Genomic DNA, 48,371 nt, shown 5'->3' with positions numbered 1-48,371 from the left:
AATATACTTAAGGACTCTAAAACGCTTAGGAAAGTGCTATGAAAGAGATAATTAAAAAAATAGGGGGCTTGGTCTCGGCAATAAATGCTGAGCAAGGGCAATTAAGTTTTTTTGCGTTAGCTCTTCGTGAGGATGCTTTTGTATGGGATCTGTTAGTTGCTGCTCAATGGATTGACGAAGATCAACGGCAAGCGCTGGATTATTTGACCAAGCGAGTGCAGAGCGTATTAACAAAGCAGGAGTTACTTAAAATATCGGCTATCATTTTGCTGAGACATGAGTACTACACAGAAGGTACTATTTTAAAAAGTGAGTTCGGGTGGGAAGAGTCAGATATTGATTTATACGGTATAACCGTTCAAAAAGCGTACATCTTCGTAGCGCCTGACGTAGAATTCAAAATGGGCCCAGTATCTGTGAATACTTAATTTCTATCAATGCGTAACCCCTTCTTCTACGTTTTACTGCTTGTGCTGGTCATTCTGGATGGCTGGCTGTTGGCACACCCCAATCTGATTGGTCAGGCTGGGGTGTTCTTTTTTGATTACGAGGCAATCGCAACTTTTCCGAAAGCTGTCGGAAGCGTAGCTATTGTCGTAGGAGTATCGTTGCTTATATCGTTGATTGTCAAGAAGATAAATCAACCGTTGGCCATTGGTATTCTTGTGGCTTTGCTGGCCTTATCAGCATATTATTTACTGCAGAGTTTTACCCAGTATAATTCAGGGATTTACAAACTGACGGGCGCTGGTTTTCGGGCGGGTGCCATTTTACTTCCAGGACTTGTTGTACTAATAGTCGGCAATGCATTGGTGGATAAATTGCGCTCAAGGATCTAATAAGCTGTGTTCCAGTGATATATTATATAGGCAGGCATGATAGATCTGGAAGCAGAAGGGCTGAGACGTAGCACTGATAAATTAATCAACTAAACCAACGCTTATACTGTTGTATATATAAGCGCGTCGTTTCCAGCCAGAAAGAGAATAAAAAACAGAAACTTTTGCAGTAAACTATTTAGGCTAAACGCTACCTTTGCGGGTCAAAACAACGACGCGCCCCCGTCATGGATCAGTACTCATATATCGCCAATTCCGACGCGGCTTACGTAGATCAACTTTATCAGTCTTATAAGCAAGACCCTCAATCAGTTGACGAAAGCTGGCAGCAATTTTTCAAAGGATTTGAATTCTCATTAACCTACGGCGAAAACGCCACCGGCAAAACCAACGGAGCAACGCCAAACGGCGTATCATCCAATGGTAACGGACAGGCCACCGCCACTAAACCTGTCGATGCTTCTCATGCCGAAAAAGAAGTTTCGGTAGCCAGTTTGATCAAGGCGTATCGCTCCCGTGGGCACCTGCTGGCCAAAACAAATCCGCTACGGGCCCGCAAGGACCGTCAGCCACGGGTTGATTTGCCCGACTATGCACTCTCGGATGCCGATCTGGATACCGTATTTGAATCGGGTAAGTTGCTGGGCATTGGGCCCGCTACGTTACGCGTGATTATGGAATCCCTGCGGAAAATTTACTCGGGTGATATCGGCTTCGAGTACATGTATATCCGCGAGCTGGATGTTAAAAACTGGCTACGTAACAAAATCGAGAAAGAAGCCCTGGTTTTTGAACCGACGCTGGATGAGAAAAAACGGATTCTTGAAAAGCTCAACGAAGCAACCGTTTTTGAAAACTTCCTGGCTACCAAATATTTAGGTCAGAAACGTTTTTCGCTCGAAGGCGGAGAAGTAACGATTCCGGCGCTTGATACCATTATCAGTCAGGCGGCCGATATGGGCGTAGAGGAAGTGATGATCGGTATGGCGCACCGGGGGCGTTTGAACGTACTGGCCAATATTCTGGGAAAATCCTACGAATCTATTTTCGATGGGTTTGAAGGGAACGTACCGGATCAGGTTCATGGCGACGGCGACGTAAAATATCACCTCGGCTATTCGAGCTTAACCGAAACCAAATCGGGTAAGCAGATCAGTGTGAAACTGGCACCGAACCCCTCGCACCTGGAAGCGGTGAATCCGGTAGTTGAAGGCTTTGTACGGGCGCAGGCCGATGAAGAGTACAAAGGCGATTTCAAAAAAATCATGCCCATTCTGATTCACGGTGATGCGGCTGTGGCGGGTCAGGGTATTGTGTATGAAGTGACACAGATGGCGAAACTGGCGGGCTATCAAACCGGCGGTACGGTCCATTTCGTGATTAACAACCAGATCGGTTTTACCACGGATTTCGATGACGCGCGTTCATCAATTTACTGCTCGGACGTAGCAAAAATCATCGATGCGCCTATTTTCCACGTCAACGGCGATGATCCTGAAGCAGTAATTTTCTGCGCGAAGCTGGCCGTTGAATTCCGCGAGAAATTCAACCGGGACGTCTTCATCGACATGGTTTGCTACCGTCGCTACGGTCACAACGAGTCGGATGAACCGAAGTTTACGCAACCGACGATGTACAACATCATCGACAAGCATGCCAACCCGCGCGAACTTTACAAAGACCTTCTCATCGAACGGGGTGATGTTGATGCCGAACTGGCCCAGCGAATGGATACGGAATTCAAGAAGCAACTGCAGGACCGGCTCGACCGCGTGAAGCAAAAAGCCGAAATCCCGTATAAACCACTACGTCTGGACCGCGACTGGGCCGAGCTACGTTTCAGCGAACCAGCAGACTTTGAAAAATCGCCTGAAACAGGCGTTTCGGCTGAAGTGCTCGAAACAGTTGGACAAGCACTGGTTAAACTTCCAGAAGGTTTTAAGCCGCTGAAGCAGATCGACAAGCTGCTGAAAGACCGACAAGCGATGCTAACCGATACGAAAATAGTGAACTGGGGAACGGCCGAATTATTGGCTTATGGCTCAATACTATTGGAAGGTAAGCCCGTTCGGTTGAGTGGTCAGGATGTGCAGCGCGGTACGTTCTCGCACCGTCATGCCGTATTGCACGATGCCGAAACCAACCAGACGTATTCGTCGCTCGATTTCATTCAGGAAGGTCAGCAGAAGTTTCAGATCTATAACTCGCTGCTATCGGAGTATGGTGTGCTTGGCTTCGAGTATGGCTATTCGATGGCTACACCCAACGCACTGGTCATCTGGGAAGCTCAATTCGGTGATTTCTCGAATGGCGCCCAGCTAATTATCGACCAGTTTATCGCGGCTGCCGAATCGAAATGGGGTATTCAGAATGGCGTTACGTTGCTGCTTCCGCATGGCTACGAAGGTCAGGGACCGGAGCACTCGAATGCACGTCCTGAGCGCTACTTACAGCTGTATGCCGAATATAACATGACGGTTGCGAATGTATCGACACCGGCAAACCTGTTCCACATTATGCGTCGGCAGTTGGCGTGGCCGTTCCGTAAGCCACTGGTAATTATGTCGCCAAAATCGTTGCTACGTCATCCGAAATGCGTTTCTCCGCTGGAAGACCTGACCAAAGGTTCGTTCCAGGAAATTATTGACGATACGTATGCACAGGCCAAGAAGGTAAAACGCGTTCTGCTATGCACGGGTAAAGTATATTACGATTTACTCGACAAGCAGCAGGCCGATCAGCGTGACGACGTAGCGATTGTTCGGCTGGAGCAGCTAGCGCCTTTATCGAAAACACAACTGGATAACGTACTGGCTAAATACAAAAAAGCAGAAATATTCTGGGTACAGGAAGAGCCCGAAAATATGGGTTACTGGACGTATCTGCTACGTATCGGCCTGAATTATCCGATCATCTCGCGGAAAGCAGCCGCTTCACCCGCAACGGGATACCCAAAAATTCATACTCAGGAACAAGCCGATATTGTTCGGAGAGCGTTTGAATAAAAAAGCAGTTTTCAGTTTACCGTTTTCAGTTGTTGGTTCTGCCGCTTCTGAACTGAAAACAGTAAACGGAAAACGGTAAACTGAAATAAAAATGGCCGTTGACATGAAAATCCCTCCCGTAGGGGAATCCATTACCGAAGTAACTGTTGGCACCTGGTATAAGCGCGAAGGTGATCACGTAAAAATGGACGAGGTTCTTTGCGGACTCGATTCCGATAAGGCTACGTTCGAATTAACGGCCGAAGCCGATGGTATTCTGCATATTCTGGCGCAGGAAGGAGACGTATTGCCAATCGGTGCCAGTATCTGCACCATCGACGACGGTGGCAGCGCACCCGCTCCTGCTGCGCCCGCCGAGCCTGCAAAAGCAGAAGCGCCTAAAGTTGAGAGTCCCCAACCCGCTCCAACGCCCGCACCCGCTCCTGCTGAAGCACCTAAAGCGGATGCGTCGAGCGTTGTTGAAATGAAAGTCCCGGCTGTCGGTGAATCGGTTACTGAAGTGACGATTGCGTCGTGGAGCAAAAAAGATGGCGATCAGGTTGCACTGGATGAAGTCCTGTGCGAGCTTGAATCCGATAAAGCTACGTTTGAATTACCCGCCGAAGCCGCCGGAACGCTACGTATCGTGGCTCAGGCTGGCGAAACATTGCCAATCGGTGCCTTGATTGCCAAGATCGAAGTAGGTTCGGGCGCTCCGACCGCTTCGCAACCTGCTACTACGCCAGCTCCTGCTCCAGCGGCCAGCGCACCAGCCACTGAAACACCTGCTTCGAATGGGCAGAATGGTTACGCAGCACACCACGCGTCGCCAGCAGCCGCTAAAATTCTGGACGAGAAAGGCGTGAGTGCTCAGCAGGTTCAGGGTTCCGGCGTTGGCGGACGTATTACGAAAGAAGATGCGCAAAAAGCATCACCCGTACCCGCTCAGCAAGCCGCTCCACAAGCACAGCCTGCCCCTGCTGCAACCAAACCCGCTGCTCCAGCCCCTCAGCCAGCTCCTGCTCCAGCGGGTGGTAGCCGTGAACAGCGTCGGGAGAAAATGACGTCACTACGTCGGACTATTGCCCGTCGGTTGGTGGCGGTGAAGAATGAAACGGCTATGCTGACTACTTTCAACGAGGTAGACATGAAGCCAATTATGGACCTTCGCAACAAATACAAAGACAAATTCAAGGAGAAGCAGGGCGTCGGGCTTGGCTTTATGTCGTTCTTCACGAAGGCGATTTGTATTGCGTTGAAAGATTTCCCGGCGGTTAATGCCCAAATTGATGGCGATCAGATCGTTTACAATGATTTCTGCGACATTTCGATTGCTGTGTCGACGGACCGTGGCTTAGTCGTGCCAATCATTCGGAATGCGGAGCAATTGAGTTTTGCTGGTATCGAGAAAGAAATCGTTCGTTTAGCAGGTCTGGCCCGCGACAATAAGCTTACAATCGACCAAATGACGGGTGGTACGTTCACGATCACGAACGGTGGTATCTTCGGCTCTATGCTGTCGACGCCGATTATCAACGCACCGCAGTCGGCCATTTTGGGTATGCACAACATCATCGAACGCCCGGTTGTCGTTAACGGCGAAATCGTAGCCCGTCCTATGATGTATCTGGCGCTGTCGTACGACCACCGGATTATTGATGGAAAGGAATCAGTTAGCTTCCTGGTCCGTGTGAAGCAGATTCTGGAAGATCCCGCCCGAATTCTCTTCGATATGTAATTGATCTGGATTATAGAAAAACATCCCGAAAGCGCTGAGCCTTCGGGATGTTTTGTTTTTAGGCAGTGCCTAATGACGATTAATGTAGCTCGTCTAAAATCTACTCTTCCTCGACGTAATCCAGATCTTTGGTGAATGTTTCGTCGAGGAAAGTCAGCGAAATTAAAGCGACTACTACGGTTAACACCCCTACGGTTAAGGCACTATAAATGGTACCGAGAGATGGCTTCAACTGAATAAAAAGCGCACTGAGCGGAATGGTAGCTCCACGTACAAAGTTGGGGATGGTTGTTGCTACGGTGGCGCGGAGATTGGTGCCAAATAATTCGGCTGCAATGGTTACAAACAAAGTCCAGTAGCCATTCGCGAACCCCAGAAAAGTACACGCTACGTAGAACATCGTCAGGTCGCTGATAGGCGCCAGCAGATACACCAGCGTAAAGGTCAGCGACAGAAGCATAAACATCCGGATTACCCGCTTGCGGCTACGTAGCGACTGGCTCAAAAATCCGCTGACAATATCGCCGAAAACCTGCCCCGAAAAACTCAGCATAACTGCTTTCCCGGCTACGACAGGCGCACTCAGACCGAGCGCTTTTCCAAACTCCGGCGAGAACGTAATCAAGATCCCGACAACGAACCAGATCGGCAACCCAACCAGAATACACTGCACGTATTTGGCTAGCCGCGCCTTGCTGGATACAAGCATGGCTACGTTGCCACGCGGTAATGCCCGCTGTTTTGACTTGTTAAAAATGCGGGACTCCAGTACGTTGAAGCGTAGCACGAGCAGTAAAAGCCCCATGCCGCCCCCGATAAAATACGAAATACGCCAGTCGAATAAATCAGCGATGAAATACGCCAGAATAGCCCCCAATACGCCCATTGTAGCAACCAACGTAGTACCATAGCCCCGAATTTCCTTTGGCAGAACTTCCGTTACCAACGTAATACCTGCGCCTAATTCGCCCGCCAAACCGACTCCAGCGATAAAGCGCAAAATAGCGTACTGGTCGAGCGACGTAACAAAGCCGTTAGCGATGTTGGCCAGTGAATACAACAAGATGGAGCCGAAGAGAACCGAAAGGCGCCCCCGTTTATCACCCAATATGCCCCAGAATATACCCCCAATCAGCATTCCGGCCATTTGGGAGTTCAGCAATGAAATACCTTCGCTCAAGAGTCGATCGCCGTCAACGCCAAGGGCTTTCAGGCTGGGGACACGTACGACACTGAATAAAAACAGATCATACATATCGACCAGATAACCGAGAGCGGCTACCATCACTGGCACTTGCAGAAGTTGGCTAATAACTGTGCGATTCGTTGTAGTCGGTTCGGGAGTCAGGATTGGCTTCATTATCAGTACGTCTATTACACCTTCTCCGGAACGACAAACGGCGCCCGGTACTTACGCGTAAGCATCTGGTTTGCTTCTTTATCGCCAATGAATACTTCATTTTTGGGGTCGAACCGTAGCGTGCGCCCTAATCGGTAGGCAATATTTCCCAAATGCGCGATACCTGCCGATAAATGTGCGGTTTCGACGGGCCCATTCAGCTTCGCTTTATCGCGCGAACGTACCGCATCAATGAAGTTGGCGAAGTGGTCGCCACCAGCTTTACGGGCCGGACCGGGAGTACGTTCTTTGCCCAGAAAAGTTTTGTAGTCGTCGTAACCATTAATGACCATGTAGCCCTTATCGCCGTAGAACAGGTTGCCAATTTCAACGCCATCCTCTTTATTGGTCATCCAGGGGCGCACCTCAAACTGAATAACTTTTCCTTCTTTCGGGTATTTATACACCGAGCTGAGCGTTTCGGGCGTTTCCTTGCAATCGTTCCAGAGAAATTTGCCTCCTGCCGACGTAATCTCTTCCGGTAGCCCTACGTCCAGTCCCCACATGCAGAGGTCGGTTTCGTGAATGCCCTGATTGCCAATGTCGCCGTTGCCGTAATCCCAGAACCAGTGCCAGTTGTAGTGAACGTAATTTTTACTGAACTCTTTCTCCTGCGCGGGTCCTTGCCACAGATTCCAGTTCAATTCCGACGGCACTGGTGATTTGCCCTGATTGCCAATATCGGGTCGCCATTTGTAAACCAGCCCACGCGCCATATACACTTTCCCGATTAGGCCATCGCGCAGGTGCTTGATGGCTTCCTGAATCGCTGCGGAGCTACGTAGTTGTACGCCGTGCTGCACAATGCGGTTATAGCGCGTAGCGGCTTCTACCATCTTCCGGCCTTCGTACAGATTATGCGAACCGGGTTTCTCTACGTATACGTCCTTACCTGCCTGACACGCCCAGATGGTAGCCAGCGCGTGCCAGTGGTTCGGCATCGCAATACTGACGGCATCAACGTTTTTATCGTCATACACCTGCCGTAAGTCGGTCATCGTCTGAACTTTCCGACCGTATTTCTTCTCAAAGCTGGCAGCGCCAGCCTGTAATACGTTGGTATCAACATCGCACAACGTAACGACTTCCACATCTTTCAGTTTGGAAAAACCATCAATGTGATTCTTTCCTCGTCCGTTAATACCAAGAACGGCTACCCGAACCCGATCGTTTGCACCAAAAGCGCGGGCCGGAATGTACGTCGGCAGACCCAGTACCGCCAGCGAGCCTATGGCCGTGGACTTAATAAACGTTCGGCGTGATTCGGTTTGATTTTCCATGAAGGTTAGCGAGTTAAGGGGTTTCGACAGGTTTTTTTTGTAAGAACTGTCGAAAAAAAGGCCTGCATTGTAAAGGGAGTGAATCGCTAAAACTAATCGTAAACTGAAACCTGATTATCAAAATATTACAGGCGAGGCAGCGTCAATCCCCCATCGACCAGAATAACCTGGCCGGTCGAGTAGGGGAAGTCTCCGCGTGCGAGGGCCGCTACGGCTTTGCCAACGTCGTCGGGATAGCCCCAACGCTTCTGAACACACAGCCCATCGGCAATCAGTTTGTCGTATTTGGCCGTAACCCCCGCTGTCATATCGGTCTGGATAATACCCGGACGAACTTCATACACCGGAATTCCGAACTCACCCAATCGGGCCGCAAACAGTTGGGTCATCATGCTTAATCCCGCCTTTGCTACGCAGTACTCGCCCCGATTGACCGAAGCGACTGTCGCCGAGATCGACGAAACGTTGATAATATTTCCCCTGAACGTAGCGTCCTGCTGTTGCTGCTCGATCATCCAGTTCGCCACCGCCTGCGTCAGAAAATACGGACCCTGCAAATTGGTCGATACTACGTAGTGAAAGCTCTCTTCGGTTGCTTCCAGAATATCCCGACGTTCTTTGGGGGCCACGCCTGCATTGTTGACCAGTACGTTCAGGCGACCGAAATAGCGTTTTACGTTCTCTATGATGGCCTTTCGATCATCGGGCGCGGCAATGTTGCCGGGACAATATAGGACGTCGGCGCCGAGCGACCTTAAGCCGTCCAGCGCTTCGGCAACCAAATCTTCCGACCGGACGCCGTTGATAGCCAGATCGAAGCCGTTTTTCGCCAGATGTTCAGCAATACCGTAACCAATTCCCCGACTACCGCCCGTAATGAGTGCTACGTTTTTCATCTTAGTGTTGTGGGATCGCCCGACACTACGTTATAGATTATCTTTTATGGCTTTTAGCTGTTCAGCTTCAGGGCTCTTTTTGTAGAGCGGGTCCAGCGGATAGCAGCCCGAAATCAACCCGCTACGTGGCGCGGTGGTGCAATCGGAGAAGGTACGGCAGATCAGGTTGCGCACGAGCGATTTTCCGGCTACCATATCAGCAGGCATACCAGGGTACGACAAAACCATTCGGCCAAAACCAATACTATCGGCCATTCCGTTACGTAATACGTATTGCGCTACGTTCGGCAGCCATTCCTGCAAATACGAATAGCCCGACCCAATAATTACCAGATTGGGGAAAGCCTGTTTCAGTTCATGTGTTACGTCGAGGTGGCGTTTCACACCCAGTAAGGGATCTTCGGGGGGAAGATAGCCATCGGAGGGCGGAAACAAGGCTGGTCGCGTCAGATGGGGGTTGTAGTAAGGGCTTGCCGCCGTAATGCAAACAATCTGTATACCAAGTGATTCGGCCAGGGCTAGAAACGCTTTGGTTTCGGTCAGATCAATCTCTACCCCGTTCGATTTTCCACCGAAAGCAAACGGATAATCTTCTGCTGATTCGGGTACGCCCGTACCAACGGGGCCTTTTTTGAACGGCAACATATCGAACGCGCTCAGCCGCATTCCGATTTCTAGTCCGGGCGCTGCCTGCCGAATCCCCGCCACAATACTCCGCAGATAACGCGTCCGGTTGTCAAACGAGCCGCCGTACTTACCGTCCCGGTCCACTGCGCTCAAAAATTCATGTCCCAGATAGCCGTGGCAATGTTTTACGTCTACAAAGTCGAAGCCTGCTTTCTGCGCCAGTACGGCGGCTTCAATGTATTGCTCAATAATCTGGTCGATTGCTTCGTCGGTAAGCGTCGGATAATCGGTTGCCAGCCCAAATTTTTTGTTCAGAATTGGGTGGCTGTACAGGATTTTCGGTTCAAACTGCTTGTGACTGTGCGGTTTGGAAAAGCGCCCTGAATGCGTCAGTTGAAGCCCAATGAGCAAATCGTCGGTTGTGCCAAACAACGTAGCGTGTTCTGACAGCATCATTTGCCGTAATTCAACAAAGTCAGAGAACGTATCATTGTTTATGACCAACTGATTCGGGTTAGCCTTACCGCTATGACAAACGGCTACAGCTTCGCAACCGAACAACAGCTTGGCCCCGCTAACGGCAAATTTCTTCCAGCGATTTCGCGTAAATTCCGTCGGCCGACCGTCCGTAGTGCCATCCCAGCCCTCCATTGGCAAAATACACAGACGATTGCCAACCGTTTTGCCTGACTTGAGTGAAATAGGCTCGCTAAAAGGGCTTTCGGCAGGCGGCAGCAACGTATCGTCGAAAGGTAGAGCAATGTTGTTCGTTGACAGATAAGTCCGCAGGTCAGTTGCCGTTTTGAACTGCGCCATGCGAGGGTACTGGGGTTTGTATTTCTCACTCATCGGGATCAGTAAAGTCAGGCAATCTGTGGTCCGGCAATCCGGTTAAAGAAGGTGTAATACGGTTCATTGCGGATGATACGCTGCACATACAGCGCAACTTCGCGGATGTGGTAATCGCCCCACATACTCGACTCGCCGTTGGCAATTTTACTACCGGGCGGTACGTAGTCCCAGCCGTTGGGTTGATGGTAAATCGAATGGAGCAGCAGTCCCTGATGATCGGGGTTGGTGCTCAGATACGGTTCGTCCAGTAATGTATCAAGTACAGTCAAACCGGCCTGGTGGTACCGTTTGCCTGCATCTGTGTCGCCCTTTTCGGTCAAATACTTGCCCAAACGTAGCAAGCCCTGCGCCCCAATGGCTGCAGCCGAACTATCGACGGGCTCGAACTCATTGTACGGATCGGCAGGTCGGCTCAGGTAATCGCCTAAGTGGTGTAGGTTTGGTGCGCCAGTGTCCCAATACGGGATTCCATCGGTAGGTGTATGGGCAATGTAAAAATCGCAGGTAGCCGTAGCGGCTTTCAGCATATAAGCTTCGATGGTGCTACGTCCGCCGAACAGCTCCAGCTCATTGTCGCTACGCGTGGCCAGCCATTCAAGTTGTTCGGGAAAACCGCACATCGCCCAGGCTAAGCCGCGTGTCCAGGTTGTAAATCCTGAGTAACCCTGCTGCGAGTTGGGGCAGCGGAAATTGCCATCCTTTACGTTGAAAACGCTTTCATGCGCGGTACGTCCCCACAGATCATACGTATCACGACCTTCGCCGTAAAATACCGAATAATCGGCGGTGGCTTTGATGTGTTGTAAGGCGCGCTCGAGCAGGCTGATTTTTACGTCGCCTTCGGCCTGAAATACGTGACCCAGCGCATGACTCAGCACCAATGCCCGGCACGAACGTATCGTATCGACAAACAGCGAGTGCGCACCGTTGAACGAGTGAATGAAGCCGCCGGTTTTTATGGGTGTCCAGCGGCTGGCCTGCACCGCTCCCGAAATTTTCAGCGCCAGTTCGTAGAAATTCTTTTCCCAGTCATTCGCTGGAATTCGGCCTTCGCCCATCAAACGTAGCAAATTGCCATACGTACTGACGTTGTTGAAACCGTGGTCATGCACGCCAATATGACTAATGTGCGGAGCCATAACGTGCAGCGTTTTCTGACGGCCAATTTCCAGGAAATCCACTTCGTTGGTGGCGTCGAACTGAAGAATAGCTGAGCCGAACTGAAATCCTTGTGTCCACTCGGTCCAGCCGCGCGTTGAATATTTTCCGGCAACGGTAAAAACAGGCGAGCCTTTTGTTACGTCGTATTCGGTTTCGATCTGGCGTATTTTCTGGCCGGAGATCTGCCAGAATCGGACTATTTTTTCGGTAAGATCGGTGGGCTGTAGAGACTGGTTAATCTGCATACGCTAGAAAAAGTGGCGGGTTTGGCGCTACGTTCTCTAAAGATCAGTTCGCGAGTCTACTACTATTCAAGAGGTGAGAGAACACCGATTTTATAATGAATAATAATGTAAAGAGAGTAGGACAAGCTATGTAACTGCCGCAAAAGGGAATTTGAGTAGCTTGAAAGGTGGGCCGGTTATCACGTGAACTATTCATAAACCTGAGCAATCTCCTCGCCGTATACGCCAGCAGGACGCTTGAAAATGCGAGCCTTTATCTGACGGCCGGATTTAGCCGCGGATTGAATCAGGGCCAGGTATTCCTGGCTACCTGTCATTCGCATATCCAGGTAAAACCAACGGGCATGCGGATAAAGAGCGATTCGAGCTGTATCATTTTGGATGGTTCTAAGTTCGGGCAAGACAGTTCCTAGCTCGTAGGTTTCGCCTGTCTTTGAACGCGTTACAACCGCTTCGTTATGCTTTTGGCAAGCGTTCAGAGCCAGTAGCGGCATAAGGGTGATTAGCGAACGTTTAGTCCATTTCATAAGTATAGGGTCGGGTTTATTCTTTTAATAAACTGACCCAATTAGCTCCCGTACCGTTGCAAGGGCTACTTAGCTTAGCCATCCTAAAAATCGACATTCCATTTAAGTACAAAAAGCCGCCCCTGGTGGAACAGGACACGGCTTTCGGTATATGTCTGAGCAATGCGTTTACCCTTTGATCAAACTCACTCCGCCCATTTCCAGCGGTTGGGGAATTCCCATGAGTTGCAGAATTGTGGGCGCAATATCGGCCAGTTTACCGTTATTCAACTCAGGATGATAGTCTTTATCGACCAGAATACAAGGCACTAAATTGGTGGTATGAGCGGTGTTGGGCGAGCCGTCCTCGTTAACCATATATTCGGCATTCCCGTGGTCGGCAATAATAATTGTTGCGTAACCATGTTCGAGTGCTGTTTCTGTAACCGCTTTCGCGCAGGCATCGGCTGTTTCGGCAGCTTTGACGACCGCTTCAAAAACGCCTGTGTGCCCAACCATATCCGTATTAGCGAAGTTTAGGCAAATGAAGTCAGCCTCTTCTTTTTCCAATTCCGGAATAATGGCGTTACGGATGTCGTAAGCTGCCATCTCGGGAATCTGGTCGTATGTTTTTACGGGAATGGTTATCTCTACGCCTTTTTCATCCAGAACGGTCATTTCTTTCGGCGAAGGACAAAGCAGGCGCTTTTCGCCCGTAAACGGCTCTTCCCGACCACCCGAGAAAAAGAACGTAACGTGTGGATACTTCTCGGTTTCGGCAATCCGAATCTGCTTCCGTCCGGCATTGGCCACGACTTCTCCCAGCGTTTTTTCGAGGTTATCTTTATCGAAAATGACCCTGACGTTGATGAATTCGCTGTCGTAATTGGTCATAGTGATATAGTTAAGCGCCAGTTTTTTCATGCCCTGCTCCGGGAAGTCCTTTTGGGTCAGCGCCTGCGTAATCTCGCGGCCCCGGTCGGTACGGAAGTTGAAGCAAAGCACTACGTCACCTTCTTCGATAACCGCTACTGGCGAACCATCCTCTTTTGCCGCAATGATCGGTTTAATAAACTCGTCCGTTACGTTGTCGTCGTACGATTCCTGTAAAGCGTTTGTTACGTCGATAGGAGCTACTTTTCTGCCTTCTCCGTGTACCATTGCGTCGTAGGCAATTTTAACCCGCTCCCAGCGGTTATCACGATCCATGGCATAGTAACGGCCGGTAACACTGGCAATCTGGCCCGTTGTGATTGCCATATGCGACTGGACGTCCATAATATACCCAATGCCGCCTTTCGGGTCTGTATCGCGACCGTCGGTGAAGGCATGCACAAATACGTCGGTTAGGTTATGGGCGTGAGCGATGGATAATAGACCTTTCAGGTGATCGACATGCGCGTGAACACCGCCATCGGAAACCAATCCGATAAAATGCACTTTTTTGCCATTAGCCCTGGCGTAATTCAATGCATCGACCAAAACAGGCTCATTATCGAGTGTATGCTCTTCAACGGCTTTATTAACTTTTACCAGATCCTGATAAACAACCCGTCCCGCGCCCAGATTCATGTGCCCTACTTCCGAATTACCCATCTGGCCAGCCGGTAGCCCAACCGCCAGGCCGGAAGCTTCCAGCGTACTGTTCGGATACTTGGAATAGAGTGAGTTAACAAATGGTGTATGGGCCGACTCAATTGCCGATACTTCGGGTTTTAGTGGAATGCCCCAACCGTCGAGGATAATAAGAATGACTTTTTTATTCATAGGTTCAATGCGTGCGTGAATGGATGAGTGAATAGTTGAAGCAACCCATAGTCGCTCAATCGCTTATTCGTTCAGGCTCAATTTGAAATTTATGTTGTTGGACTAAATAGGTCAGTAACTGGCGGCAGCAACGCAGGGTAATCTGGTAGACTTCTTCAAAAACGTCAGGTCCTTCATAATATGGGTCCGGAACATTAGGATCATCGCTGACCTCCGGATCAAATTCTCGCAGGAGAAAAATCGTATCAGTGGTATAAAGGCCCGTGCTTCGGTAATTCAGTTTTTCGATGGCTTCCAGGTTTTTTTCGTCCATCGCTACAAAGTAATCGAACTGGGCTAGATCTTCTCCTGTAAAACGCCGGGCGCGGTGTGTAAGTGTAAGGCCGTGCTCAAGGGCGTTTTCTCGGGTACGGCGGTCAGGCAAGCTGCCAATATGATAAGAGGATGTTCCGGCAGAATCACAGCTTATCTGCTCATCAAGCCCTGCTTCAGCAATTAAATTCTTAAACACGCCCTCCGCCACCGGTGACCGGCATATATTACCTAAACAAACGAAGAGGACGTTTAACATATGGCTCAGGCCAGGGATTGCATGGGTGGAAGGGATAGCGGTGGATTGCACAGTATTAAAAAATCCTGTCATGCCCTGCTATCCGCGCAACACATGCTCTCCCTGCTATTTTTCAAGCGGTTCATTTTTTTCATCCACAATCACAAACACATCCTCTCCGGGCTTTTTCATCAGGTACTTCTCGCGGGCAAACTTTTCGCGAAGCTGATCATTGCCCAATACTTCCTGACGTTCGATCTGGATGGTTTTGATTCGCTCCTGATAATACGTAGCGTCTCTGTCCAATTCGCGTAGTTTCCACCAGTTCCGAATCTGGGAAGGCAAATCGTTTGCGTCAAAAAAGGTCATCCATCCCAACAGGCCTAAGCCCGTAGCAACGTAGAAATTTCGGCCGTAGTGAAGAATTTTTTGAAGCATAGGGCATAGGGCAGAGGGCAGAGGGCGCGGGGCAGAGGGAGAAAGGTTGTTTTACCTTTGCCCCACGCCCTTCGCCCTCTGCTTTAAAATTTAAGTCCGGGGAAATAGGCTGTTTCGCCTAGTTCTTCCTCAATACGCAGAAGCTGGTTGTATTTAGCCATCCGGTCAGAGCGCGAAGCCGAACCCGTTTTGATCTGGCCCGTATTGAGCGCTACCGCTAAATCCGCTATGGTTGCATCTTCAGTTTCGCCAGATCGGTGCGACATCACACTTTTATACGAGTTACGTTTGGCCAGATTTACAGCGTCGATTGTTTCGGTCAGTGAGCCAATCTGGTTTACTTTCACCAGAATCGCATTCGCAATTCCTTTATCAATACCTTCCTGAAGGCGCGTTACGTTGGTTACGAACAAATCGTCGCCGACGAGCTGGGTTTTGTTATCTTTCAGCAGGTCAGTTTGTTGTTTCCAGCCAGCCCAGTCATCCTCGGCCATACCATCCTCAATCGACAGAATGGGGTATTTGTTAACCCAGTCTTTCCAGAAGCCAGCCATTTCTGAGGACGTCAGCTTATCGCCCGTCGATTTTTTGAAGTGATAAACTCCGGCTTCGGCGTCGTAGAATTCTGATGAAGCAGCGTCCATAGCGACCCAAACATCCTCGCCTGGACGATAGCCTGCTTTTTCAATAGCCTGCAAAATGGTCTGGATAGCTTCTTCGTTCGATTTGATATTCGGAGCAAAGCCGCCTTCATCACCTACGTTGGTAGCGAGGCCCATTTTTTTCAGAACACCTTTCAGCGTATGGAAAATTTCGGTGCCCATACGTAGCGCTTCCGAGAAACTCGACGCATTGGCGGGCATAACCATAAACTCCTGAAAGTCAATCGAGTTGTCGGCATGCGAACCGCCGTTCAGAATGTTCATCATCGGGACGGGCAATGTATTGGCATTTACCCCCCCGATATACCGGTAAAGCGGTAAGCCCGCTTCCTGCGCAGCTGCTTTCGCAGCGGCCAGCGATACACCCAGGATGGCATTCGCGCCTAATTTGCCTTTGTTTGACGTACCGTCCAGCTCGAGCATAATTTTATCAATCATGCTTTGATCAAAGATCGAAATGCCGACGAGTTCCGGAAAAATCAGTTCATTAACATTTGAAACCGCTTTCAGGACGCCTTTGCCCATATACACCTTTTTGTCGTCGTCGCGAAGTTCGACGGCTTCGTGGGTGCCTGTCGATGCGCCCGAGGGGACAGCCGCACGACCTAGGAAACCCGTTTCGGTACGTACGTCGACTTCAACGGTCGGATTTCCGCGTGAATCCAGAATTTGTCGAGCATGAATGCTGAGGATGGTACTCATAGGAAGAATAAGAAAGATTAATAACGAAATATTCTATCAGTCCGGCACGCCGGTTTAGGGGGTTTGACTACCAAGCGATTAGGCGGATAGGCTTACCGGGCGCAAAGTAACAAAATACAGGGCAAAACTTTTAGAACAGTGCAGGAAAAGAGAGTAGGTAAGCGTGTGACCTTATTATTAATTTAATGTCAACAAAGACCTGAAACAGAAGTTGTCAGAAAATGTTCTCTACTTTGTGGGCTCATTTTTGCCACCAAACCACTATAAATTTATGCGAGGTATACTATATTTTCTTTTGTTCCTATTAATCATTTTTGGCGTGCTCTACGCGCTTACCGGCTGGAGCTACAGCGATGGCGAACGGGCTGGAACAGTCTCGAAATTCAGCCGCCGGGGGTTTATTTTTAAAACATACGAAGGTGTTCTGAACGTAGGGGGTTTTTCGGGTGAAACGGGTTCGCTTACTCCTCAGTATTTCGATTTTTCGGTAGATGATGACGCTGTCGCCAAACAAATCACTCAGGCTGTCAAAACCGGCCAGCGCGTAACCCTGCATTACGAGGAAAAAATCCTCAAATTCCCATGGAATGGCGAAACCAAATACTACATCACAGGTGTAGAGATCGTTGGCCCACCGGCTCGTCCATACGGTGATGGATCGGCGTATCCGGGTTATCAACCAGACCAGACACCCTCTGTCCAGCCGCAGCAAAGCCAGCCTCAATCTCAGCAGCCAGCGCCAACTCAACAACCTGTTCCGGCCGATTCGACGCTGTAACTACGTAGCATTCACTGCGTCTGCCTGATAGGCAGTTAAATGCCGGATAGCTCCTGTCTTACCGGGCCAGGTCAGGCTAATAGTACGCTGCAGTAAACCGCTCATTATATGGCGTTTAGACGGGCATCTCCTGGTGAATTTCGTTTGCTTGAAAACGCCCGTAAAAACCCCGAACTATTTTCAAAAACCGTTTGGTAAATTGCCCATTTTTGGGTAATTTTATCTGTTTAAACAACCATCCTAACATGGCAAAATCAGATACGGCGCAAGCCACAGCATCTGCTAATGACAGTAAATTAAAAGCTCTTCAAACAACCATCGAGAAACTTGATAAAGCGTTCGGCAAAGGCACTGTAATGCGCCTGAGCGAAAGCAAAGTTGTTGACGTTCCGGTTATCTCGACAGGTTCGCTGGGATTGGATTTAGCCCTTGGTATTGGTGGAATGCCTCGTGGTCGTATTGTAGAAATCTACGGACCTGAATCATCAGGTAAAACCACCCTAACGATGCACTGCATCGCCGAAGCGCAAAAAGCAGGCGGCTTGGCTGCTTTTATCGACGCTGAGCACGCGTTTGACCGTGTCTATGCTGAAAAGCTGGGCATTGATACCAAAAACTTGTTAATCTCGCAGCCTGACAATGGTGAGCAGGCGCTTGAAATTGCCGAGCATCTGATCAGTTCCGGCGCTATTGATATCTGTGTAATTGACTCAGTTGCTGCGCTTGTCCCGAAAGCCGAAATCGAAGGTGAAATGGGTGAGAGCAAAATGGGTCTGCAAGCTCGTTTGATGTCTCAGGCGTTACGTAAACTGACAGGTACGATTAATAAAACGGGTTGCTGCTGTATTTTCATCAACCAATTGCGTGAAAAAATTGGTGTGATGTTCGGTAACCCTGAAACAACTACCGGTGGTAACGCGCTGAAATTCTATTCGTCGGTGCGGTTAGACATCCGTCGAATTGGTCAGATTAAAGAAGGTGCCGATAACGTAGTGGGTAACCGGACGAAAGTAAAAGTAGTAAAAAACAAACTGGCTGCTCCATTCAAAGTCGTTGAATTCGACATTATGTATGGTCAGGGAATTTCGAAAGTTGGTGAAGTTCTTGACTTGGCGGTTGAAATGGAAATCGTTAAAAAGTCGGGTTCCTGGTTCTCATACGGTACGAGCCGTCTGGCACAAGGTCGTGATGCCGTTAAAGAACTGCTGCTTGATAATCCTGAACTGATGGGTGAACTGGAGGGTAAAATTCGGGCGAAAATTGCCGAAGATGACGACGCTCTTCTTGATCCCGTTCTTGAAGGTACGGAAGCTGACGACGAAGGCCTGCTCGACGATTAATTTCTTGCTCAAGAGTATAAGGCATATAAAAAAACAGGCTGGTTGACAACCAGCCTGTTTTTTTATATGCCTTATACCACTAGCGTTTACCGGTTTTCAATTGCTACAAATTCTCGTAACGTAGCACCAGTGTAAATCTGGCGAGGGCGGCCAATAGGTTCTTTTTGCTCACGCATTTCTTTCCATTGCGCGATCCAGCCAGGTAAACGGCCAATGGCAAACATGACCGTAAACATGTTGGTTGGAATACCCAGAGCACGATAGATAATTCCCGAATAGAAGTCTACGTTCGGGTAAAGTTTGCGCTGGATGAAATATTCGTCGTTTAACGCAGCTTCTTCGAGTCCTTTGGCAATTTCTAGAACGGGGTCGTTAACACCGAGTTTGCTTAGTACATCATCGGCAGCTTTTTTGATGATTTTAGCACGGGGATCGAAGTTTTTATAAACACGGTGCCCAAAACCAAACAACCGGAAACCGGTAGTTTTCGCGTTTTTAGCCATATCAACGTATTTCGATACGTCGCCACCATCAGCTTTGATAGCTTCGAGCATCTCAATTACCTCCTGATTGGCTCCACCGTGCAATGGTCCCCATAACGCACTGATTCCTGCCGAAATGGATGAATAAAGGTTCGCCTGCGATGATCCAACAAGCCGAACCGTTGAGGTTGAACAGTTCTGTTCGTGGTCGGCATGAAGAATAAGCAATACATTCAAGGCATCGACTACTACCGGATCGATTTTGTACTCTTCGACCGGCAGGGCAAACATCATATGCAGAAAATTCTGGATGTAATCGAACTTATTCTGCGGGTAATTCATCGGATGTCCTTTCGAGCGCTTGTATGACCAAGCCGCAATGGTAGGTAGCTTGGACAGAAGCCGGATAATGTGCAGATCAGTATTATCCTCCTCGCTTTCGCCTTCTATATCCGGGTAGAAGGCACTCATCGCGCTAACCAGCGAAGCCAGAACCCCCATTGGATGCGCTTTTACCGGAAAACCGTCGAAGATTTTGCGCATGTCCTCGTTGACCAGCGTATGGCGACGAATTGAATTTTCAAACTGCGTGTACCGATCTTTCGTGGGCAGTTCACCATAAATCAGTAAGTAAGCAACTTCCAGAAACGATGCTTTTGCCGCTAAGTCTTCAATGGCGTAACCCCGGTATTGCAGGATACCCTCTTCACCATCTAAAAATGTAATGGCGCTTTTTGTGGCACCGGTATTTTTGTAACCCCGGTCTAACGTAACGTAGCCGGTCTGATCACGTAAATTCGAGATGTCGAAGGCTTTTTCATGTTCGGTTCCCTCCAGAGTTGGGAATGAATAAGACTTACCATCGACCGTTAATTCAGCGGAATTTGCCATACAAAAACAGGGGTAGATTTAATCAGAGGTAATGAATTTTCATAAGAGTGAGTCATTCGGGCAAGTTATCGCTCCGTGCGAATCCACACCGGGCGAAATTAGCCCAAAAATTCAAACGACGGATGAAATTGTTGTAAAAAACCCGTATTACCTTTTTATTAAATTGTAACAAAAAGAATCGGCAATAAATTTTCTGCTCACCTTTTATAAAAACAACCGCCTTTCATCACCACCCGAACTCGTTGCAAATCAGCGATCGTTTTGCCGGGATCGCCTTCTACAGCTACCAGATCGGCCAATAGACCTGGTTTGATTCGGCCCCGATCCTTTAGCTGGAACGTATCAGCATTGATTGAGGTGACTGAACGTAGCACGTCGCTGGGTTTCATACCATAATCGACCATCATGATTAGTTCACGAGCATTATCGCCGTGGCTGAACACACCGACATCTCCTCCGGCACAAATCGTTACGCCCGCGTCCAGTGCCTGTTTGAACGTAACGCGCTTTTGTTTAATACGTTCTGGTTCGGGCTCCACGCCTTTTTTCCAGCCACGGTATTGGCTAACAGCATCCCCGGCTGCCAGCGTTGGACACAGAGCTGTATTATGCTGTTTCATAAGAGCAAAGATTTCGGGTGTGCCGGCGTCCCCATGTTCAACGGTTTTACAGCCGCCCAGAATGGCCCGACGCATCCCTTCGGCTGTGCTGGCATGGGCCACTACGGCCCGGCCGCTGCTTGCGGCTACTTCTGCAATTAGTTTAATTTCGTCAACTGTGTAGGTTGGTTGCGCTTCCGCCATTAAGCCCCAGCGATAGTCAGCATAAATCTTTATTGCATCGGCGCCTTTACCGATCTGTCGCCGAACGGCTTTTACTAGCGCATCCTGTCCGTCGGCCTCTTCAGCGCCTTGTGGCACATCAATATCGGGGCTAAATCCTTTCGGTGCATAGCTGCCCGTAGCAATCAGGGCGCGCGTTACTATAACCATTCGCGGCCCCGGAATAATCCCCTGATTGATGGCTTGTTTTAACCCTACGTCGTCGTAGTCAGCCCCTTCCGTGCCAAGGTCCCGAACCGTAGTGAAGCCAGCCATCAGTGTTTTTTGTGCATGAACCGTTGCTCTGGCGACACGTAACGACCGCGCTTCTTTCAAAACCTGATCATCCCAGGTCGTTTCGTTGTACGGATGCAGTAATAAATGCGAATGGCCTTCGATTAAACCCGGCAGCAACGTAGCCCCCTTCAAATCGACAATCTCGGCGCCATCTGTTGAAACGGTATTCGAGGGGCCAACTACGTCGATTTTATCACCTTTTACACGCACAACCCAGCCTTCATGAAACGTTTCGCCATCGAAAATCCGATCCGGACGAAGTAGGTAATCACCTGACCCATTTCTGGTTGATGTGTTTGGTTTGCCTGGTTGTGAAAAGAGAAAAGAGCAGGGTTGAGACAGTAATACACAGACGAAAATTAATCTACTCAGGGTCATTGTAATCCGGTTTATTCATGAACGTATTTGAAGATAGGTGAATTCTGATGCATATTACGTAGTAGGTAATCATCTTCTGAGTAGTCGGTGCTTATATTTGACCATAAATCGTGTTGCAAACCTGCTTATGACCGTTGATGCAGATTCTACGTATCAATCGCCTTCCCAGCCGCAACGATGGCATCGGGTGTTAGGCATCCGACCGGAGGAAGGAAGAACGGTACGTTTATTCTTTATTCATAACTTTTTGCTGGGCATTGGTACTATCCTGATCTACGTAGCGGCCAATGCCATTCTGCTTGAGAATAATCCTGAGACCAGTTTGCCTGTTGCCTACATCGCATCGGCCATTGGTATGATTGCTGTCGGGCGGCTGTATGCCTATTTTGAGCACCACCTGGCATTACAAACATTGGCGATCCGGGTCCTGTTGGCGGCTGTCGTGATGACTGTAATTGTCGGTATTTTGGTTGTCGTTGGGCATTCTGTAGCGGCTGCGGTTACGATAATGACCGGCTATCGGGTCATTTATTTGCTGACAAACCTGGAGTTCTGGGGCGTTTCGGCGGTGGTTTTCGATACCCGGCAGAGCAAGCGACTTTTCAGCGTAATTAGTTCCGGTGATATGCCAGCCAAGGCGCTAGGTGCCATTCTGGCGGCTCTGGTTCATGCGCACGACGACGTTATTCGTCTGTTAATAGTAGCCTTTGCAATGTTTCTGGCGGCTCTTTACGTGTTACGTCTGACCATCCAATCGCACGATGTGCACGCGCCCCACCGCTCCGACCGAGCCATTGGTCGTGAGCCATCGCGCCTGATCGGAAAACAGTTTGGCGGCAGTGAACTAATCTTTTACATGTGCCTGAGTATGGCTGTGTTAGCCGCCGTTGGGACCGAAATCGAGTATAATTTCTTTATTAACGTAAAGCATCGCTTTCATAACCAGACGGACGTAATTCGATACGTTAGCTACGTACTGGCGCTAACCTATGGGGTGGCTATGATCGTTAAGCTACTCATGTCACGTCAGGTTCTTGACCGCTTCGGCGTGCAACGTTCGCTGCTGGTGTTACCCTGGGTTGCTCTGGTTGGATTGGGAGGTTTAACGGTTCTACATTTTGTTGGAACAACTGAAACGATTCTACTGGTTTATTTCTGTGGATTATATCTGCTATTTGAAGTAGCACGTCGGGCGTTGTTCGATCCGGTTTTTCTGGTCTTATTTCAACCCCTGCTTCCACCCCAGCGCCTTAAAGGACATACGCTGGCCAAAGGACTTTATGAGCCTATCGGCCTGGGTTTTGCCGGCGTATTGATTGCCGCCCTTCATGCTACGTTAGAATCAGGGATTCCGCTAGTCTGGATATTACTCATGGCTGGCGCTATCTGGCTTCTTCGCCATACCTATAAAAAGTATTTGCTGGAGTTGAACGACGCAATTGGACGCCGGTTCCTGGAACGCGATCAACTGGCTATGCCCGCAACCGCTCAGGCAGTTCTTATTGACCAGCTTCAGAGTAGTCGGACCGATGATGTGTTAACCGCAATTAGCTGGCTCGATGCCCATAGTCCGGCGAAACTTGCTAATCAACTTCCGGCGCTGTTAACTCATCCTGATGTAAACGTTCGTCGCAGAACCCTGGCTGCGGCTGCACACATGAGTCAGGCAATGCCGGTACGTCAGCTGACTCATATTGCGCTGGCTGATGAAGAACCGACTCTACGTCAGCAGGCAGCTTATTTATTAGGGAGACGTATCAACGTAGAATCCGCTGAACTGGCTCCCCTGATCAATCATACGGATGTAAGCATCCGGCGGGGTGCAATTCGGGGCGTACTAGAATTAAATCCGCATGATGCTGCCGCTCAGGCGAAACTTCTTCAGCTGGCTACTGATGCTGATCCGACCTATCAGCAAATAGCGCTGAGCATGATTGGTACGCTGCGCCTGAACGATTTTGCGTCTTTGGTCCATCAACGGCTAAGCAGTTCAGACGCGGGTGTTGCCAGGGTCGCGATCTCGGCGGCCGGCCAATTATCAGACGCTAATCTGACCCGATATTTATTAAATCATATCGCTGATAAAACCATTGGTCGGGCCGTTACGCAAGCTTTAAAAGCGAGAGGTGCAGAACTCATTCCGGCACTACGTAACGTACTTCATGAAACACCCGATCGTGTTGTAAAGGAACGTATTGCTGCCATTAGTGGTGCGATTGGTACACCCGAAAGCCGTCAACTTCTGAATGAAATGGCCCAGCAGACGGACTTATTCATTCGGGGTGCTGCCTTGCGGGCCTTACGACGTTTTCAGGATGAACCCGCCGACGATCCAATTTTTCGGGCACTGGCGCATGAAGAAGTGACGTTTGCGCAGCGACTTCTGCACGGAAGCCTGACGGACCCTGACCTGACCGAAACGCTTGACTACGAGTTGTCGGTGCTAGTTCAGCGATTGTTTGATATATTAACCCAGTTGTATGACTCGGATACAATTGCGGGCGCAAGACTAGGTATCGGACATCCTGCCCGCGAACGGCGAGCCAACGCCCTTGAGATGCTGGACAATCTGATTCCCCGTGATACGTATCAGACGCTTCAGGTGCTGGTTGATGACCTTCCCAGAGCGGAAAAAGTGCGTATTCTTGATACGGAGTTAGGAGCCCTTAACGATTCGGAGTCCATACGATCGTATATTTTACGAGTGGGTGAAATCGCTTTTTCGGATTGGACAGTTAGCGTTGCATTACGTAGCTTAACAGCCAAAGAAGAGTTAGAAGCCCAGCAGCTATTAACGTCCCAGTTCCCTACCTTATCCCCACTACTTATGAATCATTCAGCCCAGTTGACCGAACAGATTTCAGCTTACGACCGGGTCTTACTGCTGTCTCATGCCAGCCTATTTGCACAAACCCCGGAGAACGTACTGGCTAGCATAACGCCGATTATGAAAGAAGAGCAGTATGCAGCTGGCGAAACGGTTTTTCGCAAAGGTGATTTGGGTACAGGTATGTACGTTATCTATACGGGTGAGGTGGTTATTCTCGATGGAAATACAGAACTGGCCCGATTCGGCCGGGGCGATTTCTTTGGTGAATTGGCCCTGCTGGATACCGAAGCCCGTTCGGCTACGGCCGAAGCAGTCACGGATGTACGGTTGCTACGTATCGATCAGGACGATTTTTATGATCTGATGGAAGAGCGGGGAGAAGTGCTACGTAGTATTGTCCGGAGCTTATCGGGCCGCATTCGGCGGCAGAATGAACTGATTGCCCGCCAATCGAAACAAGCTAACCAGGAAAAGCTATGAACTGGTCGGATGGAGACTCTTACATTGCTATTGGTATTGCTGTTGCTGTAATTAATTATGTCAGACGACTTTTAGATACGCGCACGCAGATACCCGTCTGGGACAATTATCTTAAATACGTATGGCTGTCGGCTTTTTTGCTGATGGCATTGGGCGAAGTTTTTCCTGACCCGTGGTTAACCTGGTACTGGCTGATTGTTTCCGGGGCCATTGCCTACACCGTCTGGCAGCTCTATGAACTACGGCATGCCCGAACTCTACTGCTGGCCATAGCGCCCTATACGTTGCTTATTGTTGCCCGTGATCTACTGAAATTTCTGTTTCCAAGCGTTTATACGTCTGTTAAAGTATACATTGAATCGGGGGCCACGTTTGCATTTGTCTGGCTTGTTACGTTTGTGATCATCGCTCGAAACCAGAAGCGATCGCTGGAAAAAGAACGACTTGAACGTGAGAAAGAAGCTGAAGAACGACGTATCATTGAGGGTAAGAAAAATGAACTTGAATACCTGGTAGCGGAACGGACGGCCGAGATTACACGGCAAAAAGAAGAGCTGGAGCAAACACTCAATGAGCTGAAAGCCACCCAGAAACAACTGATTCACAGTGAAAAAATGGCTTCGCTCGGCGAACTGACAGCAGGCATCGCTCACGAAATTCAGAACCCACTCAATTTTGTCAATAACTTCTCTGAAGTTAGCATGGAGTTAATTGACGAATTAAGCGAAGAGCAAACAAAAACTGACCGGGATAAGGATCTGGAATCTGAATTATTGACAGACCTGAAACAAAATCTTGAGAAAATTCATCATCATGGCGGCCGGGCTTCGTCTATTGTCAAGGGAATGTTGCAGCACTCACGCTCCAGTACAGGACAGCGGGAAGCTACCGATATAAATGCCTTGTGCGATGAATACCTGCGATTGGCGTATCATGGCTTGCGGGCCAAAGACAAAACATTTAATGCCACCCTAAATACGGATTTTGATACGTCGCTCGGCCCGGTTAGCCTGGTTCCGCAGGATATAGGACGCGTACTATTAAATCTGTTCACCAATGCTTTTTATGCTGTACAGCAGCGCAAAAAGCAAGTTAGTCCCTCTGCCGATGTCAATGCTGGCTACAAACCCATTGTTACGGTACGTACGGGTTGTGCAGATAATCAGGCCGTAATTGCCGTTACGGATAACGGCACGGGCATGTCGGATGAGATTCAGCAAAAGATTTTTCAGCCTTTCTTTACCACCAAACCCACGGGCGAAGGTACTGGGCTGGGTTTGTCGCTGGCTTACGATATTATAACAGACGGCCATAGTGGAACCCTGTCCGTTGAGAGTAAGGAGAACGAGGGAACTACTTTTACTATTCGATTGCCGGCTTGAGTTCAGGCGGTTTTAGGAAAGGTTATTACTATGCTCATTCGCCTGCTGGTCGTATTCTTATTTGGGCTGAATATAGTGGGTGCACGAGGTCAGGACTCGTTGCGGAATGCATTACGTACCCAGCTAGCCAATCATACTCAGTCGGACACGATTCGGATCAATCAACTAAACAGGCTGGCGTTTTTATGGCGGGGGGAGCAGCCCAGACAAACCGTCTTACTGGCTGAGGAAGCGTTGAGGCTTTCCCGAAAACTCCATTACCGGCGCGGTGAAGCTACAGCTGTTTATATGCTGGGTATTGGGCACGATACGTATGAAGGTTCCGCTCAGGTTCTTCCTTTCCTGGAGCAGGCCAGACAATTATTTAAGCAGCAAAACGATCAGGTTGGTCTGGCACAGACGTTAAGCCAGATTGGCTGGTTTTATACGCAGCGGGGGGATTATGTACCCGCTCTTAAGTACGATTTAGAGGCTTGGGAGCTGGCAAAAAAAACGAGCGATCTTGAATTATTATCCCGCACGACAGCACGCTTAGGCGGCTTATACACAATCATCGGAGATTATCAGCAAAGCCTGGCTTTTCAATCGTCGGCTATTCAGCTATGTGAACGAATAAATGATCAGGAAGGTGTTTGCCGACAGTTGAACGGGTTTGGCGATATGTACCGTCTGCAGTTAGATTTCAGCCGGGCAGAACGTTATTATAACAAATCAATCCGCCTGGCGCGTACGTTAAATCGCCCTCGTCTGGCTGCTCAGGCCGAAAGCAATATGGCCGCCATGTATGTGGCTCAGGGCAACTATGCAGAAGCGTTTGATATAGCGTATCGGGCGCTCAACGTTTTAACAAAAATACCGGAGAACGACGTAGTGGCCTGGACGCAAACGACACTCGCCCGAGGCTATCTAAAGCAAAATAGGCTCGATAGCGCGTTAGCTTACGGTCTGCGTAGTCTGAAGCTGAGCCAACAAATCGGGTACCGGGAGGCTACAAGAGATGCCAATGAAATTCTTGCGCAGGTATACGTAGCAAAACGCCAGTTTGCCGATGCTTATGCTTATCAGCAGCAATACATTGCTTATGCCGATACTCTTTCGGGGCGGGATACGCAGCAGCAACTGGCTCTGCTGCAATACAACTACGGTCTGGCGGAAAAACAGGGACAAATTGCTTTGCTTCAGAAAGATAAAGCCTTACAACAGGAAACGGCACAACGCCAAAGGCAGTTGCTGGTGGCTACGTTAATCGGCATGGCTTTGATTCTTGGAATACTTTTTCTGATGTACCGTAATAACCGCCAGAAGCAGAAGGCCAATGCACTGTTGGAACAGCAAAAAAACGAAATTCAGTCTCAGCGTGATCAGACAAATCAGGCTCTATTGGAATTAAAAGCTACGCAAAAACAACTGATTCACAGCGAAAAAATGGCTTCGCTGGGTGAACTAACTGCTGGTATTGCCCACGAAATTCAGAATCCGTTAAACTTCGTTACTAATTTTTCTGAAGTATCTGCAGAACTGGTGCAGGAGCTAAGCGAAGAACGAAAGAAAGGACCAAATCGGGATGAGGAACTGGAAGAAGAACTGTCAGTTGACTTATCGAATAACCTAGACAAAATTATTCAGCATAGTAACCGGGCGTCGAATATCGTAAAAGGTATGCTGGAGCATTCACGAAAAAGCACTGGTCAGAAAGAACCGACAGACCTCAATACCCTGTGTGACGAATATCTCCGTTTGGCGTATCATGGCCTACGCGCCAAAGACAAATCATTTAATGCCGAGCTCATCACCGACCTGGATACTTCGTTGGGCTTAGTGCAGGTTATGCCGCAGGAAATAGGCCGGGTATTGCTTAATTTATTTTCCAATGCCTTGTACGCTGTACTGCAACAAAAAAAACGAGCCGAAGCTGACTATCAGCCCTACGTGCGTGTAGTCACCAGACGTAGAGATAAGGAGGTCGCTATTCAGATAATGGACAACGGGGTGGGCATGTCGGATGAGATTCAGCAAAAGATTTTTCAACCCTTCTTTACCACCAAACCTACTGGCGAAGGGACTGGCCTGGGTTTGTCGCTGAGCTATGATATCGTTACGAAAGGCCACAGTGGAACTCTGTCTGTAGACAGTCAGGAGGGAAAAGGCACAACATTTACAGTCATTATTCCCATATAAAAACCTTACAGAAAGAAATGTGCAACCCTACGTGCCGGCAATAATAGGATAGATACATCAGACGCCAGCATAAACCCTCTTTTCTAAACTTATGAACTACTGCCTGACGCACCATAAACAATGGGGGGCTGTTTGTCTAATTCCGTTAATAATTCTGTTGATAGGGTTCGCTGAACTACCCTCTCTCGCTCAACAGCCTACTGATACGTTGCCACCTCTGGCGACTATTCAGACTCAAATTGATCTGATCAAGGCAGACAGTAGTAAAATTGAACAATACAGTAAAATTGGTGGCGATCTGATCAGGGCTTATCGCGATGCCGATGCCAGGGTGCTTACCGAACAGGCACTGACATTGGCTAAGGAATTAGGAAATAAACGGGATATTGCGTTCTTCCTGAGCCGTTTGGGCGACATTAGTACGTATGCGTCCAGGTATCCGGAAGCCATCCGGTTGTATCAGCAGGCAATGGATGCCGCTACAAGTGTACAGGATACCAATCGGTTGATTTATACACTGCTTCATTTAGGGCAGATCTATAACAGCACGTATGAATTTTCGATGGCCGAAAAGTATCTATTACAGGCGCTGCAACTTGCTTCCCGTAGCCAATCCAAACAATTAGCATCCTGTTATAATGAGTTGTCGGTTCTGGAAGGAAAACGCAAAAATCCCCGTAAAGCCATTGAGTATGGAAAGCAAAGCATGGCGCTCAATAAAAAGAACAACGACCTGGTGAGGTACTACGCTACGTTGCTTAATAATGCCATCTGCTATAAAAACCTAAAGCAGTACGAAAAATCGGTTGATGCGTATCAGGAAGTACTTCAGTACAGCCAGCGCGAGAAGAAAAAGTATCAACAGATTATGGTGTACGTAAACCTGCCCTGGGCACTGATTCCATTAAATCGGCTCGATGAAGCAGAGCACTACGTTCAACTGGCTATTCAGGGCATTAAAACAGGCTCTGTAGATAATCCTAAGGAGCTACTGGAGGAATCGTATAACATATTAACCAAAATCAACCAGCAGCGGGGTAATTATCAGGCCGCTCTGGCGTATCGGGAGAAAGCCATTACGTATCATGATAGTATTTTTAATGCAGCCAACAGCCAGCAACTACTGGAACTGACCACTCGTTATGAAACCGAAAAGAAAGAGGCTGAAATCAAGGAATTGAATATCCAGAATGATCACAAGCAGAATCAGTTAATGTACGTCGGCGGAGGAGCGGTTTTACTTCTGGTTATGCTGGGACTGATGGGAGGACTGTACCGGCGGCTACGGCGGGCTAATCATCAACTGGCCAGTAATAACCAGCAATTAAATCAAACGCTGGCTGATCTGAAAACCACGCAGAATCAGCTCATACAAAGTGAGAAAATGGCCTCATTGGGCGAGTTGACGGCGGGTATTGCTCATGAAATTCAGAACCCACTCAATTTTGTCAATAACTTCTCCGAACTATCTTCCGAATTACTCCTCGATCTTAAGGAAGAACGGCAGAAGGAAGAGAAACAGAATGAGGAGCTGGTAGCGGACTTACTGAATGATCTGACGCAAAACCTTCAGAAAATTCACCATCATGGACAGCGCGCCAGCAATATTGTTCGAAGTATGCTCGAACATAGCCATAGCAGCAGTGGACAACGGCAGCCTACCAATCTGAACGCCCTTGCGGAAGAGTATCTGCGCTTATCATATCATGGCATGCGGGCAAAAGACAAAGTCTTTAATGCGGACTTAAGAACAGAATTCGATCCTGAAGTCGGAACAATAGAGGTTGTGCCTCAGGATATAGGTCGGGTGCTGCTGAACTTATTCAACAACGCTTTTTATGCTACGGCTGATCGGCAAAAGGAGCAAAAATCAGATTATCAGCCAACTATTAACGTAACAACTAAGCGGCAAAAGGGACGTATCGAAGTTTGCGTACGCGACAATGGGACAGGTATTTCCGACATGATAAAAGAAAAAATATTTCAGCCTTTTTTCACCACTAAACCTACAGGACAGGGAACGGGACTAGGTTTATCGTTAAGTTACGATATTGTAACAAAAGGGCACGGTGGTACTTTTTCTGTAACCAGCCGGGAAGGAGAGGGGGCAGAATTTGTTATTGTGTTACCGGCGTAGCAAGCTACTACGTACCACAGCAATTGCTTATCTTTGGCATATACACCTGAAGAATAATGAAAATTTTAGTTGTTGATGACGAGGTTGACGTAAAGGATCTTTTTGAGCAGCGTTTCCGCCGTGAGATTCGTAACGGTGAATTTCAACTGGCTTTTGCCAATTCTGGGGAAGAAGCCCTTAACTTCCTCAATGAACATCCCTCAGAAGTAATTCTAATCCTGTCTGATATTAATATGCCCGGTATGAGTGGCTTTGAACTGCTACGTCATATCCGTCAGGATTTTCAGGCCCCTCCGCCCCCCGTCGTGATGATGATTACGGCTTATGGTGACCCCGATTCGCATCAGCAAGCCGTCAAACTGGGGGCCAACGATTTTCTAACGAAGCCACTCGATTTTGGGGTACTGAAACAAAAACTTCGTGATTTGTCATGACAGCTAAAATATTAGTGGTCGACGACGAAACCGACCTTGAATTACTCATCAAGCAAAAATTTCGACGACAGATCCGGGAAAAGCAATACGAGTTTGTATTCGCTCACGATGGTACAGAAGCATTAGAGCTGCTGGATCAGCAATCTGATGTCGATATGGTATTGACCGATATCAACATGCCGGGCATGGACGGCCTTACCCTGTTGATCAAGCTGAACGAATTAAATCCGATGCTCAAAGCCGTCATTGTGTCGGCCTATGGTGATATGGATAATATCCGGACAGCCATGAACCGCGGTGCGTTTGACTTTGTGACGAAGCCGGTCAATTTCGAAGATCTGGAAGTGACGATGCAGAAAACGATGGAATACATTGCGCAGCTTCGTAAAACTGTGCAGGCCATCAAGGAAAATAACATCCTCAGAATGTACGTCGACGAATCGGTACTGACGTTCATGAGCCGATCCGAATTCGAAACGGCTTTATCGTCCAGCGAAACCGTAGAAGCCAGCGTACTTTTTATCGATATCTGCGGTTTTACGGCTCTTTCCGAACAGGAATCTGCTGATACGATTGTTCGGTTGATCAATCGGTATTTCGACGTAATGGTCAAGGAGATTATTGCGCAGGGGGGGCACGTCGATAAATTTATGGGTGATGCCATTATGGCCGTTTTCCGGGGCGAATACCACCTCGACCGCGCCATCGAAGCTGCTCTGGCGGTCCGCACACAAATTGACAGCCTGGAAGATAATTTACCGAATCATCCCGGATACCAGCCGCAGGTGGCCATTGGTATCAATACCGGCGAAATGGTTTCGGGGAATATTGGTTCAACGACGCTACGTCGGTTGGATTATACTGTCATTGGTGATGCTGTTAACATAGCACAGCGCCTGCAATCAATAGCACAGGCAGGGCAAATCGTTATTGCAGAGTCCGCTCAGCAGCAGATTGCCGAATCGTTCACCTGCGAATACATTGGAGAAGTGAGCTTGAAAAATAAAGCCGAGCCAGTAGTGATCTATAACGTAATCAGATAACCACCGCTATCGGCTGGAATAGCAGGAAGCGATGTTTATCTGATTGATAATCAGTATTTATTTCTGGTGAAGGTAAGCTGACTTGATTCCTGCTGAACAGTTAATTCCACTACGTGTCCAATGGGTAGCGCCAAGTTATACGCAACGTGACCGGCTGGAAAGTCGAACAGGATCGGAAAATTGTAAGGAGCGGTAATTTCAGAAATGATTTCGTAGGCGTCCTTGCCAAATGGTAGCGAAAGATTATCCCGCATATCGGTAAACTGCCCGACAACCAGTCCCGCCAGATTCGCCAGACGCCCCGCTCTGTGAAGTTGTCGTATCATCCGGTCGAGCGAGAAAAGTGATTCGTCAATATCCTCAATAAATAAAACCTTACCATCAAAATCAAGGTCGGTAGACGTACCGATGGAATTAACGAGCATGGTTAAATTTCCACCGACAAGTGGACCCGTTGCCTGCCCCAATCGATTAAGCGGATGAGTTGATACGGTATAATCGTCGGGGATTTTACCAAACAGCCATTTCCGCAACGATTCCAGGGATTCTGCTCGTTCAGGATCGCCAAACTGCCTGGGCATCAAACCGTGCAAGCTAATAATGCCGTTACGTTGCAATAAACTTAGCAGAACCGTAATGTCACTGAAGCCCACCAACCATTTGGGATTAGCTCGCAGGCCCGTTAAGTCAAGCTCGTCGGCAATTCGATAGCAGCCATAGCCACCGCGAGCTGCAAATACTGCTTTCACGTTCGGATCGTCGAATAAACGTTGCAAATCGGCTCGGCGAAGGTTGTCAGAACCGGCAAAAGGACCGTCCGTTACGTGTAAACTCTGGCCTTCGATTACGTTGAGTTTCCAGACGTTACGTAGAATATGCAAGCCATCAGCCAGTTCGTCGTAAGGAAACCAACTGGCTGGTGAAACAACCCCGACCGTGTCGCCAGGGCGTAGAAAAGGAGGGAAAATCACGATAAATGTATAAAAGTTTCGAATTTCAGGTTCACGATTCAGCATAAATTCAGAATCTGAAACCTTATGTTTGAAAATATTAATTCAAGGCTGCTTCTTCCGTATCGTCGAGTTTGTCCAGGTCAAGCGTGACGACGCCTTGCTGGTTTCCGTTGAACATTGGGCGGAATTTGTGCCCCCAACGGATTTCATTGTAGCGATAAGAATATCGGGTGTGTACGCCCTGAGCGAACGTATCGTCCATTGCCTGAAAAGAAATTAAAAACTCGCTGTCTGATTCTTCCAGATCTTTAGGTGTGCATCCAAATAACGGACTTTCCGATGTAATCGGGTGCACGAGTGTCCAGTTGGTTGGGAAAAAGGTCACTTTACTACGTTCCAGATTCAGGCCGTAATATTTTCGGGTGAGTGCTCCGTCGGGTTTGGGCTCTACGCGCGAAAGAGACACCGTAATGGATAGATCAATTAACTGGTTGGCTCGGGTATTAATGATACGAAACATCCAGCCATTCACATCCAGATAAGGAGCGACTACGGCTATTTGCGAAAAGCGTACATGCGCCACTGGCCGGGAAAATCGTGCGTAAAGTAAACCGGTAGCCAGCGCAAAGGCCAGCAAACCAATCATTGATTCAAAAGCGGCAATGCAGCTTGTTAGAAAACTATCGGGCGAGATATGACCGTAGCCAACTGTAGTAAGAGTTTGAGAGCTGAAAAAGAAACACTTCCAGAAAGGGCCGTTCAGAACCCGATCATCTACTCCTTTGAGCGTATCAGCACCAGCCAGCATATAAATACCTGCGAAGAGCGTATTCGTAAATAAATAAGCAACCAGAAGCCAGCTAAAAAACTGGCCCCAGCTCATTGTAATCAGTCGGTTATAAATATTCAGTCGATCCCACAGGCTGCTATTAATCCGAGCAATGTTAAAAGTGCCATCTTTATTAATAAGCCGCGAATGAGCATCTGTCAGTTTTGTGCCAAAGCCGATATCATTACGTCGCTCCTCCTGCTCAACTAACTTGCTGTCTGCGGAAGGTGGGTTAGAATGATGACGATTAGACGAATCCATATTGGATAAATTTGGAATAGAGCGCCGTTTTGGTAGGTCAGTTAACAAAGTTATGGCAAATTTGTCCTGCTTGTCTTTGCTGGTTCTGAATCACCATTCACCTACTTCATCGGATGCATCCAATTGAAACGGTAGTTAGTTTACTTGGCGTAACAACATTGCTGGCCGTAGTGGCTCGTCGTTTACGCATCTCCTACCCAATTCTGTTAGTTATTACGGGTCTATTTATTGGGTGGGTACCGGGCTTACCCCATGTAGAATTAACCCCCGACGCGGTTTTTCTGGTCTTTCTGCCTCCTTTGCTTTACGCAGCGGCCTGGCAAATCGATAACCTGGAACTGAAGCTCTACAGCCGGTCCGTTGCGCTGATGGCAACGGGTTTAGTACTGTTTACTTCTACGATTGTGGCCATAATAGCCCACACATTTATTCCTGGGTTTTCATGGGCACAGGGCTATTTGCTTGGAGCGATCATTGCTCCCCCGGATGCGGTTGCTGCTACGTCCGTAACACAGGGGTTGAGTGTGCCTAAACGGATCACAACCGTACTGGAAGGTGAAAGCCTGGTAAATGATGCTACCAGTTTAATTATTTACCGCTACGGATTGGCCGCCATATTAACAGGCCACTTTGTGCTGTGGCAGGCTAGTCTTCAGTTTGTTGGGATTGCATTGGCCAGTGTGGCTATGGGCTGGGCCATCGGCTGGGCAATGATCAGAGTCCACAGAGTCGTTACAAAAGATACCGTTACCAGCACGGTTTTGACGCTTCTGACGCCTTACGGTTCTTACCTTATCGCCGAGGAATTCCATCTTTCAGGCGTATTGGCTGTTGTAACGACTGGCCTTTTCCTATCGACCCGCACTTCCGAAATCTTCAGTAATCAGGGGCGTCTGCAAACCAATGCTGTTTGGGAGATCGTCGTTTTCCTGCTCAATGGTTTTGTGTTTATTCTCATTGGATTACAGCTTCCAACTATTGTGTCTGAGTTGAATGGGTACACACTAACTGAGGCTATTAACTACGGTTTGCTGATCAGTGGGGTAGCAATTGTTGCCCGAATTCTCTGGGTGTTTCCCGGCGCTTACATTCCCCGTTGGTTAAGTTCAAAGATTCGGCAACGCGAAGCCAAGCCAAGTTGGCAGCAAGTACTGATTGTTAGCTGGGCGGGTATGCGGGGGGTGGTTTCATTGGCTGGCGCACTGGCACTGCCGAATACGTTGCCGAACGGTCAGCCATTTCCCGCACGTGATCTGGTGTTATTCATTACGTTCATAGTCATTCTGTGTACGCTGGTAATTCAAGGGCTGACTCTACCTGTGCTTATTGACAGTCTGGCGGTTCGGGAATCTATCGACGAAAAACGGGAGGAACGTAAACTGCGACGGAAAATGGCGCAGGAAGCTATTACGCATCTGGAGGCTAACCATTCGGCAGGTTCGGTGCATGATGACGTACTGAACTACGTCAAAAACGCGTATGAATTGCGAATTAGTGAACTCAACGGTATGTTGCGAGCCACTAATTTGTCTGATCGTCCTGCCGAATTATACCAGCAGGCTGTTAATCTTCAACTGGAACTAATCGCCATTGAGCGGGCTGTGCTTACCAGCCAGCGCCAGGGAAGTTTGCTGGATGGTGAAATTTTTCGAAAAATGGAACAGGAATTAGATTTAGAAGCTGCCCGTTTGTCGTTAGTACAACCAACTGATTAAAAATGGACTCTTTGTAACATGAACCTATAAATTATGGGCTCTGGAGCTAACAGATTAGGGGAAAATGGAGACAGTAAAAGCTGCCTGGTTAAAATTTTATTCGATTAGTAAAAAATATTAGGTAAATATACCTATTTTAGCAGGCGTGATCTATGTTTATTTACCGCAGTTTTTAATAGCAAAACCCACTCATGAAGTCTTATCCAGGTATGATTAGCCTGATTGTACCAGCTTTTAATGAAGAAGAGAATTTACCAGTACTGGTTCACAGGCTTATGGCCATCATGGAACCATATGATTCTTACGAAATTCTGATTATTGACGATGGTAGTTCGGATCAAACCCGTTACGTGCTGCGGCAGCTAAGCAACGCCTATCCTGTTGTTCGTTTTCTTTCTTTTTCCCGCAATTTTGGCCATCAGATGGCGCTACGGGCAGGATACGACAACGCTCGTGGTGAAGCCGTTATCTGTCTGGATGCTGATCTTCAGCATCCGCCGGAGTTAATTCCGACGCTAATTGCCAAGTGGCGTCAAGGTTACGAGGTGGTATATACTGTACGACAGGCTGATCCAAAACTCTCTTGGTTCAAACGGACTACCTCCAAATACTTTTATCGACTTCTACGTAGTGTTTCTAACCTGAACATTGAAGATGGAGCGGCTGATTTTCGATTACTTGATCGGAAAGTAGTCAACACGATAAAGGAATTTAAGGAAAATGATTTATTTCTGCGGGGTGCTATTTCATGGGTAGGGTTTCGTCAGTGCCGTATCCTTTATGAGCCAGCTGCTCGTTATGCTGGCCGTTCAAAATATTCTTTCCGCAAAATGCTGAAGCTGGCGGCCATGGGTATTACGTCTTTTTCGACGCGGCCGCTGTATCTATCAGTATTGTTAGGTTTTGGCATGTCATTCTTTGCCTTACTATTTGGTGCCGAGGCTACGTATGAGTATTTTTTTACGAATGCAACGGTTTCTGGCTGGACAACCCTGGTCGTCCTATCGGTGCTTATTGGGGGCGTTCAATTTATCATGATCGGTATTATCGGTGTATATTTGGGCAAAACGTTCGTTGAAGTAAAAGGACGACCAGCCTATATTATCAGTGATACGAGCGAGATAGAGGAGACCGCAACAACATGGCAACCCACCAGTCAAGAGGACGACGTGCTATTTTATTCACCGTTGACGTAGAAGAATTTGATACCGCCGTCGAATTCGGTCATGACATTCCACTGGGTGAACAGGTGGCGGTTTCAACTAAGGGTTTAAAGTTAGTAGCTGACTGTTTTGATACTGTAGGTGCTTGCACTACGTTGTTTACAACGGCTAATTATGCCCTCCATGAACCTACGCTGGTTCAACATTTGGCGCGTAAACACGAAATCGCGTCCCACGGATATTATCATACTACCTTCGAACCCGCTGATTTACTGACATCCCGGCTGGCGCTGGAGAAACTTCTGAATCGTCCCGTAACAGGATTTCGGCGGGCGCGTATGGGGTTTGTTGATCCGAACGACGTGCGTGAGGCAGGTTATGCTTATAATTCCTCGCTGCATCCGACCTGGCTGCCAGGTCGATACAACCACTGGGGGGAGCCTCGACACCCATTTCGGGAAATGAACATTTGGCAGATCCCCGCATCGGTTACGCCTACGTTACGATTGCCCTTGTTTTGGCTTAGTCTGAAAAATTTTCCGTTCGCCCTCTACAAACAACTGTGCCGACAAACGCTGCAAGCGGATGGTTTCCTGAATCTTTATGTACATCCCTGGGAGTTTACGGACCTGTCGGCGTACGATAAAATTCCAACTTATGTTCGACGGTATTCGCGCGATATGCTGCTCGATCGGGTTAAGAATCTTCTTCTTTATTTAAAACCATTTGGCGAGTTCAGCACAATGGGTGAGTTTGTACAGCAACTCAGCTCAACCCCTCATTAAGCACTAGCCTGTTTATTTTTACCGGATGGTATCATTTTTTAAACGACCATTTTTTAGTAATTATCGAGTCATATTCGGTCTCTATTTCTTAGTTACCCTATTTGTCAGTATACGGGTTGTTTTCGTAGATGGATCCAATAACTACCAGATCTTCTATTATTCACTTGACCACTTAATCCACGGCAAAAGCCTTTATACGGTTTATCCAGACGAGTATACTGACCATTATCATTACGCGCCAACTTTCGCTGCGCTGTTTTCGCCTGTCTTTTCGCTGCCTTATTCACTAGGTCTATTTTTATGGCATTTTCTGTTTGCTGGAATTTGGGTATTGGCCATCTACCGAATGCCCTTTACGCATCAGCAGAAAGTTTTTGCCTACTGGTTTGGATTACAGGAGCTTTTTACCTCGCTGGTCAATAGTCAGACAAATCCGCTTATTGCTGCTATACCCTTATTTGCCTTTATTAGTTTTGAAAAGCGGCAGCCGTTTTGGGCGGCCTTTTTTATTGTTCTAGGCTTTAACATTAAGATATACAGCCTTGTAGCAGGGGCTTTATTTATTCTTTATCCGCAAAAAATCCGCTTCCTGATCTCATGTTTACTTTGGGGCGTAGTACTAGGACTATTACCCTTGATATTTACCCCCTTCGACAAACTGCTTTGGCAATATGATTTGTGGATTAATCAGTTATTCATTAAATCAGACCATGACAAGTGGGGTAATACATCCATCCACCGCTTAGTCCATACGTTTATTTCTCCCGATGTGGCTACGCCCGTCATTATTGGAGCCGGTGTAATTCTTTTCTGTACAGTTTACGCCCAATTTCGGCGATTTACAGACACTACGTTTCGGCTGCTGATGGTTGCTTCTACCTTGATCTTCCAGGTTATTTTTAATCCGGTTGCTGAGTCACCTACGTACATTACAGCGGTTACGGGCGTACTGATCTGGTGGTTTTGTAGTCCCCAAACAGTACTTGATCGTGTGTTGCTGATTGCCTGTCTGATCTTCACCATTTTTTCGCCCAGTGATTTATTCCCGGTTTTTCTGCGTGAACAATTCGTTAAACCGTACGTATTAAAGGCCTTACCGTGTGTATTAATCTGGTTTCGGGTAATTTATTTAATGCATATCGACACAAATAAAAGCACTCATGGCGTCAACCTGGCTTGATTTCTGGCAGAAGGAGAATGAATTCGATGATTCAATGTCAACGAATTATGCTTATTTCCTGGCCCGCGTTGAGGAATATATTCCTTTGTCGAAAAAAACGAAAGTGTTGGATATTGGCTCGGGGCCAGGCAATCTGGAAGATGCATGGCACCACCGAATTGCCGAAATTCACGGGCTGGATATATCGAAGCGGTATAACGAAATAGCTCGGGCTAAACACGCGAATCATACAAACGTTTATTTCCACGATCTTCCAGCCGATGACTATTTGAATTTCCAACCTGTAAAGAGCCAGCAATTTGATGTTATTATCGTCATGAGCGTAGTGCAGTATTACCGGAACGCTGACGAAATCAAATCGTTAATTCAATCAATAAAAGAGTTAGCCGCTCCTGGAGCAAAAGCGCTTATCTGTGATATAATGGTTGGGGGGAGCGTACTCAAAGATATTGCGAGTATCATTGGACGATCACTCAGGCAAGGGCAATTGCTATCAATGCTCAGATTGCTGGTTCGGCTTCGCTTTTCTTCATATTATGAAGTGCGGAAAGAAAACGGGTTTTTGGTACTTCCTAAACAGGAATGGCTGGAAATTGCCCGGCAAGTAGGTGTAGACGCTCGCTTTATCAATGAGCCATTAACTTTACAGCAGGAGCGACAAAATTTACTGATTCAGTTTTAACCAGCTTTTGAATACTATACGTAGTGCTTAAATAAATACTACGTCTTCGATGACATCGGTACCCATGTCTTTATTTACCAACTGAATGAGTTTCTGCTTAGCGTTGACTAGTTCGTTACGTAGTGGAGCAGAAGCAATTTCAATGTGAAGCTTGCGATCACGAACGTAGAGCCGGTTTGTGCGCGAGGCAATTGCCGGCCCCATCATGCGCCCCCAAAAGGCTTCGAGATACGTTTCGTTGAAGCGCGTCTGGAGCTGATAGGCTTTCAATAACTGACTAATGGCATCCTTTACGGTGGTTGTGCCAGCTACACGAGTAGCATTGTCGCGGTTATATCGGTACGTCTGATTCATGGGCGGGTGTCTTACTACAAAAGTAAACAATGAATTGACTTAATAGATAGTGCTACGTTTACGAGCGGTAAAAAATATGCGGTTCCGTAGAAAAAGCCCGTAGTGTTTGGATTCGCACCGTTTGGCTGTTATACTTGCGTCATCAAGTCAATTGCTACGCGCCAACTTCTGTCGTACCGGCGCGCGTTGATTTATAAAGAAGTGGGGAGAGATCAGGCTCTGCGAACCGCTGGCAACCTACCACATGGCAAGGTGCTAACTCCTGCCTAAAGCTATTTTAGGGACTATAAATCGATAACTCACATGATCTACAGTCAGCAACGTATGCCCCGGGCCTGGCTGCCCATTTGGGCCTGCTAGTCTCCACGCTCAATCTGCCGTTCAGAACCGGGAGAGGTTGTGGCGCATACCCTTTACGGAATCTGTTTTCAATGAATCCCCGAAAGGAAATAAGTACAATCCCAAAACCATAGACTTGCCAATTATGTCATCATCCCTTCATTTTGATACGCTCCAGCTTCATGCTGGCCAGGAGCCCGACCCCGCTACCAACGCTCGGGCTGTGCCTATTTATCAGACAACGTCGTATGTCTTTAACGATTCTGCTCATGGCGCTGATTTGTTTGCGTTGAAAGCATTCGGTAATATTTATACGCGCATCATGAACCCCACCTCCGACGTATTCGAGAAAAGGATGGCCGCGCTCGAAGGAGGAGTGGCCGCTCTGGCTGTCGCGTCGGGTCAGGCCGCTCAGTTTATTGCGTTAAGTAATATTTTGAGTGCGGGCGAAAACTTTATAACTACCTCGTTTCTATACGGAGGTACCTACAACCAGTTTAAGGTTTCGTTCAAACGACTGGGTATTGAAGCTCGCTTTGCCGACGGTGATAATCCTGAATCGTTTGCCAGATTGATTGATGATAAAACGAAGGCCATTTTTCTGGAAACCATTGGTAATCCTGGATTTAATATCCCTGATTTCGACGCCTTTGCTGCTTTAGCAAAAGAACATGATCTTCCATTGATCGTTGATAATACGTTCGGAGCTGGAGGATATCTGTTTCGTCCACTTGAACACGGAGCTGCCGTAGTTGTTGAATCAGCCACAAAATGGATTGGCGGACATGGTACCAGCATCGGAGGTGTAATCGTTGATGGGGGCAACTATAACTGGGGTAATGGTAAGTTTCCGCAGTTTTCCGAACCGTCGGAAGGCTATCATGGCATGGTGTTTAGCGACGTATTTGGTGTGGGTGGTCCGTTCGGTAATATTCAGTTTATTATTCGGGCCCGCGTTGAAGGTCTGCGCGATTGGGGCCCAGCGATTAGTCCGTTTAATTCTTTTTTGTTGCTGCAGGGGCTGGAAACACTCTCGCTACGTGTTGAACGAACTGTGGAAAATGCACTGGCGCTGGCCCAGTGGCTGGAACAGCACGAACAGGTTGAGTCGGTCAATTATCCTGGCCTGCAAAGTAGCTCCTATCATGAGCTTGCCAAAAAATACCTGAAACGTGGCTTTGGGGGCGTATTCACCTTCAAATTGAAAGGTAATAAAGAAACCGCGGATCAGTTCGTCAATAGCCTGAAACTGGTCAGCCATTTAGCCAATGTCGGCGATTCAAAAACGCTTATTATTCATCCGGCTGCCACTACGCACCAGCAACTAAGCGAGCAGGACCAGGCTAGCGCAGGCGTTGAGCTGGGCATGCTACGTGTCTCGGCGGGTATTGAGCATATCGACGATCTTAAAGCCGATTTTGCACAGGCATTTGCCCAAATCGCCGAGCCGGTTAAAGCTTAATTGATTAACATGTCAGGTTCGATATTTCAGGCTCCTGTCGGGATTAAACAGAGAGCCTGAAATATCGAACTTAAGTCACTTAACCTGAAACATCATTTTCGTTGAACGTACAGTATTTCGATTATAAATATTCGTTCCCACTTGAGTCGGGCGAGAGCTTGCCGAGTTTTCGCTTGGCTTATACCACACGGGGTACCCTCAATTCTGATCAGTCGAATGTGATCTGGGTATGTCATGCCCTGACGGGTAATGCCGATGCTGGCGACTGGTGGGGCGGAATGGTCGGGTCAGGCAAGTATTTCGATCCGGAGCAGTATTTTATTGTTTGCGCGAACGTATTAGGTTCCTGCTATGGTTCAACGGGGCCACTCGCTATTAACCCAGCCACTAAACAGCCATTCTATCATGACTTTCCAGTTATTACGGTACGAGATATAGTTGGAACGCTGGATTTACTACGGCAGGAGTTAGGAATCGAGAAAATTCATACGTGCATTGGTGGCTCAGTAGGTGGCGAGCAGGCCGTAGAATGGGCTATTATGCAACCGAATCTGATTGCTAATCTGGTTCTAATTGCGGCTAGTGCAGTGGCTTCGCCCTGGTGTATTGCGTTCAATGAAGCGCAGCGTATGGCTATTGAAGCTGATCCAACCTGGGTTGAGCGACGCGATGATGCCGGGCGCGCTGGTATAAAAGCTGCCCGGGCGATGGCCATGATTTCCTACCGGAATTACGATACGTATGGATTCACCCAGGCACTTGATAATAATGAACAATTAGACGGATATAAAGCAGCGGGTTACCAGCGATATCAGGGCGAAAAGCTAGCGGATAGGTTCAACGCTTTTACGTACTGGACACTTTCGAAGGTGATGGATTCGCATAATGTAGGCCGTAATCGCGGAAGTATCCTTAATGCATTATCTCAGATTAAAGCGCGAACATTAGTCGTAGGAATTCGTTCTGATTTATTGTTCCCCCCTTCAGAACAGCAGTTTCTGGCTCGTCATATTCCAGAAGCTGTTTATGAAGAGATTGATTCGCTCTACGGTCACGACGGTTTTTTAATTGAATTCCGGCCGTTGGCCAATATTATCCGTAAATGGATGGCAAATGCGGGGACCACAACAGAACTAAAATCAACAACATCAACAATTCGCATTAGCCAGTAAGGTTAGTTTAGTATGGTTTGGTATGAGGCCGAAGTACGGCAATTGGAAGATAAATTGGCTACAATGCCACCGGTTATAGATCGAGTCGTTTTTTATGGTAGTTCCTCAATCCGGCTCTGGACAACGCTAACGCAGGATTTTCCACAAATTAATACGGTCAACCTAGGCTTTGGCGGTTCTACACTGGCGGCCTGCGCCTGGTTTTTTGAGCGATTGCTGATTCCAGCGGCCCCTAAGTCAATTGTGCTTTATGCTGGTGACAACGATTTGGGCGATGGGCGTCATCCTGAGGAAGTTTATTTGTTTTTCTGCGCGTTTGCCAATAAAATGGATAAGTATTTGCCTGATGTTCCGGTATCGTTCCTATCGATAAAAACTAGTCCTGCCCGCTGGGAAATTGCTGACCAGATTCGTCGTACGAATGAATTAGTAAAGAAAGAGATTGAGCAACGGGTCAATTATCAATACGTTAATATGACAACACCACTGCTCAATAATGATGGACTGCCACGTCGGGAATTTTACGAAAAAGATGGACTGCATTTAAACCCTGCCGGTTATCAGGCCTGGCAGAAAGCGCTTCAGCATGCTCTGAATTTTTAACAATTTATTGACTCGTCCATTGCGGTAATTTGAGCCAAATAGTGCAATTTCACGAGCACTAACGTTACCGTTATGCATCGTGAGTATCATAAATGGTACAGCCCGAATCTAAATCGTGACATGGAGTTGCTCATTTTTGGGCATGCTGGTGCGCGCGTACTTGTTTTCCCAACACGTCGGGGCCGATTTCATGAGTATGAAGATATAGGTCTTGTTAACGCGTTGACTGAACAACTGGATAACGGCTGGCTGCAACTGTTTTGCGTAGATAGTGTGGACAGAGAGAGCATTTACAATCGTTACGCTGCTCCCTATGACCGTATCCGGCGTCACGGCCAATACGAGCAATACATTCTGAATGAAGTTTTACCATTTACGCGTCTAAAAAATCCTCAACCTTTCATGATTTCGCATGGGTGTAGCCTGGGCGCTTATCATGCGGTAAATATTGCGCTTCGGCATCCGCAGTGGTTTGGTAAAATTGTTGCCTTTAGCGGGCGATATAGCTTATCGGAGCCAGTAGCCGAATTTCGGGGGTTGTTCGATGATTATTACGACGAGGAAATTTATTTCCATAGCCCGAATCATTTCCTGCCTAATTTGACGGACGATTCAATGTTGAGCCATTTACGTCGGATGAATATTGTCCTGACAATTGGGGTTGATGATCCGTTTGTGCACAGCAATCTTGCGCTCAGTGAAGCGCTGTGGAACAAGAATATAGCCCACGAACTATACATGTGGGACGGACGGGCACATCAGGCCAGCGATTGGCAGAAAATGGTGCCGCTGTATTTATAAAATTTAAAGAATACCCTACTTCCTGATAAACCGCATGACGGGCACATCGCCGGTTAGGAGTGTCAACGTATTGTCGTCGCTGACGACGTAGCGATTTATGGTTTTCAGTGCGTCCAGAAAAGCCTGCTCACCTTCGCCGGGGCACATCATGCGAGTCATGGCCATAGGTTCCGTAAAACTGATTTTTGAGCCGTCAGCAACTAATTTCCCATTGAACGAATTACAACTGGTTGTGCCATTTACTCGTTGATTAGGCAAGTCGAACGTAATAGATGGCTTCTTCTCCGGGTATAATCCTTCGAAAGCAATCTTACGTTCCGAAATATAATTCAGCTCCCACGTACCGGCTAAGGTTTGGCTGGATGACAATAGCGCAGAGGATGTTTGATCTGTCTGGTTCGATGGTAATGTGAGTTTTTCTGTCAGGTATAAATAAGGTGGGTGGTAATGGTGGATAAAAACACTGTCCTTACTGTCGGGATATTTTACAAAATAGGCACTATCAGCCAGTAACACAATTGTTGTTCCGGTCCGGACGTAATCATTGCTCTTGTAATATTCTGGCGGTACGTATCCATTCAAGTTTTTGCTAACCGTTTTGGAAGCCAGCTTACCTAAAAATTTCTGGTAGTTTTTCTGCGCTTTCAAAGCGGGCTTGCTCAGGCTGTTGTATGCGTATTTTAGGGCAATACGTTGCAGCAACTTCTGTTTTTTTATCATAGCTGGCGCACCCACGAACGGATTGGTGGGATTAAAATCATTTACCGTCTGCACCGTAAATGGAACTTCAGGTACCCAGTCGGCAGAGTTGACAACATTGTACGCCCAGCCACCTTGTGTAGCCGCTTCATATTCATACGCAAAAGGCAGATTCCCTGGTTTAGGCCCGGCGCTGCAGTACGTTTTGAAACGAATATCGGCCGGGATTTTAGACCGCTTTTGCAGGTTTTTAAGGTGGGCCGTCAATAAAAAAGCGAGCGATCCACCCTGGCTATGTCCCATGATGAGCATGTCCTTGATGCCCGCCCGGTAACAGGAATCAATTTTTGGTAAAATGTCTTTCGCCAAAATGCCCATCGTTACCAGCCATCCGACGTGTACAGCTGCTCTGGGATTAGCGGCCAGTTCGTACGTAAATTTTTCGGTATCGCTGAGCTGTATTTCTCCTTTTGCCGGGACCATAGCTGCGTAAAAATTGCCAAGCCAACTTACGCTGTTAGCGGTTGTGCCTCGAAGGCTAATGATGCCAATGCCCTGATTATTAGTCCATAAATCCCATTTGTTGTCTAAACCGACAACCGGCGACCGGTAAGCGAGTTTGAACTGCTGAGGTGCTGGAAAAGCCCGAACATAATCTGGTCCACCAAACTGGGCCGACACTTTAAGTAGCTCTATGTATTCAGCTTTATCGAAACCCGGCTTGAGTTTCTGACCAAATAAAGCGGTTGATAAGCCGCACAGTATAAGCAACGTAACAATGTTTTTCATAAAGGAGGAAGGTTTACAAATCGACGAGTAATTTCTTACTTCGTTGACGACGGTTCTGCCCGAAGTCTTGCAACAACTGCGTCTCCGTTTTTTAGTAAGAGTTCTTTTCCTGAGATGCTATAAGCGTTCGTTACTGATAATGCTTTTAGAAAGTTGTTTTCTATAGTCATGTCTGGGCAGGCCATTTTCGTAGAACCAATTTCATTAAGCCGAATCTCTTCATCGCCAGACAAAACGAAACTCCCGAACAGACGATTACAACCCGTTGAGCCGGTAACTTTATTTTCTTCTGCCGTAAATTCCAGCGAAGCCTGCTGGTTAGTGCCTTCATGAATAACCGGCTGACCATCTAGCTCAACCAAAATCCAGCGATTTTGCATTAGGTATAGAGTGTCGGTTGCAGGTTTAGTTGAATTACAGCCCACAGCAATCAAACTAAATAAGAAAATGAAGGCACTAACAATTTGACATCTCATAGACGACCTTTAGGCAATTGTAGTTGAAAGTACGAAACTAAACGTTGTTATTGATAATCAAACAATTGATACGTAATGGCTTATAAATTTAACAGATGAGCCGTCTCGGGAATTAAGTCTTTAAGCTTTGACTGGGTCTGTAACAGCGTCTTAGCGTAGGGAGTATATAAAACCCGACCTGGTGGGCTCGTTGACAAATCGGCATCCCAAAGCCCCGATTGGTGCCAATGATCGAGGTGGTCCCAATCGGGCCGGTCGATAATTGGATAGATACATACGCCCCAAAGCGGTACGCCTTCCTGAATGACAGCGCCACATTCCCGGCCAATCATATCGATCCAGACAGGACGATCAATGCCGGGATGACTGGTTTCGGTGAGCACAATAGGCCGTTTATAACGTCGATACGCTTTCATTAATAAACGGCGGAGTGGCAACCAGCGAGGGTCAGGTATACGATCATTCCAGCCCAGAAATGTACCCGTACCTTCAATCCATTGATTATTGTAATAATAATTGAACCCCAGCATGTCGAGATAGTCGGGTGAACCACCCAATTCAGGAGCAATCTGACCGGCTAGTATATCAACTGATTGGAACTGGTTCTCATCGGCAACGGCTGCGTTGATAATCTGCTGCCTGGTAGCGTTCAGCGGAGGCACCATTTGCACGAGCGGCTCAGTCGTCAGAATTCTAACGGTCGGATCGATTTCGCGCATGGCTGCTACGCCTTCAATATACCCTCGCATAAGTCCGAGTTTCACTTCCCAGCCCTGACGAGTGCAGTAAGGCGACGTACCACGCGCATCTCCGCCCAGCCACGACATAAAACTGACCTCGTTGATAGGCGTAACGATCAGTGGTTCATCGGGATAGCGATCGCGGTAAAAGCGAACAAACGCCCGGCATAGTGCGGCAAATCGGCGGGCAAACATGGGATGAAGCGGTGTTAGATCGTCTGGATAGCCAAAATGGCACAGGTCCCAAATTTGCTGAATACCTTGCCGGTGACCTTCCGTCAGCATTTGCTCTACAACGCTCCAATCGTACTGGTAAGCCGTTTTTTCAACCCGGCTCCACTGAATTCCCTCCCGAACGGTACGTATACGGAAAGCGTCGAGCCGTTCGTAATCTTCGCGCAGTAATTGCAGATGACCTGTTTTACGTAGTAAATCGACTCGGTTGCCGAAACAGTTAAGCTGATCGGTGCATTCATAACCTGCCCACCAAAACGACCGAAACGGATTGGTGTCTGTGGATGATAACGTATTGAGTAGCAAGAGAAAAAGAGTTTGTTAATTCTCAAATATGGAAGACTTCCGGTTATTAATCTATACGACTAACCGTTTTGTTTTATGTTCCAGGCTTCGGCGCCGGACGGTCGAAGCCTGGAATTTGGCGCATTATAGAGCTTTAACGATAGCAATTACTACGTTTGCCGAATTACGCGCAGCCGTCGGATAGAACTTATCGTAGGCAATGTGCGCTTCGGCATCGGCGCGGTCGCTGAGGCTACGAATGATGAGATGGGGCACCTGAATCTGATAGCAGACCTGCGCTACGGCGGCTCCTTCCATTTCGGTAGCATCTGCTTTAAAATCAGCTCTTAAACTTTTCACTTTTTCCGGTGAAGCGACAAATACGTCGCCCGTTACCACAGTGCCGGTTATAACTTTAACGGGTCGGTCAGATAAGCCACCTGATGCTAACGGAATGCCTTCCAGCTTTACGGTTTTCACTACGTTCATCGCTACGTTCAGCAGAGTCGAATCGGCAGGGAAATAAACAGGATTGAATTCTTTTGTGATAGCATTGCGCGTTTGTCGGGTCGGCATATTTTTATCCGTGATGGAGCCATAATCGTGGTGAGCTGTTCGGCCGGCAATAACAATATCGCCCGGTTGTAAATCCGGATTTGTACCGCCTGCTATACCCGTAAACAGCACCCGCTTTGGCCGGAAATGGTCGAGCATGAGCGCCGTAGTCATGGC

At 47.9% G+C, this 48,371-nt stretch carries 40 protein-coding genes and 1 riboswitch; of the genes, 21 read left to right on the top strand and 19 right to left on the bottom strand.

What is annotated here, in order from left to right; translation table 11 throughout:
* The first annotated feature begins 38 nt into the window (after positions 1-38).
* From ACOJS8_RS17210 to odhB, 4 genes are all read left to right on the top strand, one after another.
* Entirely contained in the window at positions 39-428 is a 390-nt protein-coding gene (locus tag ACOJS8_RS17210) for a hypothetical protein (RefSeq protein WP_420149778.1), read from the top strand.
* Between the two features lie 9 nt (positions 429-437).
* On the top strand, positions 438-839 hold the full coding sequence (locus tag ACOJS8_RS17205) for a hypothetical protein (protein WP_420149777.1): 402 nt from the start codon (positions 438-440) through the stop codon (positions 837-839).
* Between the two features lie 227 nt (positions 840-1,066).
* Positions 1,067-3,844 carry a 2-oxoglutarate dehydrogenase E1 component gene (locus tag ACOJS8_RS17200; protein ID WP_420149776.1) on the top strand — a complete coding sequence of 926 codons (2,778 nt, stop codon included), beginning with the start codon at positions 1,067-1,069 and terminating at the stop codon, positions 3,842-3,844.
* Positions 3,845-3,935: 91 nt separating this feature from the next.
* Positions 3,936-5,561 (top strand): 2-oxoglutarate dehydrogenase complex dihydrolipoyllysine-residue succinyltransferase, encoded by a 1,626-nt coding sequence (gene odhB / locus ACOJS8_RS17195; RefSeq protein WP_420149775.1) that lies wholly within the window; start codon positions 3,936-3,938, stop codon positions 5,559-5,561.
* A gap of 100 nt (positions 5,562-5,661) precedes the next feature.
* On the opposite strand, the gene ACOJS8_RS17190 is transcribed toward odhB, so the two are convergent.
* The 10 genes from ACOJS8_RS17190 to eno form a co-directional block, all read right to left on the bottom strand.
* Positions 5,662-6,921 (bottom strand): MFS transporter, encoded by a 1,260-nt coding sequence (locus tag ACOJS8_RS17190; RefSeq protein ID WP_420149774.1) that lies wholly within the window; start codon positions 6,919-6,921, stop codon positions 5,662-5,664.
* 14 nt (positions 6,922-6,935) lie between these two features.
* A complete protein-coding gene (locus ACOJS8_RS17185; protein WP_420149773.1) occupies positions 6,936-8,240 on the bottom strand; it encodes a Gfo/Idh/MocA family protein in 1,305 nt (434 codons plus the stop codon).
* A 125-nt stretch (positions 8,241-8,365) separates the two neighbouring features.
* On the bottom strand, positions 8,366-9,136 hold the full coding sequence (locus ACOJS8_RS17180; protein WP_420149772.1) for a 3-ketoacyl-ACP reductase: 771 nt from the start codon (positions 9,134-9,136) through the stop codon (positions 8,366-8,368).
* Between the two features lie 30 nt (positions 9,137-9,166).
* Positions 9,167-10,612 (bottom strand): NADH:flavin oxidoreductase, encoded by a 1,446-nt coding sequence (locus ACOJS8_RS17175; protein ID WP_420149771.1) that lies wholly within the window; start codon positions 10,610-10,612, stop codon positions 9,167-9,169.
* A 14-nt stretch (positions 10,613-10,626) separates the two neighbouring features.
* A complete protein-coding gene (locus ACOJS8_RS17170; RefSeq protein WP_420149770.1) occupies positions 10,627-12,021 on the bottom strand; it encodes a glycosyl hydrolase in 1,395 nt (464 codons plus the stop codon).
* 188 nt (positions 12,022-12,209) lie between these two features.
* Positions 12,210-12,548 carry a hypothetical protein gene (locus ACOJS8_RS17165; protein WP_420149769.1) on the bottom strand — a complete coding sequence of 113 codons (339 nt, stop codon included), beginning with the start codon at positions 12,546-12,548 and terminating at the stop codon, positions 12,210-12,212.
* Between the two features lie 168 nt (positions 12,549-12,716).
* Positions 12,717-14,294 (bottom strand): 2,3-bisphosphoglycerate-independent phosphoglycerate mutase, encoded by a 1,578-nt coding sequence (gene gpmI, locus ACOJS8_RS17160; RefSeq protein WP_420149768.1) that lies wholly within the window; start codon positions 14,292-14,294, stop codon positions 12,717-12,719.
* Between the two features lie 55 nt (positions 14,295-14,349).
* Positions 14,350-14,865, bottom strand: a complete 516-nt coding sequence (locus ACOJS8_RS17155; protein ID WP_420149779.1) for a low molecular weight protein-tyrosine-phosphatase — start codon at positions 14,863-14,865, stop codon at positions 14,350-14,352.
* A 105-nt stretch (positions 14,866-14,970) separates the two neighbouring features.
* Positions 14,971-15,282: an FtsB family cell division protein gene (locus ACOJS8_RS17150; protein ID WP_420149767.1), complete on the bottom strand. Its 312-nt coding sequence runs from the start codon at positions 15,280-15,282 to the stop codon at positions 14,971-14,973.
* 83 nt (positions 15,283-15,365) lie between these two features.
* A complete protein-coding gene (eno, locus tag ACOJS8_RS17145) occupies positions 15,366-16,646 on the bottom strand; it encodes a phosphopyruvate hydratase (protein ID WP_420149766.1) in 1,281 nt (426 codons plus the stop codon).
* A 271-nt stretch (positions 16,647-16,917) separates the two neighbouring features.
* On the opposite strand from eno, the gene ACOJS8_RS17140 reads away from it, so the two are divergent.
* Positions 16,918-17,424: a hypothetical protein gene (locus ACOJS8_RS17140; protein WP_420149765.1), complete on the top strand. Its 507-nt coding sequence runs from the start codon at positions 16,918-16,920 to the stop codon at positions 17,422-17,424.
* 245 nt (positions 17,425-17,669) lie between these two features.
* Positions 17,670-18,764, top strand: coding sequence for a recombinase RecA (gene recA / locus ACOJS8_RS17135; RefSeq protein WP_420149764.1), 1,095 nt, complete (start codon positions 17,670-17,672; stop codon positions 18,762-18,764).
* An 86-nt stretch (positions 18,765-18,850) separates the two neighbouring features.
* Here recA and ACOJS8_RS17130 read toward each other — a convergent pair whose 3' ends face one another.
* Both ACOJS8_RS17130 and ACOJS8_RS17125 read right to left on the bottom strand, forming a co-directional pair.
* Complete coding sequence (locus ACOJS8_RS17130) at positions 18,851-20,137, bottom strand: citrate synthase (protein ID WP_420149763.1); 1,287 nt, start codon at positions 20,135-20,137, stop codon at positions 18,851-18,853.
* Between the two features lie 197 nt (positions 20,138-20,334).
* On the bottom strand, positions 20,335-21,633 hold the full coding sequence (locus ACOJS8_RS17125) for an amidohydrolase family protein (RefSeq protein ID WP_420149762.1): 1,299 nt from the start codon (positions 21,631-21,633) through the stop codon (positions 20,335-20,337).
* A 127-nt stretch (positions 21,634-21,760) separates the two neighbouring features.
* On the opposite strand from ACOJS8_RS17125, the gene ACOJS8_RS17120 reads away from it, so the two are divergent.
* The 6 genes from ACOJS8_RS17120 to ACOJS8_RS17095 all read left to right on the top strand — a co-directional run bounded on the left by ACOJS8_RS17120 (position 21,761) and on the right by ACOJS8_RS17095 (position 32,117).
* Positions 21,761-24,943, top strand: coding sequence for a cyclic nucleotide-binding domain-containing protein (locus ACOJS8_RS17120; protein WP_420149761.1), 3,183 nt, complete (start codon positions 21,761-21,763; stop codon positions 24,941-24,943).
* On the top strand, positions 24,940-26,325 hold the full coding sequence (locus tag ACOJS8_RS17115) for a sensor histidine kinase (RefSeq protein ID WP_420149760.1): 1,386 nt from the start codon (positions 24,940-24,942) through the stop codon (positions 26,323-26,325). Before ACOJS8_RS17120 ends, ACOJS8_RS17115 begins: the two co-directional genes overlap by 4 nt.
* A 30-nt stretch (positions 26,326-26,355) precedes the next feature.
* Complete coding sequence (locus tag ACOJS8_RS17110; RefSeq protein ID WP_420149759.1) at positions 26,356-28,503, top strand: tetratricopeptide repeat protein; 2,148 nt, start codon at positions 26,356-26,358, stop codon at positions 28,501-28,503.
* A 91-nt stretch (positions 28,504-28,594) separates the two neighbouring features.
* Positions 28,595-30,640 carry an ATP-binding protein gene (locus ACOJS8_RS17105; RefSeq protein WP_420149758.1) on the top strand — a complete coding sequence of 682 codons (2,046 nt, stop codon included), beginning with the start codon at positions 28,595-28,597 and terminating at the stop codon, positions 30,638-30,640.
* 56 nt (positions 30,641-30,696) lie between these two features.
* Positions 30,697-31,074: a response regulator gene (locus tag ACOJS8_RS17100; RefSeq protein WP_420149757.1), complete on the top strand. Its 378-nt coding sequence runs from the start codon at positions 30,697-30,699 to the stop codon at positions 31,072-31,074.
* Positions 31,071-32,117: an adenylate/guanylate cyclase domain-containing protein gene (locus ACOJS8_RS17095; RefSeq protein WP_420149756.1), complete on the top strand. Its 1,047-nt coding sequence runs from the start codon at positions 31,071-31,073 to the stop codon at positions 32,115-32,117. Before ACOJS8_RS17100 ends, ACOJS8_RS17095 begins: the two co-directional genes overlap by 4 nt.
* A gap of 50 nt (positions 32,118-32,167) precedes the next feature.
* Here ACOJS8_RS17095 and ACOJS8_RS17090 read toward each other — a convergent pair whose 3' ends face one another.
* Complete coding sequence (locus tag ACOJS8_RS17090) at positions 32,168-33,133, bottom strand: S66 peptidase family protein (protein WP_420149755.1); 966 nt, start codon at positions 33,131-33,133, stop codon at positions 32,168-32,170.
* Positions 33,134-33,167: 34 nt separating this feature from the next.
* Positions 33,168-34,160, bottom strand: coding sequence for an ion channel (locus ACOJS8_RS17085; RefSeq protein WP_420149754.1), 993 nt, complete (start codon positions 34,158-34,160; stop codon positions 33,168-33,170).
* 113 nt (positions 34,161-34,273) lie between these two features.
* Here ACOJS8_RS17085 and ACOJS8_RS17080 point away from each other — a divergent pair, with 113 nt between their 5' ends.
* The 5 genes from ACOJS8_RS17080 (at position 34,274) to ACOJS8_RS17060 (ending at position 39,685) form a co-directional block, all read left to right on the top strand.
* Entirely contained in the window at positions 34,274-35,875 is a 1,602-nt protein-coding gene (locus tag ACOJS8_RS17080) for a Na+/H+ antiporter (protein WP_420149753.1), read from the top strand.
* Positions 35,876-36,066: 191 nt separating this feature from the next.
* Complete coding sequence (locus ACOJS8_RS17075) at positions 36,067-37,071, top strand: glycosyltransferase family 2 protein (RefSeq protein WP_420149752.1); 1,005 nt, start codon at positions 36,067-36,069, stop codon at positions 37,069-37,071.
* Complete coding sequence (locus ACOJS8_RS17070) at positions 37,017-37,823, top strand: polysaccharide deacetylase (protein ID WP_420149751.1); 807 nt, start codon at positions 37,017-37,019, stop codon at positions 37,821-37,823. The genes ACOJS8_RS17075 and ACOJS8_RS17070 overlap by 55 nt, the downstream gene beginning before the upstream one ends.
* Before the next feature lie 25 nt (positions 37,824-37,848).
* Positions 37,849-39,003: a glycosyltransferase family 87 protein gene (locus tag ACOJS8_RS17065; RefSeq protein WP_420149750.1), complete on the top strand. Its 1,155-nt coding sequence runs from the start codon at positions 37,849-37,851 to the stop codon at positions 39,001-39,003.
* Positions 38,984-39,685 (top strand): class I SAM-dependent methyltransferase, encoded by a 702-nt coding sequence (locus tag ACOJS8_RS17060; protein WP_420149749.1) that lies wholly within the window; start codon positions 38,984-38,986, stop codon positions 39,683-39,685. The genes ACOJS8_RS17065 and ACOJS8_RS17060 overlap by 20 nt, the downstream gene beginning before the upstream one ends.
* A 27-nt stretch (positions 39,686-39,712) precedes the next feature.
* On the opposite strand, the gene ACOJS8_RS17055 is transcribed toward ACOJS8_RS17060, so the two are convergent.
* Positions 39,713-40,039 (bottom strand): DUF721 domain-containing protein, encoded by a 327-nt coding sequence (locus tag ACOJS8_RS17055; RefSeq protein WP_420149748.1) that lies wholly within the window; start codon positions 40,037-40,039, stop codon positions 39,713-39,715.
* Positions 40,040-40,227: 188 nt separating this feature from the next.
* A riboswitch (SAM riboswitch) is annotated at positions 40,228-40,332 on the top strand.
* Positions 40,333-40,523: 191 nt separating this feature from the next.
* On the opposite strand from ACOJS8_RS17055, the gene ACOJS8_RS17050 reads away from it, so the two are divergent.
* The 4 genes from ACOJS8_RS17050 (at position 40,524) to ACOJS8_RS17035 (ending at position 44,416) form a co-directional block, all read left to right on the top strand.
* Positions 40,524-41,840, top strand: a complete 1,317-nt coding sequence (locus ACOJS8_RS17050; protein WP_420149747.1) for an O-acetylhomoserine aminocarboxypropyltransferase/cysteine synthase family protein — start codon at positions 40,524-40,526, stop codon at positions 41,838-41,840.
* A gap of 101 nt (positions 41,841-41,941) precedes the next feature.
* The gene (locus tag ACOJS8_RS17045) at positions 41,942-43,012 is read left to right on the top strand and encodes a homoserine O-acetyltransferase family protein (protein ID WP_420149746.1); all 1,071 of its coding nucleotides are present in this window, start codon (positions 41,942-41,944) and stop codon (positions 43,010-43,012) included.
* Positions 43,013-43,024: 12 nt separating this feature from the next.
* A complete protein-coding gene (locus tag ACOJS8_RS17040; RefSeq protein ID WP_420149745.1) occupies positions 43,025-43,615 on the top strand; it encodes an SGNH/GDSL hydrolase family protein in 591 nt (196 codons plus the stop codon).
* A gap of 72 nt (positions 43,616-43,687) precedes the next feature.
* A complete protein-coding gene (locus ACOJS8_RS17035) occupies positions 43,688-44,416 on the top strand; it encodes an esterase family protein (RefSeq protein ID WP_420149744.1) in 729 nt (242 codons plus the stop codon).
* A gap of 15 nt (positions 44,417-44,431) precedes the next feature.
* Here ACOJS8_RS17035 and ACOJS8_RS17030 read toward each other — a convergent pair whose 3' ends face one another.
* The 4 genes from ACOJS8_RS17030 to mtnN form a co-directional block, all read right to left on the bottom strand.
* Positions 44,432-45,904, bottom strand: coding sequence for an META domain-containing protein (locus ACOJS8_RS17030; protein WP_420149743.1), 1,473 nt, complete (start codon positions 45,902-45,904; stop codon positions 44,432-44,434).
* A 35-nt stretch (positions 45,905-45,939) separates the two neighbouring features.
* Positions 45,940-46,284: an META domain-containing protein gene (locus ACOJS8_RS17025; RefSeq protein ID WP_420149742.1), complete on the bottom strand. Its 345-nt coding sequence runs from the start codon at positions 46,282-46,284 to the stop codon at positions 45,940-45,942.
* A 176-nt stretch (positions 46,285-46,460) separates the two neighbouring features.
* Positions 46,461-47,660, bottom strand: a complete 1,200-nt coding sequence (locus ACOJS8_RS17020; protein ID WP_420149741.1) for an amine oxidase — start codon at positions 47,658-47,660, stop codon at positions 46,461-46,463.
* Between the two features lie 123 nt (positions 47,661-47,783).
* Positions 47,784-48,371: 5'-methylthioadenosine/S-adenosylhomocysteine nucleosidase (gene mtnN, locus ACOJS8_RS17015; protein WP_420149740.1), on the bottom strand; the 588-nt coding region annotated here is incomplete at its 5' end.

Origin of the sequence: Spirosoma sp., from assembly GCF_048594605.1 — a bacterium.
In the GTDB taxonomy this organism is placed as follows: domain Bacteria; phylum Bacteroidota; class Bacteroidia; order Cytophagales; family Spirosomataceae; genus Spirosoma.
The sequence above is the reverse complement of the archived record's forward strand: the minus strand, read 5'-3'. Positions and strand labels throughout refer to the sequence as shown.

Bases quoted from the DNA above. Each gene is read 5' to 3' on its own strand.
- ACOJS8_RS17210 (WP_420149778.1), top strand. From the start codon at position 39: ATGAAAGAGATAATTAAAAAAATAGGGGGCTTGGTCTCGGCAATAAAT.
- ACOJS8_RS17205 (WP_420149777.1), top strand. From the start codon at position 438: ATGCGTAACCCCTTCTTCTACGTTTTACTGCTTGTGCTGGTCATTCTG.
- ACOJS8_RS17200 (WP_420149776.1), top strand. From the start codon at position 1,067: ATGGATCAGTACTCATATATCGCCAATTCCGACGCGGCTTACGTAGAT.
- odhB (WP_420149775.1), top strand. From the start codon at position 3,936: ATGGCCGTTGACATGAAAATCCCTCCCGTAGGGGAATCCATTACCGAA.
- ACOJS8_RS17190 (WP_420149774.1), bottom strand. From the start codon at position 6,921: ATGAAGCCAATCCTGACTCCCGAACCGACTACAACGAATCGCACAGTT.
- ACOJS8_RS17185 (WP_420149773.1), bottom strand. From the start codon at position 8,240: ATGGAAAATCAAACCGAATCACGCCGAACGTTTATTAAGTCCACGGCC.
- ACOJS8_RS17180 (WP_420149772.1), bottom strand. From the start codon at position 9,136: ATGAAAAACGTAGCACTCATTACGGGCGGTAGTCGGGGAATTGGTTAC.
- ACOJS8_RS17175 (WP_420149771.1), bottom strand. From the start codon at position 10,612: ATGAGTGAGAAATACAAACCCCAGTACCCTCGCATGGCGCAGTTCAAA.
- ACOJS8_RS17170 (WP_420149770.1), bottom strand. From the start codon at position 12,021: ATGCAGATTAACCAGTCTCTACAGCCCACCGATCTTACCGAAAAAATA.
- ACOJS8_RS17165 (WP_420149769.1), bottom strand. From the start codon at position 12,548: ATGAAATGGACTAAACGTTCGCTAATCACCCTTATGCCGCTACTGGCT.
- gpmI (WP_420149768.1), bottom strand. From the start codon at position 14,294: ATGAATAAAAAAGTCATTCTTATTATCCTCGACGGTTGGGGCATTCCA.
- ACOJS8_RS17155 (WP_420149779.1), bottom strand. From the start codon at position 14,865: ATGTTAAACGTCCTCTTCGTTTGTTTAGGTAATATATGCCGGTCACCG.
- ACOJS8_RS17150 (WP_420149767.1), bottom strand. From the start codon at position 15,282: ATGCTTCAAAAAATTCTTCACTACGGCCGAAATTTCTACGTTGCTACG.
- eno (WP_420149766.1), bottom strand. From the start codon at position 16,646: ATGAGTACCATCCTCAGCATTCATGCTCGACAAATTCTGGATTCACGC.
- ACOJS8_RS17140 (WP_420149765.1), top strand. From the start codon at position 16,918: ATGCGAGGTATACTATATTTTCTTTTGTTCCTATTAATCATTTTTGGC.
- recA (WP_420149764.1), top strand. From the start codon at position 17,670: ATGGCAAAATCAGATACGGCGCAAGCCACAGCATCTGCTAATGACAGT.
- ACOJS8_RS17130 (WP_420149763.1), bottom strand. From the start codon at position 20,137: ATGGCAAATTCCGCTGAATTAACGGTCGATGGTAAGTCTTATTCATTC.
- ACOJS8_RS17125 (WP_420149762.1), bottom strand. From the start codon at position 21,633: ATGACCCTGAGTAGATTAATTTTCGTCTGTGTATTACTGTCTCAACCC.
- ACOJS8_RS17120 (WP_420149761.1), top strand. From the start codon at position 21,761: ATGACCGTTGATGCAGATTCTACGTATCAATCGCCTTCCCAGCCGCAA.
- ACOJS8_RS17115 (WP_420149760.1), top strand. From the start codon at position 24,940: ATGAACTGGTCGGATGGAGACTCTTACATTGCTATTGGTATTGCTGTT.
- ACOJS8_RS17110 (WP_420149759.1), top strand. From the start codon at position 26,356: ATGCTCATTCGCCTGCTGGTCGTATTCTTATTTGGGCTGAATATAGTG.
- ACOJS8_RS17105 (WP_420149758.1), top strand. From the start codon at position 28,595: ATGAACTACTGCCTGACGCACCATAAACAATGGGGGGCTGTTTGTCTA.
- ACOJS8_RS17100 (WP_420149757.1), top strand. From the start codon at position 30,697: ATGAAAATTTTAGTTGTTGATGACGAGGTTGACGTAAAGGATCTTTTT.
- ACOJS8_RS17095 (WP_420149756.1), top strand. From the start codon at position 31,071: ATGACAGCTAAAATATTAGTGGTCGACGACGAAACCGACCTTGAATTA.
- ACOJS8_RS17090 (WP_420149755.1), bottom strand. From the start codon at position 33,133: ATGCTGAATCGTGAACCTGAAATTCGAAACTTTTATACATTTATCGTG.
- ACOJS8_RS17085 (WP_420149754.1), bottom strand. From the start codon at position 34,160: ATGGATTCGTCTAATCGTCATCATTCTAACCCACCTTCCGCAGACAGC.
- ACOJS8_RS17080 (WP_420149753.1), top strand. From the start codon at position 34,274: ATGCATCCAATTGAAACGGTAGTTAGTTTACTTGGCGTAACAACATTG.
- ACOJS8_RS17075 (WP_420149752.1), top strand. From the start codon at position 36,067: ATGAAGTCTTATCCAGGTATGATTAGCCTGATTGTACCAGCTTTTAAT.
- ACOJS8_RS17070 (WP_420149751.1), top strand. From the start codon at position 37,017: ATGGCAACCCACCAGTCAAGAGGACGACGTGCTATTTTATTCACCGTT.
- ACOJS8_RS17065 (WP_420149750.1), top strand. From the start codon at position 37,849: ATGGTATCATTTTTTAAACGACCATTTTTTAGTAATTATCGAGTCATA.
- ACOJS8_RS17060 (WP_420149749.1), top strand. From the start codon at position 38,984: ATGGCGTCAACCTGGCTTGATTTCTGGCAGAAGGAGAATGAATTCGAT.
- ACOJS8_RS17055 (WP_420149748.1), bottom strand. From the start codon at position 40,039: ATGAATCAGACGTACCGATATAACCGCGACAATGCTACTCGTGTAGCT.
- ACOJS8_RS17050 (WP_420149747.1), top strand. From the start codon at position 40,524: ATGTCATCATCCCTTCATTTTGATACGCTCCAGCTTCATGCTGGCCAG.
- ACOJS8_RS17040 (WP_420149745.1), top strand. From the start codon at position 43,025: ATGGTTTGGTATGAGGCCGAAGTACGGCAATTGGAAGATAAATTGGCT.
- ACOJS8_RS17035 (WP_420149744.1), top strand. From the start codon at position 43,688: ATGCATCGTGAGTATCATAAATGGTACAGCCCGAATCTAAATCGTGAC.
- ACOJS8_RS17030 (WP_420149743.1), bottom strand. From the start codon at position 45,904: ATGAAAAACATTGTTACGTTGCTTATACTGTGCGGCTTATCAACCGCT.
- ACOJS8_RS17025 (WP_420149742.1), bottom strand. From the start codon at position 46,284: ATGCAAAATCGCTGGATTTTGGTTGAGCTAGATGGTCAGCCGGTTATT.